Source organism: Streptococcus varani (assembly GCF_001375655.1).
GTDB lineage: Bacteria > Bacillota > Bacilli > Lactobacillales > Streptococcaceae > Streptococcus > Streptococcus varani.
In genome coordinates, this window is record NZ_CTEN01000001.1 from 402,555 (window position 1) to 460,225 (window position 57,671).

At 41.3% G+C, this 57,671-nt stretch carries 50 protein-coding genes and 2 pseudogenes; 31 read left to right on the forward strand and 21 right to left on the reverse strand.

What is annotated here, in order from left to right:
• Positions 1-52 precede the first annotated feature (52 nt).
• Positions 53-1,225: an aminoacetone oxidase gene (aao, locus tag BN1356_RS02085; protein WP_093649770.1), complete on the reverse strand. Its 1,173-nt coding sequence runs from the start codon at positions 1,223-1,225 to the stop codon at positions 53-55.
• Positions 1,226-1,319: 94 nt separating this feature from the next.
• Between aao and BN1356_RS02090 the strand changes: the two genes are divergently transcribed.
• Together BN1356_RS02090 and BN1356_RS02095 are read left to right on the forward strand one after the other, a co-directional pair.
• On the forward strand, positions 1,320-1,814 hold the full coding sequence (locus BN1356_RS02090; protein ID WP_093649771.1) for a DUF536 domain-containing protein: 495 nt from the start codon (positions 1,320-1,322) through the stop codon (positions 1,812-1,814).
• A gap of 83 nt (positions 1,815-1,897) precedes the next feature.
• A complete protein-coding gene (locus BN1356_RS02095; RefSeq protein ID WP_093649772.1) occupies positions 1,898-2,854 on the forward strand; it encodes a glutathione S-transferase family protein in 957 nt (318 codons plus the stop codon).
• A gap of 104 nt (positions 2,855-2,958) precedes the next feature.
• On the opposite strand, the gene BN1356_RS02100 is transcribed toward BN1356_RS02095, so the two are convergent.
• On the reverse strand, positions 2,959-3,840 hold the full coding sequence (locus tag BN1356_RS02100) for a LysR family transcriptional regulator (protein ID WP_093649773.1): 882 nt from the start codon (positions 3,838-3,840) through the stop codon (positions 2,959-2,961).
• Positions 3,841-3,984: 144 nt separating this feature from the next.
• On the opposite strand from BN1356_RS02100, the gene BN1356_RS02105 reads away from it, so the two are divergent.
• Together BN1356_RS02105 and BN1356_RS02110 are read left to right on the forward strand one after the other, a co-directional pair.
• Positions 3,985-4,956 carry an alpha/beta hydrolase gene (locus tag BN1356_RS02105; protein WP_093649774.1) on the forward strand — a complete coding sequence of 324 codons (972 nt, stop codon included), beginning with the start codon at positions 3,985-3,987 and terminating at the stop codon, positions 4,954-4,956.
• Positions 4,957-4,990: 34 nt separating this feature from the next.
• A complete protein-coding gene (locus tag BN1356_RS02110; RefSeq protein ID WP_093649775.1) occupies positions 4,991-5,551 on the forward strand; it encodes a DapH/DapD/GlmU-related protein in 561 nt (186 codons plus the stop codon).
• 84 nt (positions 5,552-5,635) lie between these two features.
• Here BN1356_RS02110 and BN1356_RS02115 read toward each other — a convergent pair whose 3' ends face one another.
• Positions 5,636-6,421: an L-threonylcarbamoyladenylate synthase gene (locus BN1356_RS02115; protein ID WP_093649776.1), complete on the reverse strand. Its 786-nt coding sequence runs from the start codon at positions 6,419-6,421 to the stop codon at positions 5,636-5,638.
• A gap of 131 nt (positions 6,422-6,552) precedes the next feature.
• Here BN1356_RS02115 and BN1356_RS02120 point away from each other — a divergent pair, with 131 nt between their 5' ends.
• Positions 6,553-8,307: a glycerophosphodiester phosphodiesterase gene (locus tag BN1356_RS02120; RefSeq protein WP_093649777.1), complete on the forward strand. Its 1,755-nt coding sequence runs from the start codon at positions 6,553-6,555 to the stop codon at positions 8,305-8,307.
• A 123-nt stretch (positions 8,308-8,430) separates the two neighbouring features.
• Here BN1356_RS02120 and BN1356_RS02125 read toward each other — a convergent pair whose 3' ends face one another.
• Together BN1356_RS02125 and BN1356_RS02130 are read right to left on the reverse strand one after the other, a co-directional pair.
• Positions 8,431-10,083 (reverse strand): IS1182 family transposase, encoded by a 1,653-nt coding sequence (locus tag BN1356_RS02125; RefSeq protein ID WP_093649778.1) that lies wholly within the window; start codon positions 10,081-10,083, stop codon positions 8,431-8,433.
• Between the two features lie 134 nt (positions 10,084-10,217).
• Positions 10,218-10,517, reverse strand: a complete 300-nt coding sequence (locus BN1356_RS02130) for a YbaB/EbfC family nucleoid-associated protein (protein WP_093649779.1) — start codon at positions 10,515-10,517, stop codon at positions 10,218-10,220.
• A gap of 166 nt (positions 10,518-10,683) precedes the next feature.
• On the opposite strand from BN1356_RS02130, the gene brnQ reads away from it, so the two are divergent.
• Positions 10,684-12,060: a branched-chain amino acid transport system II carrier protein gene (brnQ, locus tag BN1356_RS02135; protein WP_093649780.1), complete on the forward strand. Its 1,377-nt coding sequence runs from the start codon at positions 10,684-10,686 to the stop codon at positions 12,058-12,060.
• Between the two features lie 150 nt (positions 12,061-12,210).
• Complete coding sequence (locus BN1356_RS02140) at positions 12,211-13,374, forward strand: SIS domain-containing protein (RefSeq protein WP_093649781.1); 1,164 nt, start codon at positions 12,211-12,213, stop codon at positions 13,372-13,374.
• Positions 13,375-13,667: 293 nt separating this feature from the next.
• Here BN1356_RS02140 and BN1356_RS02145 read toward each other — a convergent pair whose 3' ends face one another.
• Positions 13,668-14,615 carry a 1-phosphofructokinase family hexose kinase gene (locus BN1356_RS02145; protein ID WP_093649782.1) on the reverse strand — a complete coding sequence of 316 codons (948 nt, stop codon included), beginning with the start codon at positions 14,613-14,615 and terminating at the stop codon, positions 13,668-13,670.
• Between the two features lie 23 nt (positions 14,616-14,638).
• On the reverse strand, positions 14,639-15,379 hold the full coding sequence (locus BN1356_RS02150) for a DeoR/GlpR family DNA-binding transcription regulator (RefSeq protein WP_093649783.1): 741 nt from the start codon (positions 15,377-15,379) through the stop codon (positions 14,639-14,641).
• 219 nt (positions 15,380-15,598) lie between these two features.
• Between BN1356_RS02150 and BN1356_RS02155 the strand changes: the two genes are divergently transcribed.
• The 6 genes and pseudogenes from BN1356_RS02155 to BN1356_RS02185 all read left to right on the forward strand — a co-directional run bounded on the left by BN1356_RS02155 (position 15,599) and on the right by BN1356_RS02185 (position 21,493).
• Positions 15,599-16,054, forward strand: a complete 456-nt coding sequence (locus BN1356_RS02155; RefSeq protein ID WP_093649784.1) for a PTS sugar transporter subunit IIA — start codon at positions 15,599-15,601, stop codon at positions 16,052-16,054.
• Positions 16,055-16,076: 22 nt separating this feature from the next.
• Positions 16,077-16,379 carry a PTS sugar transporter subunit IIB gene (locus BN1356_RS02160; RefSeq protein WP_093649785.1) on the forward strand — a complete coding sequence of 101 codons (303 nt, stop codon included), beginning with the start codon at positions 16,077-16,079 and terminating at the stop codon, positions 16,377-16,379.
• A gap of 141 nt (positions 16,380-16,520) precedes the next feature.
• Positions 16,521-17,870 carry a PTS galactitol transporter subunit IIC gene (locus tag BN1356_RS02165; protein WP_093649786.1) on the forward strand — a complete coding sequence of 450 codons (1,350 nt, stop codon included), beginning with the start codon at positions 16,521-16,523 and terminating at the stop codon, positions 17,868-17,870.
• A 231-nt stretch (positions 17,871-18,101) separates the two neighbouring features.
• Positions 18,102-18,854, forward strand: coding sequence for a class II aldolase/adducin family protein (locus BN1356_RS02175; RefSeq protein WP_093649788.1), 753 nt, complete (start codon positions 18,102-18,104; stop codon positions 18,852-18,854).
• A gap of 167 nt (positions 18,855-19,021) precedes the next feature.
• Positions 19,022-19,840 (forward strand): rhamnulose-1-phosphate aldolase, encoded by an 819-nt coding sequence (rhaD, locus tag BN1356_RS02180; RefSeq protein ID WP_093649789.1) that lies wholly within the window; start codon positions 19,022-19,024, stop codon positions 19,838-19,840.
• Between the two features lie 121 nt (positions 19,841-19,961).
• Positions 19,962-21,493: pseudogene (locus tag BN1356_RS02185) on the forward strand (IS1182 family transposase).
• Here the strand turns inward: BN1356_RS02185 and BN1356_RS02190 are convergent.
• Entirely contained in the window at positions 21,444-23,717 is a 2,274-nt protein-coding gene (locus BN1356_RS02190; RefSeq protein WP_093649790.1) for a Xaa-Pro dipeptidyl-peptidase, read from the reverse strand. The pseudogene BN1356_RS02185 and the gene BN1356_RS02190 sit on opposite strands and share 50 nt — an antisense overlap.
• A gap of 168 nt (positions 23,718-23,885) precedes the next feature.
• On the opposite strand from BN1356_RS02190, the gene BN1356_RS02195 reads away from it, so the two are divergent.
• From BN1356_RS02195 to BN1356_RS02215, 5 genes are all read left to right on the forward strand, one after another.
• Positions 23,886-24,623 (forward strand): CppA N-terminal domain-containing protein, encoded by a 738-nt coding sequence (locus BN1356_RS02195; protein WP_093649791.1) that lies wholly within the window; start codon positions 23,886-23,888, stop codon positions 24,621-24,623.
• The gene (locus BN1356_RS02200; protein ID WP_093649792.1) at positions 24,620-25,543 is read left to right on the forward strand and encodes a serine hydrolase domain-containing protein; all 924 of its coding nucleotides are present in this window, start codon (positions 24,620-24,622) and stop codon (positions 25,541-25,543) included. Before BN1356_RS02195 ends, BN1356_RS02200 begins: the two co-directional genes overlap by 4 nt.
• A 6-nt stretch (positions 25,544-25,549) precedes the next feature.
• Positions 25,550-26,086: a DUF1697 domain-containing protein gene (locus BN1356_RS02205; protein WP_176694199.1), complete on the forward strand. Its 537-nt coding sequence runs from the start codon at positions 25,550-25,552 to the stop codon at positions 26,084-26,086.
• 218 nt (positions 26,087-26,304) lie between these two features.
• The gene (locus BN1356_RS13045) at positions 26,305-27,126 is read left to right on the forward strand and encodes a LysM peptidoglycan-binding domain-containing protein (protein WP_093649794.1); all 822 of its coding nucleotides are present in this window, start codon (positions 26,305-26,307) and stop codon (positions 27,124-27,126) included.
• Positions 27,127-27,338: 212 nt separating this feature from the next.
• Complete coding sequence (locus BN1356_RS02215; protein ID WP_093649795.1) at positions 27,339-27,695, forward strand: DUF1304 domain-containing protein; 357 nt, start codon at positions 27,339-27,341, stop codon at positions 27,693-27,695.
• 44 nt (positions 27,696-27,739) lie between these two features.
• Here BN1356_RS02215 and pflB read toward each other — a convergent pair whose 3' ends face one another.
• Entirely contained in the window at positions 27,740-30,079 is a 2,340-nt protein-coding gene (pflB, locus tag BN1356_RS02220) for a formate C-acetyltransferase (protein WP_093649796.1), read from the reverse strand.
• A 313-nt stretch (positions 30,080-30,392) separates the two neighbouring features.
• On the opposite strand from pflB, the gene dinB reads away from it, so the two are divergent.
• Complete coding sequence (gene dinB / locus BN1356_RS02225; RefSeq protein WP_093649797.1) at positions 30,393-31,472, forward strand: DNA polymerase IV; 1,080 nt, start codon at positions 30,393-30,395, stop codon at positions 31,470-31,472.
• A 54-nt stretch (positions 31,473-31,526) separates the two neighbouring features.
• Here the strand turns inward: dinB and recD2 are convergent, their stop codons facing one another.
• The 3 genes from recD2 to rnhC all read right to left on the reverse strand — a co-directional run bounded on the left by recD2 (position 31,527) and on the right by rnhC (position 35,533).
• Entirely contained in the window at positions 31,527-33,962 is a 2,436-nt protein-coding gene (recD2, locus tag BN1356_RS02230; RefSeq protein WP_093649798.1) for an SF1B family DNA helicase RecD2, read from the reverse strand.
• A gap of 88 nt (positions 33,963-34,050) precedes the next feature.
• Entirely contained in the window at positions 34,051-34,644 is a 594-nt protein-coding gene (gene lepB / locus BN1356_RS02235) for a signal peptidase I (RefSeq protein ID WP_093649799.1), read from the reverse strand.
• A 7-nt stretch (positions 34,645-34,651) separates the two neighbouring features.
• Positions 34,652-35,533, reverse strand: a complete 882-nt coding sequence (gene rnhC, locus BN1356_RS02240; protein ID WP_093649800.1) for a ribonuclease HIII — start codon at positions 35,531-35,533, stop codon at positions 34,652-34,654.
• A 346-nt stretch (positions 35,534-35,879) separates the two neighbouring features.
• Here rnhC and BN1356_RS02245 point away from each other — a divergent pair, with 346 nt between their 5' ends.
• The 5 genes from BN1356_RS02245 to BN1356_RS02265 are packed head-to-tail and all read left to right on the forward strand — an operon-like array spanning position 35,880 to position 40,281.
• Entirely contained in the window at positions 35,880-36,428 is a 549-nt protein-coding gene (locus BN1356_RS02245) for an RNA polymerase sigma factor (protein WP_093650040.1), read from the forward strand.
• Positions 36,421-37,170, forward strand: coding sequence for a hypothetical protein (locus tag BN1356_RS02250; RefSeq protein ID WP_093649801.1), 750 nt, complete (start codon positions 36,421-36,423; stop codon positions 37,168-37,170). Before BN1356_RS02245 ends, BN1356_RS02250 begins: the two co-directional genes overlap by 8 nt.
• Entirely contained in the window at positions 37,161-38,048 is an 888-nt protein-coding gene (locus BN1356_RS02255) for an ABC transporter ATP-binding protein (protein WP_093649802.1), read from the forward strand. The genes BN1356_RS02250 and BN1356_RS02255 overlap by 10 nt, the downstream gene beginning before the upstream one ends.
• The gene (locus BN1356_RS02260; protein WP_093649803.1) at positions 38,032-39,192 is read left to right on the forward strand and encodes an ABC transporter permease subunit; all 1,161 of its coding nucleotides are present in this window, start codon (positions 38,032-38,034) and stop codon (positions 39,190-39,192) included. Before BN1356_RS02255 ends, BN1356_RS02260 begins: the two co-directional genes overlap by 17 nt.
• A 15-nt stretch (positions 39,193-39,207) precedes the next feature.
• Positions 39,208-40,281, forward strand: coding sequence for an acyltransferase family protein (locus tag BN1356_RS02265; protein ID WP_093649804.1), 1,074 nt, complete (start codon positions 39,208-39,210; stop codon positions 40,279-40,281).
• A gap of 11 nt (positions 40,282-40,292) precedes the next feature.
• On the opposite strand, the gene BN1356_RS02270 is transcribed toward BN1356_RS02265, so the two are convergent.
• The 7 genes from BN1356_RS02270 to treP form a co-directional block, all read right to left on the reverse strand.
• A complete protein-coding gene (locus tag BN1356_RS02270; protein WP_093649805.1) occupies positions 40,293-41,216 on the reverse strand; it encodes a transketolase family protein in 924 nt (307 codons plus the stop codon).
• The gene (locus BN1356_RS02275; RefSeq protein WP_093649806.1) at positions 41,213-42,070 is read right to left on the reverse strand and encodes a transketolase; all 858 of its coding nucleotides are present in this window, start codon (positions 42,068-42,070) and stop codon (positions 41,213-41,215) included. Before BN1356_RS02275 ends, BN1356_RS02270 begins: the two co-directional genes overlap by 4 nt.
• Positions 42,071-42,072: 2 nt before the next feature.
• Positions 42,073-43,419 (reverse strand): PTS ascorbate transporter subunit IIC, encoded by a 1,347-nt coding sequence (locus BN1356_RS02280; protein ID WP_093649807.1) that lies wholly within the window; start codon positions 43,417-43,419, stop codon positions 42,073-42,075.
• 134 nt (positions 43,420-43,553) lie between these two features.
• Positions 43,554-43,838: a PTS sugar transporter subunit IIB gene (locus BN1356_RS02285; RefSeq protein ID WP_093649808.1), complete on the reverse strand. Its 285-nt coding sequence runs from the start codon at positions 43,836-43,838 to the stop codon at positions 43,554-43,556.
• A 2-nt stretch (positions 43,839-43,840) separates the two neighbouring features.
• A complete protein-coding gene (locus tag BN1356_RS02290; RefSeq protein WP_093649809.1) occupies positions 43,841-45,880 on the reverse strand; it encodes a BglG family transcription antiterminator in 2,040 nt (679 codons plus the stop codon).
• A 219-nt stretch (positions 45,881-46,099) separates the two neighbouring features.
• On the reverse strand, positions 46,100-47,725 hold the full coding sequence (treC, locus tag BN1356_RS02295) for an alpha,alpha-phosphotrehalase (protein WP_093649810.1): 1,626 nt from the start codon (positions 47,723-47,725) through the stop codon (positions 46,100-46,102).
• Positions 47,726-47,824: 99 nt separating this feature from the next.
• A complete protein-coding gene (gene treP, locus BN1356_RS02300) occupies positions 47,825-49,843 on the reverse strand; it encodes a PTS system trehalose-specific EIIBC component (protein ID WP_093649811.1) in 2,019 nt (672 codons plus the stop codon).
• A 201-nt stretch (positions 49,844-50,044) separates the two neighbouring features.
• On the opposite strand from treP, the pseudogene BN1356_RS02305 reads away from it, so the two are divergent.
• The 6 genes and pseudogenes from BN1356_RS02305 to BN1356_RS02335 form a co-directional block, all read left to right on the forward strand.
• Positions 50,045-50,902, forward strand: a pseudogene (locus BN1356_RS02305) (IS30 family transposase); the annotation flags it as partial.
• Positions 50,903-50,971: 69 nt separating this feature from the next.
• Positions 50,972-51,994: an IS30 family transposase gene (locus BN1356_RS02310; RefSeq protein WP_141651815.1), complete on the forward strand. Its 1,023-nt coding sequence runs from the start codon at positions 50,972-50,974 to the stop codon at positions 51,992-51,994.
• Positions 51,995-52,243: 249 nt separating this feature from the next.
• Positions 52,244-52,957: a trehalose operon repressor gene (treR, locus tag BN1356_RS02320; protein ID WP_093650041.1), complete on the forward strand. Its 714-nt coding sequence runs from the start codon at positions 52,244-52,246 to the stop codon at positions 52,955-52,957.
• A 59-nt stretch (positions 52,958-53,016) separates the two neighbouring features.
• Entirely contained in the window at positions 53,017-53,328 is a 312-nt protein-coding gene (locus tag BN1356_RS02325) for a hypothetical protein (RefSeq protein ID WP_093649814.1), read from the forward strand.
• The gene (locus BN1356_RS02330) at positions 53,325-53,873 is read left to right on the forward strand and encodes a CvpA family protein (protein ID WP_093649815.1); all 549 of its coding nucleotides are present in this window, start codon (positions 53,325-53,327) and stop codon (positions 53,871-53,873) included. The genes BN1356_RS02325 and BN1356_RS02330 overlap by 4 nt, the downstream gene beginning before the upstream one ends.
• Positions 53,874-53,907: 34 nt before the next feature.
• Positions 53,908-56,241, forward strand: coding sequence for an endonuclease MutS2 (locus BN1356_RS02335; RefSeq protein ID WP_093649816.1), 2,334 nt, complete (start codon positions 53,908-53,910; stop codon positions 56,239-56,241).
• 253 nt (positions 56,242-56,494) lie between these two features.
• On the opposite strand, the gene BN1356_RS02340 is transcribed toward BN1356_RS02335, so the two are convergent.
• Both BN1356_RS02340 and BN1356_RS02345 read right to left on the reverse strand, forming a co-directional pair.
• Positions 56,495-56,677, reverse strand: a complete 183-nt coding sequence (locus BN1356_RS02340; RefSeq protein WP_093649817.1) for a hypothetical protein — start codon at positions 56,675-56,677, stop codon at positions 56,495-56,497.
• Between the two features lie 10 nt (positions 56,678-56,687).
• Positions 56,688-57,170 (reverse strand): glutathione peroxidase, encoded by a 483-nt coding sequence (locus BN1356_RS02345; protein WP_093649818.1) that lies wholly within the window; start codon positions 57,168-57,170, stop codon positions 56,688-56,690.
• Positions 57,171-57,307: 137 nt separating this feature from the next.
• Between BN1356_RS02345 and trxA the strand changes: the two genes are divergently transcribed.
• Positions 57,308-57,622, forward strand: coding sequence for a thioredoxin (gene trxA, locus BN1356_RS02350; RefSeq protein ID WP_093649819.1), 315 nt, complete (start codon positions 57,308-57,310; stop codon positions 57,620-57,622).
• Positions 57,623-57,671 lie beyond the last annotated feature (49 nt).

Sequence of the window (57,671 nt, forward strand, 5' to 3'; positions counted from 1 at the left end):
GCTAACGGATTCTATACCTTTTTTTCTGTATTTTGTAAACAATGTTTTCCTTTTAATAATGCATCATCCCAGCTACCCAGCCGGTACAGAGGCAGTAGGTGATGTTGAAGCCACCGGTGTGGGCGTTGATGTCTAGGACCTCGCCAGCGAAGTGGAGTCCGGGAACTTTTTTAGATTCCAAGGTTTTAGGGTTGATTTCCTTGAGGTCTACCCCGCCCTTGGTCACAAAGGAGCGTGCTAGGGACATCTTGCCGGTAATCTTGATGGGTAGACTTTTCAGCTTATCTATCAATTCTTGCTTTTCCGTCACAGACAATTGCTTGATTTTTTCTGGTAGATCAGCGGATAAGAACTCAGCCACGCGTTCAGGGACTAACCCTTTGAGGGCATTTTTGACTGCCTTTTCGCGATTTTCTGTCAGGTAGGAACTGAGCTCATCGCTGGACATGCCTGGAAGGAAGTCCAAGTGAGCGACTTCACCACCAGAGACAAAGCTGGATAGGCGTAGGGCAGCTGGCCCAGACAAGCCAAAGTGGGTAAAAAGCAGGTCATGGGTAATGACATGCTTGCTATGGCTGAGGGTGACCTCATCCAGGGAAATGCCTTGTAGAGCCTTGTGAGGAAAATCTGTCAAAATGGGGCTTTCAGCAGCCTCCAACTCAGTCACCTGCATCTTGAAATGACGGGCTATCTCATGACCGAAGCCAGTAGAGCCTGTGGATGGATAGGACTTGCCGCCGGTAGTGACAATCAGTTTTGTTGCTGTGAACTCGGTATGGGCTGTTTTGACATGGAAAAGGTCCTCGATTTTCTTGACGGAAACGACTTCGCATCCAGTTCGGATATCCACACCCAACTCTAACATTTTCATTTCTAACGCCTTGATGATGGTCTGAGAGCGGTCTGTCGTAGGGAAGACGCGACCATGGTCTTCGATCTTGAGTTTGACCCCATTTTCCTCGAAAAAGTTGATGATATCCTGGTTGTCAAACTGTGAGAAGACGCTGTAAAGAAAGCGTCCATTGCCAGGAATGCCTTCTAGCAAATCTTCTAGCGTTCCATTGTTGGTGACATTGCAACGTCCGCCGCCTGTTCCAGACAGTTTTTTACCTAAGCGTTTGTTTTTTTCTAAGAGCAATGTGGAATTTCCATAGAAGCAAGAGGAGATGGCAGCCATCATGCCAGCAGGTCCCGCTCCAATAATGATTGTATCATATGTTTTCATGCTCTCATTTTACCATAAATTTGACAGGGGTAGGTGGTTGTGGTAAGATTTTAATGATAGAAAACTTCAAGAAAATCAAGCTATTGAGGATATTATGGGAATTGAAAAAACAGTCAGCGAACTTGCTGAGATTTTAGGAGTTAGCCGACAGGCCATGAACAATCGTGTCAAGTCGCTTCCAGAAGAATTTGTTGAAAAAAATGAAAAAGGTGTGACAGTTGTTAATCGAGATGGTTTGGTTAAATTGGAAGAAATTTATAAGACCACCATTTTTGAAGACGAACCGGTCAGTGAGGAAGTCAAGTACCGTGAGCTGATGGAGATTTTGGTAGATGAAAAGAATGCTGAGATTATTCGTCTATACGATCAACTGAAAGCCAAAGACAAACAATTGTCTGAAAAAGATGAGCAGCTTAAGGTTAAAGATGTTCAGATTTCTGAAAAAGACAAGCAGTTAGACCAACAACAGCAATTAACTCTTAAAGCCATGGCTGATAAGGAAACTCTTAAACTGGAGTTGGATCAAGCTAAGGCTCAAGTGGAAGAAAAAGAAAACAAGGGCTTTTTTGCAAGACTATTTGGAAAATAAACTTGGGATTTCTCAAGTTTTTATTCTTGTTTTTGTCAATAATTAGTGATAAAATAAAGAAAAACAGAAAGAAGGAACATGTCATGGGTTTATTGGTAGAAGGTAAGTGGGTTGATCAGTGGTACGATACCAAGAAAACAGGTGGTCGTTTTGTAAGAACGGAAGCTCAATTCCGCAATTGGATCACAGCAGATGGCTCTGCAGGACCGACTGGTCAAGTGGGTTATCAGGCAGAAGCAGGTCGCTACCATCTTTATGTCTCTCTGGCCTGTCCTTGGGCTAGTCGCACACTCATTATGCGATCCCTTAAGGGCTTAGAGGACATGATTTCTGTGTCCATCGTGCATCCGCTCATGCTGGAAAATGGCTGGACCTTTGAAGAGGGATCGGGAGTTATTGGAGACCCCGTCTTTCAGGCGGACTATATGTACCAAGTTTACACAGCTGTCAAGCCTGACTATACAGGGCGCGTGACGGTACCAGTTCTCTTTGATAAAAAGACCAAGACCATCGTCAGCAATGAATCTTCCGAAATCATTCGCATGCTCAACTCCGCTTTTGATGGCATTGGCGCAAAAGAAGGGGACTATGTTCCGGCTGAGCACTTGCAAGAAATTGATGAAGTCAATGACTTTGTTTACCACCGTGTCAACAATGGTGTCTACAAAGCGGGTTTTGCCACTAAGCAAGATGTTTACGAAGAAGAAGTGAGCAAGCTCTTTGAGGCACTTGACCAATTGGAAGTTCGGTTGCAAGGACAAGATTACCTGGTCGGAAACCGTTTGACCGAGGTCGATATCCGTCTTTTCACCACCCTTGTACGTTTCGATGCCGTCTACTTTGGTCATTTCAAATGCAATCTCAGAGCCTTGACCAGCTATCCAAATCTTTGGGCTTACACCAAACGCATTGACAATTTGCCAGGTATTGCTGAAACGGTTAATTTTGACCATATCAAAGAACATTATTATGGCAGTCACAAAACCATCAACCCAACGGGAGTTGTACCGATGGGGCCAGTGTTGGATTGGGTGGAATGAAAATGAATCAGAGATATAAGATTCTTTGATACATTCAGAAACTTTTACAAAAAAAGGAACAAGCATGTCGGATTCGAAACTTGTTCCTTTTTTGCATTTTCAATTTATTTCTTCTTACCTGAAAGAAGGAGATTTTCTAGGATTTTCAAAAATTCTTTGGCGACTGGTGATTGGTTGCTCTGCTTTTTCCAAATGACCTGGAATGGGTCTTGGATGTCTTCTTGAAGTCTGACAAAAGCAAGTTGACTATGGTCGTAATCTGTCGGCACAATGCCATCCAGACAGAGTGCTATTCCAACACCAGCTTTGACCAATAGCGAGGCGTTATAAAGGAGGTTGTAGGTTGCGACGATGCGATAGTCTCCGAGGCCAGCCAAGTCTTTGGAATCATTATTGGATTGAGAAGATACAATCAGGGGATAATGAATGATGTCATGAAGCTTTGGTTTATCGATCTTTGTCAAGGGGTGGTTTTTTGGTACCAGTACGCCCCAGGCATCACGATTTTGGAGTGCGATTTGACTATACTTTCTCTCATCAAAGGGACCAAAAGTTACACCGATATCAAAGAGTCCCTGATCCAAGTATTCTTGTACAAAGTCAGCATTTCCGCTGCGAAGGTGTACCTTTGTTTCTGGGTAGTTCTCGGTCAGTTCTTTCACAGCTTTGGCAATGATGTCAAGAGATTGACTTTCGGCTACTCCGATATAGATTTCTCCTGAAATGGAGTCTGTCCGTTTGATATTGTTCTCGGTTTTATTGACCAGTGCTAGGATTTCGATGGCACGATTGTAAAGGTAGCGACCGTCCTCAGTTAGTTGGATTTCCCTACTTCCACGGTAGAAGAGGATGGTTTCTAATTCTTCTTCCAAGTCCTTGATTTGTCTGGACAGGGTGGGTTGGGTCACATGTAGAGCCTGTGCAGCGTTTGAAATGGATTTAGTTTGAACAATGGTGACGAAATACTGTAGAACGCGAATATCCATGTGTATGCCTTTCAAAAATCTTTTTTTCTTATTATAGCACATTATACCTTTTGGGCATATTGTATATAAAAAACAGGTGTTTGATTATGGGTCGAAACAGGTCTATAATGAATCTTGTAGAACAAAAGAAAAGGAGTCAAGCAAATGGCTGAACAATTAAAACTAACAAAAGAATGGGATAAGGTTTTTCCACTTAGCGAGAAGGTTGACCATAAAAAAGTAACCTTTACAAATCATTTCGGAATTACCTTAGCAGCTGATATGTATATTCCAAAAGATGCAATAAATAAACTTCCTGCCTTTGCGGTAGCTGGTCCCTTTGGGGCAGTTAAAGAACAATCATCTGGACTTTATGCCCAAGAAATGGCGGAGCGTGGCTATTTAACTATTGCTTTTGATCCATCCTTTACAGGTGAATCAGGTGGAGTTCCTCGCTATATGCAATCTCCAGATATCAATACAGAAGATTTTCAAGCAGCAGTTGACTTCTTAACGCCACAAGAAAATGTGGATGCGGACAGAATCGGTATCATCGGTATCTGTGGCTGGGGTGGTATCGCCATCAATGCAGCTGCAATCGATCCTCGCATCAAGCTGACTGTAGCTTCAACCATGTATGACATGTCACGTGTGGCAGGGAATAGCTACTTCGATAGCCAGGACAATGAAGAGGCTCGTTACCAAGCACGTCTTGCCCTCGCCAAACAACGGACAGAAGATACCCAAACTGGAACCTATGCTCTTTCTGGTGGTGTTGTAGACCCATTGCCAGCAGATGCACCACAGTTTGTGAAAGACTATTATGCTTATTACAAAGAAGCTCGTGGTTACCATGCACGCAGTCTCAACTCAAACGATGGCTGGGCTATCCAATCAAACACCAGTTTTTCAAATACACGCTTCCTTTACTACAGCCATGAAATCCGTTCAGCGGTGCTGGTTGTTCATGGAAGTGAGGCCCATTCTTACTATTTCGGGAAAGATACCTTTGACAAACTGGCAGGTGACAATAAGCAAATGATTACCGTTGAAGGAGCTAGTCATACAGACCTTTACGACCAAAAAGACATCATCCCATTTGATGAGATTGAGGCTTTTGCAAAAAATAATTTATAAAAGATACCCTTAGAATAAGACGATTGGAGAGGAAATGGATTTGAATATCAAAAACTTTATCGAAACTGGGCAAGTGATCAAAAGTGGTGCTGCAGTCTATGAGTACATTCATGAAATAACAGCTGAAACCTTGCCCCTTGTTGAGGAATTAAATACGAACCTGCAAACCACAGCATCAAAAAAAGCCTTGTTGGAAAAAATCATGGGTAAGAAATTGGATGACTCCACTTCTGTCGCCCTACCTTTTCGTACAGATTTTGGGCGTCACATCTCCATTGGTAAGGAAGTCTTTATCAACACAGATGTCCTGATGGTTGATTTGGGGTCCATTACCATTGAGGATAAGGTCTTGATTGGTTCGCGGGCTATGCTCATCTCAGTCAATCATCCACAAGAACCCGAACTTCGACGTGGCCTCATCTTAAAGCCTGTTCACATCAAGAAAAATGCTTGGATTGGAGAAGGAGCCACCATTTTGCCAGGTGTAACGGTTGGTGAAAATGCCATTGTTGGTGCTGGCAGTCTGGTCACAAAAGATGTACCGGACAATGCAACAGTTGTCGGAGTTCCAGCTAAGGTCATTAAGCAGGATTAAGGCAAGAAATGGGAGCACCTCAGATTCTCTTAGATGGTCGAAATAATAAAAAAGAAGTCTGTAAGCAAACTTCTTTTCATTTTCTTAATAATATTCCCCTTGGCGGAAGTTCCAAGAGTTGAAGTGGTCAGACAAGTGCATCATGATTTTATTGATGTCTAAACCTTTACGGATGACAACTGGGCATGGCTCGATAGAGCGGCTGCCAGGACCTTGCTCTGGAATCAACTTACCATCGGTATCCACCATAGAGACCATCACACCCTGCTCATAGCGGGTTTCGATCGTTTTGTCTGGTTGGATAGAGGTTACGTAGTCGTCGGCTTCAATAACCAAGTCTACCATAGACTCGATACGCTCGCCGATTCCTTCAACCTTACCGCGGTTGCCTTTACCAGATGGGTTGGCAGAAGAAGCATAGACCATGCGGCCCTCTTTTTCCCACATTTCCTTGGCGATTTGCTCACCAGCTACACCAAACTTGATAACGAAACAAGAAGTGCCACGAACGTCGGTCATCAGCTCTTCACGGCCATCACCGTAGGCCTGCAATCTCGCATAAGCCTCAGGTTTCCAAGGGAGGATACAACCGAGGAGGATGTCCTCATCCCAGTGTGTTTGGTAGAAGGCATCAATTTCTGGTGTCATCTGGGCCAAGTCGCGCAATTCTTCCATGCTACCGCAGAGGACAACACCGGGTTTGTTGCGCTTGCGGTCTTTGGCTTCAAACTTACGCTCTAGCCCCGCCTTATCAGCTGTCATTATGATATAGCCGACCTTGGTTGGGCAGACAAGCACCCCGCCTTCTTTTTTGATTGCCTCCAATCCTTCTTGTGAAAGATTGCCGTCCCATTGGATGTGTTTTGTCATAGCATGCTCCTTGTTTAAATTTTCAGATAATTCAATTATATCAGAATTTTTTGAAAAAACAACCTGTTGTTTCTATGATTTGATTGCCAATCAGGCTTGATTTCTCAAAAAGAATGTGGGAAACTAGGACTATGAAACGTATCTACATGGAATGGAAAACCTTATACCAACAGTTTGACCGGATTTTACTTTTATTTGCAGTAGCTTTTGCGACTGTAGAGGTGGTTTGGGTACCGCTAAATTCATGGTTATCGGAAATTCTGTTAGAGATGACTGGTTACGCTTATCTATCGCCGACAAATGTCTTGGCAGTTCTAGCTGCCAAGTGGTGGGTGACAGTGCTATTTCTTCTTTTGGTCTTGTCCAACCTAGTCTTGGTTTATCTGGAAATCGGACTATTGACGGTCGGTCTGATGAGGATACTAGAGCAAGAAGAAGGTTTGTCTTCTTATTTTTCTCATCTTCTGGGGGAGCTAAAGCGAATCTTCAAGCAGATGTCGGTGGTGAAAATCGTCTATGTTCTTCTTTACTCTGCAGTCTTCTTTCCTTTTTTGCGAAAGGTGGTCGGCATCTACTATGTCAATAAGCTGGTTGTTCCGCAGTTTATCCTCGACTACCTAGCTAAGAATCAATTTGTTGCTCTTGGCATGACAGTTGCCTTATTAGCCTTTTTCTGGCTGGCGGCGAGATTGATTTATAGCCTTCCTCTGATTTACAAAGATGGGGTATCTGTAAAGCGAGCCATTGCTTCTTCTTTCCAGAAGACAAGGGAAAAAGGAGTCTGGAAATCCTATTTTAAACTCCTTGGGATGGTAACGCGGACTATTGTGGCTTTTGTGGTTGTAGGTGCAGGGATTTACTTCATGCAGATTGCAGCCGATAGGTGGACTGAGGGAATAGCTTTTTATCAGGCCTTGTTTCATGTGGTGTTGCTCTATCTTTTTTACTATGGGATTCTTTCTCTATTTTTGTTGAAATTTATCTCTTACAGTACCGAGTCAGAGCTTCCGATGCCGCACCAGCAACAGTTACACCATGGCATGCGCTTGGGAATTTTATTGTTAGCTAGTCTTTACTTCGGTGTACAGGCCTTTGTCTTTCTTTATTATCCTTTTGAAGATTTGCCAGTTACCATTTCTCATCGTGGGGTGGATATGGAAAATGGGGTGCAAAATACCATTGATTCTCTGGAAAAAACATCTCAATTGAAGCCGGATTACATCGAGATGGATGTGCAGGAAACCAAGGATGGGCTGTTTGTGGTCATGCATGATACAGATTTAAAGGCCTTGACAGGGCATGAAGGTGGGACGCATGATTACACTTTGGCGGAGCTGACGCAGATGATGGCTTCAGAAAATGGTCAATCGAGTCCGGTGCCCTCTTTTGATGAGTATTTGCAGGTTTCAGAAAATCTCCAGCAGAGATTACTGGTCGAGATAAAGACGTCCAAGGCAGACTCCCCTCAGTTCATGCAGCATTTTTTGCAAACCTATGGGAAGCGCTTGGTAGCGGGAGGTCATCAGATGCAATCCTTGGACTATGATGTGGTTGAGGCTGTGAAAAAATTTGATGACAAGCTCTTGGCAGCCTTTATCTTACCTTTTAATTCCATCTATCCGACAACTGTGGCAGATGGGTATACCATGGAATACAGTTCCTTGGATCAGTCCTTTGTTCTCAAATCTTGGATTCGAAAGAAACTTGTCTATGCTTGGACGCCCAATAGCGAAGATAGTATGATGAGGATGTTGCAGCTTCAGGTAGATGGGATTATTACCGATAATCTTCAGGAATTACAGGCAACGATGCAAGACTTTACGGACCATCAATCTTATGCAGATATGATCTTTTTGCAGCTGCATCTCTTATTTTTACAATTTTAAAAGAGGCTGGGCAAAAAGTAGCTTCAGAAAAGAAAAAACGAGCATTTCCGCAGTTGGAGATGCTCGTTTCCCTATGTCATGGTTTATAATTATAATAACGACAAAACAACTAGAAAGCCATGATCATGTATAAAACCACACAGTGATTTCTGTCTTGAAGATGATCAAGATGAAAAAATCACTGTGTGGTTTTTGAGTATTTGAATTTTTAGGGTCGAGATTCTTAGCCAATTTTGTTAGATTCATGCTCATGAATAGGAAGCCGATCTCCGTTTGGACGGCTTGATTGCCTCTGACATGAACCCTGCGCACGCCAAAAACACTCTTCAATCGGCCAAAAACGGGTTCGACATCTGTCTTTCGTTTGGCATAGATTCGAGAGCCTTCTTCGCTATGTAATTCTTCCTTGATGAGTTCTTTAAAGTAATTCCAAGTTGGATTGTAATGGATTTGTTTCTGGCGACCACTTTCTGTTTTGGAAAGTTTTTCTAACTCTTCTGTGCCTTGTATTGTATCCGCTTCGTAGATTTTAAAGTCACGTTTAAATCCGTACTTGTCAGTTCGACGAGAGTAATTCTTAAAGGAATACACAACTCCGTCTGGTTTAATAAACCGGTCAGTCTCTTCAAGGTAGTCCCAATTACTTGGGTTAGTAGAACTGTTCTTATATTTCTTCGTCAATTCCTTCTGGTACATGCCATAGGGAATTAGAGGGGTCTTATCCAACTCATCAATGATAAAACTATAATTCTCCTCACTGCCATAACCGGCATCTGCGACAATGTTTTGGAACAAGTCTAAGGTTTGAATGGATTGGAGAAATGGTTTTAGGGTTCGGGTGTCCGTTGGATTTGGAAATATATCATAGGCAAGTACATATTGACCATTGGTGGCAGCTTGAACATTATAGCCAGGTTTGAGCTGACCGTTCATCATGTGATCTTCTTTCATTCGCATAAAAGTAGCGTCATGATCCGTTTTGGAGAAAGAGTTACGCTCTTTTAGAATTTCTCTAGCCTCTTCATAACGCTGTTTACGAGGAAGATAATCATTTTTTAGTTGCCTACGAATTTTCTTTAGTCTGCGGCGTTTCTGTTTATTAGCAGAACCACCCTTAATGACTATTGGTTCTTGTTCAATAGCCTTCTCAACTTCAGCTAAGGCTTCCTCAGTTTTTTCAAGCAATTCTTCCAAACCTTGGCTGGTTTCACGTTCTTCTTTAGACAGGGCTATGTTCACACTCTCTTGAACTAGCTGGTCATAGAGTTCTGAAATTTTTCCGTTTAGTGCCTCTTCGTATTTATCAACAGCTCTTTTCCAAGTAAAAGAGTAGAGATTGGCATCAGCTTCTAGCTTCGTGCCATCGATAAAGAGAGCATCATCTTCAATCATGCCATTCTCACGCATGAGGAGGGTGAAATAAATAAAGGTGGTCTTAATTAGGTTATTGGCATGTTTACTAGAACGAAAATTATTGATGGTTTTGTAGCTGACGTAGGTGTCCTGGCTCAACCATTTCATGGGAATGACTTCTTCATTCATCTGAACTATTTTGCGACCAGAAAAGACCTGGCGGGCATAAGCAAAGAGCGTCATCTTCAAAAGCATAGCCGGATGAAAGGCAGGACGACCTGTGTGTGACGTTTCTTCAAGCAAAATATGATTCGGAATACTGTCCACAAAGAGACTAATCAATCTAACCTCATGATTCAGAGGAAAATCGTAGGCAAGATTTAGTTCCAAACTCAATTGATTTGTGTTATACTCTTTATACATGATCATGGCTTTCTAGTTGTTTTGTCGTTATTATAATTATAAACCATGACATAGGGAAACGAGCATCTCCAACTGTGGAAATGCTCGTTTTTTCTATTCTGAAGCTACTTTTTGCCCAGCCTCTTTGTATCTCATTAAAATGGTAATTTGCCTGCGAAGGCTCCCATTGATTTTTGAGTGGCATCATCGATTTTCCCAAGAGCCTGGTTGATGGCCTGGATGGTCATATCTTGCAAGGTTTCCACATCATCCGCATCTACCACTTCTGGTTTGAAATCGATTGAGACCAATTTTTTATCACCTGTAAAGGTTGCTGTCACCAAATCTTGAGCAGAAGTACCAGTGAAAGAAGTAGCGGCTAGTTCAGCTTGTTTCTGTTCCATCTGTTTTTGAAGCTTTTGAGCCTGCTTCATCATATTTTGCATATTCATCATAAGAATTGTTCTCCTTAAATCATCTGATGTTTTTATTATACCATGATTTTTCGGATAGACCAATTACCATCTTAGCCAAGCAATCAAGTTTGAAAATTGTTCTCATTTTTGCTACAATTTAACTACTGTTTTTTTAGAAAATTATGCAGTAATTATAGGAGAATTTATGAAACAATCAGCTTTAGTGCGATATGGTGCGATTGGGCTCATGCTTTTTGCGCTCTTTTTTGGGGCAGGCAATCTAATCTATCCAGCTTTTTTAGGAATTTATTCAGGTCAGCAGTTCTGGTGGGCTATTTTAGGCTTCTGTTTGACAGCCGTAACCCTTCCTTTATTAGGGGTGGTAGCCATTGCTTATACAGGGACAGAGGATGCTGAGAGCATTGCTCGCCCTATTTCCAAGCATTTTGCACTCTTCTTTTCCATTGCGCTTTACCTCTCTATCGGTCCGTTCTTTGCGATTCCTAGGACGGGTGCGACTTCTTATTCTATCGGTATTGAGCCTGTCTTTGGCTCGTCGATCTGGGTAAAAGTCCTTTATGCCGTGGTCTTCTTTGGTTTATCTTATTGGCTAGCGATTAAGCCGAGCAAGATGGTAGAACGAATCGGAAAATATATCACACCTGCTCTATTATTGGTCATTGGTCTTTTAGTTGCTGCCTCTTTCATCCATCCAGCAGGAGGCTTGGGTCAGGCTCATAATGCAGGTCCTTCTACCAGTGTAGCTTTTGCGGATTTCCCCCTAGTGGCTGGTTTGATTCAGGGATATGGTACGATGGATGCACTGGCTTCCTTGGCTTTTTCTATCGTGGTGATCAATTCTGTGAAGATGTTTGGCGTCAAAGATAATCGCGAGATTGCAAAAGTAACCATTATGTCCGGTGTGATTGCAGTTGGATTGTTAGCAGTGATCTATATTTTTGTGGCTCGTATTGGTGCGACCTCTCAGAGCCTCTTCGCCTTTTCGGATGGAAGTTTCCTTTTGGGAGAACAAGCTATTGATGGCGGTCATGTCTTGAGCCAAGCCTCTCTCTTTTATTTGGGAAATGCAGGTCGTGCGGTTTTGAGTGCTATTGTTTTCTTAGCTTGTCTAACAACATCGACTGGATTAATCAGTGCCTGTGCAGAATACTTCAATAAAATCTGTCCAAAGATTTCTCATCTAGTATGGGCGACAATCTTTACTGTGATTGCTACCAGCCTTTACTTTATTGGTTTGTCCGAAATCATCAGCTGGTCAGTTCCAGTCTTGTATCTCTTGTATCCACTGACAGTTGTGATTATTTTCTTGTCATTGGCGCGCTCCCTATTTGCAGGCGGTACACGCGTTTATCAGACCACGATTGCCTTTACAATGGTTGCGGCCGTCTACGATGCGCTATCGACCTTCTCTGCTATGACAGGCTTTTTCACCATGCCAGCAGCAGTGACAAACTTCTTTACAAAAACCTTGCCACTTGGTCAGTATACAATGGGCTGGATTCCACTTGCCGTTACCGGTTTTGTGCTTGGTTTTGTCTGGCATAAGGCAGCTAAAAAATAAATAAATGTCAAGCTATCTATCTTTGAATAGATGGTTTTTTTGATATTCTTAAAAATTTTTAATATATTAATCTATTTTATCTTGACGACTGCTACTGAAAGCAGTATAATAAAAGAAAAACTGGTTATAACCACTTAAAAGGAGGGTTTTATGTTCCACTTACCAAAAGAAGAATTAGAAGCATTGGGTGCTATCATCACGGTACCTGAAATATACCAGCAACCAGAACTATGGCGACAAGCCTATGACCTCTATGCTGAAAAAATGGACAGCATTAAGGAGTTTTTGGCAGCAATCCAAGTCAAGCATGAACATGTTCAAGTGATTTTTACGGGTGCTGGAACTTCAGAGTTTGTTGGTCAAAGCATCAGCAATCATCTCAATCAAGTTAATGATCTGAAGAAAATCCGTTTCTCATCTGTTGGCTCCATTGAATTGGTTAGTCGCCCACAGGACTATTTGCAGGTAGATATTCCAACGATTTTGGTGTCCTTTGCCCGTAGTGGCAATTCCCCTGAAAGTTTAGCAGCAGTAGAAAACGCTAAAGCCTTGGTTGACGAACTTTATCAGGTGACCATTACCTGTGCAGAAGATGGACAATTGGCTCAAGCGGCTCAAGGGGATGATCGCAACTTGTTGTTGTTGCAACCAGCTGGCTCAAATGATAAGGGATTTGCCATGACAGGAAGCTATTCTTGTATGTCATTGACAGCTCTCCTAGTTTTCTCCAGTATTTCGGAGGAAGATAAGGTATCTCATGTGGACACCATTATCCGACTAGGACAGGATGTACTAGACCGGGAAGACTATGTGCAAGAGCTAGTGGATCTTGATTTTGATCGTGTGATTTATCTAGGAGCAGGTGGTTTCTATGGCTTGTCTCATGAGTCTCAGTTGAAAATTTTAGAGTTGACTGCTGGTAAAATAGCGACTATGTATGAGACACCCCTTGGTTTCCGTCATGGACCAAAATCCTTGATTAATGAAAATACCATCGTAATTGAATATATTTCAAACGATGCCTATACTAAACGCTATGATGTCGATCTTCTCAACGAAGTACAGACAGATGGCATTGCTCGTCGAATAGTGGCTCTTTCATCCAGTCCGATTGAGAATACCGAGGCTCCTACTTTTATCCTAGAGACCGGAGGACAGGATTTACCAGACGCCTTCTTAGCATTCCCATATATCCTCTTTGCACAAACCTTCGCTTTGATGACAGCTATAAAATGCCAGAATCTTCCAGATACACCATCACCAACTGGAACTGTCAATCGGGTCGTTCAAGGTGTGACCATTTACCCTCTTTGATCTGCAGGGAACTGTTTTACGGAAATATTCCAGTTTTCAGAGTAAAATCTTGATAAGAAATTAAATCGCTAAGTTTATCAAGTTTGTATTTAAGGTGAACAAAATAAATAGTTACTAAGGTATTTGAAGTCATATATTCTGACCAAACTTTTCTCGGTCCATTCTGAGGGGAAAAGGATTATAATAGACCAAAATATGAGTTCATCTTTTAAAATAGAATTTATCCATTTTGATAACATCTAATCTCAAAGGGTTTAAAAAACAGAGTTTGCTTTCATTGCAAACTCTGTTTTTTAGTCTATTTTTTTAATATTAACTTGTTCTAATAACTGTTCTACAATTTCCCGTCTGGCAATCCCAACTCCAGTCTCCATAGCATTGGCTGTACCACTAGCGATAGCATAGCGAATAATATTTTCATCTGACAGATGATTTTTAAATGCATAAATTGCTCCTGCCACAGTAGAATCACCGGATCCAGTTGGGTTAACCAATTGAATGCTGGGAGCGGTGACATCATACAAGTGGCCATTAAATTGGGCAATAGCACCCTGTTCACCACAGGAGACTAAAGTATACGGAATTGGAGACGGATTTTTTTTCAGATAATCAATTACTTCTTGTTTCTTTGAAATTTTTAACCCTGTCAACTGACCAAACTCTTCCATATTTGGTTTGATAAAGTCTGGAAAAGAAGTTGATTGACCAAAAATATTCTGTAGAGCGGCTCGAGAAAAGTCAGCTAGAATTTTTGTATTGGGATTCGCTTCTTTTCGCAGTAATTGAATTAAATCATTGTAGAAATACTTATCATCGGAGTAAACAGAACCATTTATAGAAATAATTTCAATTTTTTTCTCTTTGATAATTTTTAGTATCTCAGAAAAAATTTTCTCTTTCATATCTGAAGAAACTTTAGGACCAGTCTCGACAATTTCTGTATGTACATTGTCATCGTGCATAATCGTGATGGCATGTCTGGTTTCAGCTTCAATCGGGATATAAATGGATTCAAACTCTTCGACTTCCAGTAGTTTTTTGAAAAAATTACCGCAAAGGCCACCGACTAATGAGAGCGAACTGGCATTTTCACCTAGATAGGATAAAGCTCGGGAGCAATTAATTCCCTTTCCGGCAGCCATAATCGTGGAATTATTGAAACGATTATGTGTTCCTAGAGCAAAACTAGGTTCAAAATATAGTAAATCAATTGAGGGGTTTAAAGTTATAATCAAGACCATTCGCAGATACCTTTCTTTTAATGTTAATTGATAACATTAGTGTATTGCTGATAATGTTGCTTAGTGATGTTATCTAACCCTGAGTCGGAAATAATAGCGTCTAATTGGTTTGCTTTTCCAAAAATATAGGAATCGCTGATTCCAAATTTAGAATGATCTGCCAAGAGATAGACTTTTTTTGATTGAAGCATGGCGGTCGTCTGCAGTCGACCACTAAAAGGTGAGAATGTAGTCAGACTATCATCGATCAGCCCATTAGTAGCCAAAAAAGCATAGTCGATAAAGAAGTCTTTGACCAATCTCTCAGCATGCTCGCCGTGGAACTCTTCTGATTTAGATACAAATTCGCCCCCGGTTAACAAAATATTATCAAAGTGATTGTCAGCCAACCAATTAAAGGTAAATAAGCTATTTGTAATAATATGCTTATGATTATTTTTTAGACATTTGGCTAGAGCTAATATAGTAGTTCCAGCTCCAAGATAGATAACGCTGTTCGGCTCGATTAAATCAGCAGCAAGTTTTGCAATATGTTCCTTTTCTTGAGGGAAGAGAAGTCGTTTTTCATCAGTTGTCCGTACTTTAAAAGTAAGTCTTCTGACCCCCCCATGTTCTTTGATGACCGCGTTTTCCTTACTTAGTTCGGTAATATCCCTGCGGACTGTCATAGTAGAAACCTCTAATGCGTCAGCTAGCTCCTGATACGTAATGACCTCAGACTTTTGTAGCATTTGCAAAATTTTGATTTTCCGATTGATTTTCAAAACAGGTTATTCCTTTCAGGTACTTAGATTACTCTATCATCATATCATATTATTAGAAAAGAAACATATAAAACGACATCTAACAAATAAATAACAAAAATTAACAGAAAATATCATTGAAAGCGTTGACAACGATGAGAAAAACATTTATAATCACATTATAACAAAAAATAACAAAAAATTAACAAAAAATAACACATTTTTTCAAAGGAGTGCTATATGTATAAAATGATGTTACAGGCAGAATTGATTGACTTGAATTATCATGCTTCAAATCATAGTGACTTGTTTCAGATCATTGGAAAGAATTTGCTAGAAAAGGATTATGTGAGGGAGAATTATTTGTCGGCCCTCTTAGATAGGGAGAGTCATTTTCCGACAGGCTTAAAAACAAAATTTTTGAATATCGCCCTACCCCATACGGATCCTGAAGTCATCAAAAAACCATTTATATATATTGTTAGAATTGATAATCCCATTACGATGTTACAGATGGGAGACAATTCCGAGATGCTTTGTCAGAACTTTCTCTTCTTAGGAATCAAAGATCCAAAAGCTCAGGTGGGATTACTGGCCCGACTGATGGAACTTTTTTCACAAGAAACATTTGTTAATCAGTTTGCCCAAACTGAAAATGAAACAGATATGTTTCATTTGTTAGATCAAAATTTATAAAATTTTTTAAGGAGGCCAAAAAATGGCAAGAAAACTTATCGTAGCATGTGGGAGTGGTGTAGCAACTAGTACAACCATCGCGGAAAAAATAAAATCTCGTTTTGAGGATGATGGAATCAATTATCCTGTTGAGGCTGTTGACTACAAGTCGATTATGGGGGAGTTGCCTCACGCTAGTATCTATGTTTACATTGCTATGCCAGAGCAAGAAGTTTTGGATGAAGCAGAACGCTTAGGTGTAGATGTCTTTCCAGGGGTACCCTTCCTGACTAGCATGGGAGTAGACGATGTTTACGAGAGGATTGTAGAGGCTACTAAAAAATAACCTTCTAACAGTCTTAAATGAAAAGGCACTAAAAATGTTTTGAAATAGATAGATTTGCTTGTGTACAAGGACACAGCGTCAAATTTTTATTTTCATCTCATTTTTAACGGTCTTTGTATCTTATTTAAAGGAGAAAAGATTATGGAAATCTTTCAAAATATTATCCAGTGGATATTAGATTTAGGATCTGCGATTTTTGTTCCACTGATTATCTTTGTTCTTGGATTGCTGGTGGGAATGAATGTTAAAAAAGCCTTTCTTTCAGCCATCACTCTTGGTGTTGCTTTCTCGGGTATGGGAATGATTATTGGCTACATGTCCAATGCGGTGTCACCTGCTTCAGAAGCACTAGCTCTCAATACTGGTATTTCTCTCCCAGCTCTTGATCTTGGTTGGACTGGTGCGGCAAGTATTGTTTGGTCATGGGGTTATGCCTTTACCTTCTTTGCAGTTCAAATTATTATCAATATTATCATGCTGAGTTTCAACTGGACCAAAACCCTCAATGTGGACATGTGGAATGTCTGGGGTAAAGCTCTAACTGGTTACCTAGTCTACTATGTTAGCGGTCATCTATGGGCTGGTTTCTTAGTAGCAGCGCTTCAGGTCGTTTTGGAGTTGAAGTTAGGAGATATGTTCCAGAAACATATTGAAGACTTGACCGGCATTCCTATGGTTACCGTAACACACTGTATGAATCTCTCTGCTGTCTTCATGTTACCTGTCAATAAGTTAATGGATAAGATTCCCTTTCTTAACAAAAAAGCAGATACCAATGCTTTGCGTAAAAAATTAGGTATCTTCTCTGAGAACTCAGTAATGGGCTTTATCATTGGTATCTTACTTGGATTTGCCGGAGCCTACTCAATCTCAAATTCACTGAATTTGGGTATTCAGGTAGCGACAGCCATGGCCCTCTTCCCAATGGTAAGTAAGCTTTTCATGCAGTCTCTCTCACCATTAGCTGACGCCATGAGTGAATTCATGAAAAAACGGTTCAACGACCGAGAAGTCTACATTGGGATGGACTGGCCACTTCTTGCGGGTCGTTCAGAAGTTTGGGTAACTTTGATTCTCATGGTACCATTCTTCATCGGCTACTCACTCATCTTGCCAGGAAACACAGTGCTACCAATTGCTGGTGTCCTCAATTATTCTATCGCAGTTGGAGGTCTCTTACTGACTGGCGGGAATTTGGCTCGGATGATGATTCTAGGATTAGTTTATCTACCACTCTATCTATACAGTGCAACCTATTTTGCACCAATTTTGACAGGTCTTGCTAATGCGACCAAATCAGTTGATGTTGCACCTGGAAAGTTGATTACTTGGTCAACACTGGAAGCTCCTGAATTGAGAATCCTCTTTGCAGAAACCTTCAATGGAAATTTCTTAGCGATTGGAGGGGCGGTTGCCTTCTTGTTACTCTTTGTCTGGCTTTATAAAACAATGATGTCTCAAGAAGTTCCGTCAAAACGCTATGAAAACTAATAAGAGTCTATGGTTATTTCTTCTATTTGTTGCACTAATTCTCTTTCTACTTGGTCTAAATAGTAGAAATTATCTTTACAATATATTAGCCGTTGCTATCAGCTTCATTGTCTATCGTAACGGTTATGCGACCCTCTTCAAAGAATATGATGACAAACAAGCTGAAAAAAGAAAAAAAGCAGACAAAATTTATACTGCATTACATCAAGGAAGGAAAAAGGTGAATAGTAAATGACAAGTGGAAAAATAATGTTTGAACAAGAGAGACGAGCCATGGCTGAGGCCATTGAGCTAACTTTTTATCGGAAAAATACTAATACGGCTGGTGGGAATTTCTCTTTTAAGACAAGGGATACAAGAGGGAAAGAATTCATCATCATGACTCCATCAATGATGTCAGAAGCTTATCACGGAAAAGTTAGTGCTGCTCAAGTCCTAGTCATTGATCTGGAGAATAGAGAGGTTGTAGCTGGCGAAGGAAAGCCAACACGTGAAATAAATTTACATTTTGCTTGCTATGAAACAAACCCAGATATTAAGTGTGTCTTCCATGCCCACGCGCCCAATGCTATGTTCTGGGCGACTAGTCATTTAGACATGCCCAACTTATCTGAAGCAACTCAAAAGGTCGAATATATCAAGGTCTTAGATTTTGCACCAAACACAACACCAGAATTGGCAGAAATTGTCCGTCAAGAACTGAAGGAAGCAGGCAATAAACTGCCTAAGGAATACTTGTTGGATAGTCATGGGATTTTAGTCTTAACACCTGGTGCTGATGGAGAAGAAGCGTTGAATAAGTCCCTTCAAATCATTGATACCGTGGAGTGGAATGCTGAAATCGCCTACAAACAGACTGTTTTCCAAAAACTTGGTATTCTTGATGGTTACTATTCTAAAGGTAGAAAAATTGGTGACATTGATGATTTGATGAATCGTCGCCCAATCTGGAATCAAGAAAATAAGGACGAGGGATTTGAATAGATATAGTCGAATGAATGAACTTTTGGACTAGGAATTGAGACGCAGGCTGTACTAGAGTACGGCAAGTAGAAAATGACGACGTATCAAAGTTCATTCAAATGACTATAAAAGGATAGGAGGATAGGGAAACCTAACCTCTTTCTTTTCTAAATATGAGAGGAAATAATATGCTATCGAGATTTGAAGAATCAACAATTGTGACAGAATTGTGCCAATTAACCTATGATATGTGGAGCAAGGGTTGGGATGAATACAATGGCGGAAATGTTAGTTGTATTTTAAGAGAAGAAGACTTATATAATCTCCCTAATAGTGAGCAGGTAGAAAGAAGAGTTGAGGTAGATGATATTCCAATGTCCATGGTTGGAAAATACATCCTAATCACTTCTTCAGGTAGTCATTTTCGCAACCTCAAGGAACATGTTGAGCGGGATGCAGGGGTTATAAGGGTAACGGATACAGGTTATGATGTTATTTGGGGGTTTGCAGAAAATCGACGCCCCACTAGCGAGTTCTATATGCATCTTTTAGCCCATGCACAACGGCTTTCTGTCGATCCTGACCATCGGGTTGTAGTTCACAATCATGCACCTAATGCGACAGCCTATTCCTTGGTATCAGAACATGATGATAAATCTTATACCTTACCACTCTGGCGAGTACTAACAGAGAGTATTGTAGTATTTCCAGATGGAGTTGGTATCTTACCTTGGGAGTTACCAGGAACTTTAGAGATTGCCCAACATTCCGTTGAAAAGTTAAGGGAATGCCGCATTGTTGTCTGGGCATTTCATGGTATTTTAGCAACAGGAAAAGATTTTCAGGATTGTTTCGGTTTGATTGAGACGGTCGATAAAGCGGCCATGATTCATCTACAAACCATGGCTATCAAACAATACCAGGGATTGACAGATGAAGATCTTTATGCGGTTTGTCAGGTTTTAAATGTAAGTCCTAGAGAAGGATTTCTAAGACTTTCTCAGTAGGCAAAAAAGAAGCTCAGGCTTCTTTTCAGACTGAAGACAAAGTCCTCGGAATTAGGTTTCTAAGGGCTTTTCTTTGTGAATAGGAGTATAATTAAAGTATCTAGTATGAGGAGGTTTGGCTATGCTTCATAAGGAAAAACCAGATTACAACCGCAATCAATATGGTTTCTATACACTTGATGACCTTGTTCCAATTGATCATTTCCTTCGTCAAGTTGATGAGGTGATTGATTTTAACTTCATTTATGAGTTGGTAGAGGACACCTACTCAACCGATAATGGTCGTCCGAGTTTAGATCCTGTCATGCTGGTTAAAATCCCTCTTATTCAGTGCCTCTATGGTATTCGGTCCATGCGTCAAACTATCAAGGAAATCGAAGTCAATATGGCTTATCGTTGGTTTCTCGGTCTTACTCTCGATGACAGGGTCCCCCACTTCACTACTTATGGGAAGAATTACAGTCGAAGATTCCAAGAAAAAGAGCTCATCTCTGAGATTTTCTCTCGAATTCTCAATCAAACCTTAAGAGCTGGTTTGATTGACCCTTCTGAAATTTTCGTGGATGGAACTCATATCAAAGCTGCGGCGAATAATCACAAGTACACCAAGCAATTAGTGGAACAACAAGCCAAGTTTATGAGTGACCAACTGGAACTTGAGATTGATTTAGATAGGAAAAAACAGGCAAAAAAGTCGCTAAAGCCCGCAGAAAGCGAGGCTAAGGAAAAGAAAGTTTCAACCACAGACCCAGAGAGCGGTTGGTTTCATAAGGGTGAGCATAAGGAAGTATTTGCCTATTCTGCTCAGGTAGCTTGTGATAAGCACGGTTGGGCATTGGCTTATACAGTTGAAGCAGGCAATATTCATGATAGCCAAGCTTTCCCTACTCTATTTTCTAAAATTGAACCCTTTCAACCACACTACCTGATTGCGGATGCCGGCTATAAAACACCAAGTATTGCCAAGTTTCTTCTAGACCAAAATATTACTCCTGTTTTTCCATACACTAGACCTAGAGGAAAGAAAGGGAAACTACGACCAAAAGATTTTATCTACGATGAGTATTTCGACTGTTACCTTTGTCCAGAAAATCAAGAACTAACCTATCGAACAACAACCCGTGAGGGCTATCGTGAATACAAGAGTGATCCTAAAATTTGTGCACAATGTCCTTTACTATCTGTCTGTACAGAAAGCAGAAACCATCAGAAGGTTGTGACGCGTCATATATGGAAAGAGGCCCTTGAGATTTGTGAAGATATCCGACATCAAAAAGGAATGAAGGAGCTTTATCAGAAGCGTAAGGAAACCATTGAACGGCTCTTTGGAACAGCCAAAGAGTACCATAATTTGCGCTATACAAGAGAAAGAGGAAAGTCCAAAATGGAAGATAAGGTTGGACTGACTTTGGCATGTCTTAATATCAAAAAACTGGTGAAAATGATGGCTGGGAAGCCTTTTTATTTTGTCCAAATCTGTCAATTTTCACTACATTTCGCATCATTATTCCGAAAATACAAAAAAAGACAAACCTCAAAAATGAAGTTTGTCTACAATCTGAAAAGAAGCTCAGGCTTCTTTTTTGTATCTATTTTGTATCTATTAATCTCTTGGCAAAAGCATTTTTGACTGGGTTAAATCAACCGAAATAATCCACTCACTGTTGTCTCGAATAGTGATTTCGAAATCAGTGGTGTAGAGAATCAGTCGAATATTAGTTCCTTTCTGGAATTTATAGATGGTTGGTTGTAAGTCCCAGTTAAAAGTCATCCATTCATCCGCTGGAACGGCTTCAACCGTTAGCAGGTCATTTCGGTTTTGTAGGTTGAGGTAGCCTTTAGTGATGACCCGGTAAGGGCTGTCTACAAATGGTAATTCCATGAGATTTTCCTGAGCATGGTAGCGCCCGTTATCGAGGCTAGCACGAGCTTTGAGGCTAGGGATGGGTGCCAGGCGTTTGCTCTGTCCAAAATCTAGGACTTGTGCGGATAAGAGTCCCTTAGCCACGCTTGATTTGACCTTGAGTTGTAATTGCACCGGTCCATTGAGTAGGATGTCTTCTTTGACAGGGATGTCAATGCTAATTTGATTGGCCTTTCCGGCATATAAATCTTGATGAAAAGCTGCATAGGACTTACCGTAGGTAGCAAACGTTTCCTCTTCATAGGCTTGCTGGATGCTGGCGATTTCTTTTCCGAGAGGGAAAACCTCCTTCTTGGCTGCTCCAAAGTCTTTTAGACTAGTCCAAGTTTGGTCAGCGCTGTTATCCTGCCAGATGACAGTTGGGAGCCTATAGTTGTTTTCATAGCCCAGTAGTTTTTGACTGAGGAGGGCATTCATCGACTCTCTGAAATCAATGGATTGCCAGTTGTTCATGTAAACGTGAGCGCCGTTATGTAAAAAGAGGTGCTTGTCAATATGATTTGGTAGAGCATGGAACATATTCCAAACATGGAGTGGTTTGACATTCCAATCCTGAGAGCCGTGAGTGAAAACAACCTGACAAGTGACCTTGTCTGCATGAAGGAGATAGTTGCGGTCATGCCAATATTGATTGTAATCACCTGACTCACGGTCCAGAGCTTGTCTTTCAGCGGACAAGCCTGCTTGGTAGGTCTTTCTTTGGCGAAGAAAATCCCCTGCTTGCAGGCTACGTGAATAGGTTAGGGCGGTCAAACTATCCAAATCTTCACCAGGATAACCACCAGGACTGGTAACCAGTCCGTTTTCTCGGTAGTAATCATACCAGCTAGAAATTCCAGCTTCCGCGATGACAACTTCCAAGCCTGGAACTCCAGTTGTTGCTAAAGCATTGGACATGGTTCCTAGATAGGAGAGCCCACTTGTGGCCACCTTACCATTGGACCAGTCAGCAAGGACAAAAGCTGACCGTGTTTGATCGGTGTAGGCTTTGGTCCGGCCGTTGAGCCAATCAATCACAGCCTTATAGGCATAGACCTGTTGGTAGTCGCCAGAAGTCATATAACCAGTTGAACCCAAGGTGCCGACGCCGGATACATGGATATTCGCAAAGCCTCTAGCTAAGAAATAGTCATTTAATGAATACGAAGAGATGTGAGCCAGTTTCTCAGTTGCTTCAGAGACTAGTAATGCGCGTGTGTCGCCCTCAAGGAGTTCCAAATTAGTTTGTTCTAGTTGGATATTACAAGGAGTTTTTTGAAGCAAGTCCGCTTCCATCTTATGGAGGGCAGCATCACTGGCTGTCTCATTGACACCTTGATGATAGGGGCTATTGGTGATGATAGCTGGGACTCTTAAAGCAGTGGCTTTGGGTCGGATGATAGACACTTTGACTAGGTCTGTCTGTCCTGTTTTAGCTGTATCGACAGGAGTTTCCACATAGACCACTTCGCGGATCACATCCTTTGTTGAAAAAGTTGCCAAGGCTTTCCCGTTAAAGAAGTGATAGTGATTGTCCTCAGCCATCAAATCATCACTAACCAGCTGGTCTACCAGGCTATTTCCAGATTTGGTGCGGGTATTGAGCAGTTGGTAGAGGTTATCAATGACATTACCGAAAGTGATAGGAAAGCCTGATTCCTTGATAAAATCTGAAACATTGCTGTAGTCTACATGTGGAACAAAACCAAGTAACTGCAGGGCAACTTGGTAGAAAATTTGGTCGGTCAAGGCTATATCTGATTGGAAAAAAGTCAGCAAATCCAAGTCCCAGTCTGCAATCAGATTGGATAATGGAATATCCGTATTTTCAATCAAAAAGAAAGACTTACGAACAAAGCTTTCTAAATTTTTCTTGTCTGTATTATCCGGATGGATATCAAAACCCAGCTCCTTTAGCTCCTTGATTTGGATACTTCTGTCTATTTGTATATAAGAAAATTGATTAAAACGCATAATTTCTCCTCAGTTCATGATTCTAATGCCCATTAACCATTATAGCGGATATAAGTAGCTTTGTCTAAAAAAGAAAAAAATGAATTCCTTTTCAAAAAGATGTATAAAAGTTTGTCAAATCGTCCATTTTCCATTAAAATAGAAGAGTACTGATTTTAGGAGTAAGAAATGTTAGAAGAAAAAAATATGATTGTCCCAGCCTTGAGAGTGAATAATCGAAGTGTTAACCAAACCTTTCTAGAAGAAAAATTGGGAATGAAAACGATTTTGGAAGAAGGTCCTTTTGCGGAGTTTGCTGGACATAAGCAAGATAAAAAAGCTAGACTGGTTTTGATTGAATCCCCTTCTATGCGGACACGAGCTGTCAAGGGTCTAAAAAAACTAGCCAACATCACCTTAAAAGTGAAAGATCCAGCAGAAATCGAAAGCCTGCTTGCAGAGGGAGCTCCTTTTAGCAAACTCTATCGTGGGAAAAAGGGTCTGGGTTTTGAAACCAGTATGCCAGAAGGCTACCGTTTTCTCTTGCATAGCGAAGAAAATTCGTCTGATTTACAAGAAATCTTGCCTCCTGTTACCTTTACCAGAGCAAATGACTTTTCGGGTTTGACAGAATTTTTTGTGGAAAAAATTCTCATCAATACACCAAGTCCACAAGCCAGCAAAGATTTCTATCAGAAATTTTTGCCTGAACAAGACGTTGTTGCCTTCCAAGATGCCAAGGATGCGGACTTATTGGCAGCAGCAGATAGCACTTGGGATTTGGATAGCTTACGCGTGCCACTTGCTTCGGATGCGGATTTAGCTACTTTGAAGTCACACTTAAGTGGAGATTTCTTTATCGATAAGAAGGAAACTTTCTTACAGACGACAGATCCAAGTAATATCGAAATTTGGTTTGAAAAATGAGACAAAACATTTTTGACAAAATTCAAGATCAGATAGCAGAAAACCTCTATCTGGGTGCCAGTTTATCCCTATATTCGGATGGGCACTGGCAAAACTATTATTTTGGTCAAAGCCAGGAAGGCCAGCCGACACGAGCTGGTCTTCTTTATGATTTAGCTTCGGTTTCCAAGGTAGTGGGTGTCGGAACTCTGCTTATTTTTTTGCTTCAAGAAGGAAAGATTGATTTGGATTGTCCGTTAAAAAGCTATTATCCTGCTGTTGCGGATGCGAGTCTGACCATTCGGCAGCTAGTCACTCATGCATCTGGAATCAACCCTTTTATCCCCAATCGGGATGAGTTGGATGAGGCTGCTTTGAGAAAAGCCATTAACCAGATTCAAGTGACGGACCAGAAGGCGTTTCACTATACGGATCTTAACTTACTTTTACTCGGTTTCATGCTAGAAGAAATCTACGGTCAATCTCTTGACGAAATTTTGCAGGAGCAGATTTTCAATCCTTGGCAAATGAAGAGAACAAGTTTTGGTCCTGTGGAAGGAGCGGTTCCAACAGTTAAAGAAATACCAGCAGGGATTGTTCATGATCCAAAAGCCAGAGTCTTGGAGCCTCATGCCGGGTCTGCTGGCCTCTTTTCTACCATAGAAGATATGCAGATTTTCCTCCAACATTATCTAGAGGATACTTTTGCGGAGAAACTGACTCAAAATATCAGTTTTTCCAAGGCGCGCTCTGTTGTCTGGAATATTGAGGATGGGGATTGGTTAGACCATACTGGCTATACCGGGCCCTTTATCATGGTCAATCGCAAGGCGCAAAAGGCAGCTATTTTTTTAACCAACCGGACCTACCTTTATGACGATCGAACTCTCTGGATTGCAAAACGGAGAGAGCTACGAGACCTAATCAAGGCTCATCTTTAGGAGAAAATGATGAAATATGCAGTGCTTTTACGAGGAATTAATGTCGGTGGTAAAAATAAAGTCCTTATGAGCCAGTTGCGAGAGCAGGTGCAAAAGCTAGGCTACCAGCAGGTAGAGACCTATATCAATAGCGGGAATCTTTTCTTCGACACGCAAGAACCCTATCCTGAAATCCATCAAAAGTTGAAGCAGTTTTTTGAAGAAAACTATCCTTTCATACAAGCCTTTTCTCTCTTTGACAAGGAAAGTTACCAAGCTGACCTCAATCAGTTACCAGATTGGTGGCAAGAAGACTTGGCCCGAAAAGATGTCCTTTTTTATACAGACCGGGTGGACAAAGAGGAAGCTCAAAGCCGCATCAAGGCTATGCCTTTGAAAAATGAAGTGGTGCATTTTGGACAATTGGGTGTTTACTGGGGGAAATATGATGAGAAGGAATATTTGAAAACAGCCTACCATAAATATTTGATCAAGGAGCCTTATTACAAATGGATTACGATTCGCAATGGAAAAACGTTTGCCAAATTAGCCTCCTATTTATAGAATTAAAAGAGCCAAATACCAAGAGATTGATCAGTTTTTTGAAAACTGATTTTTCCTTTTAAAGAGATGGAGCCCATTTTTCTAGAAACGGTTTTGTCATAATAGCTCCCTATTTGATAAATGCTTGTAATAAAAAACATTCTTTTTTAATTTCCTTGTGATTTTTTTGACGCAATTATTTGATAGTATTGTCTTATCAAAAAATGGAGAAATAAGAAATGAAAAAAGTTTTAGGAAAAGTAAGCTTATTCGCCCTTGTCTTGGCTGGTGGTCTTTTAATGGATCAGTCTGCATCTGCGGATACTTCATATACGATTCAACAGGGTGATTCTTTCTATTTGATTGCCCAAAAATATGGTCTGGATCCAAATACTTTGGCTGCAGCTAACGGTTTGGGCATCTATGATTTGATTGTACCTGGTCAAGTTTTGACAATACCTGGTTACCAAGCACCGGCAACAGTGGTAGAAAATCCGGCACCTGCCGTTGCAAGTTCGACAAGTTCAAGTAACTATACAGTTCAAGCAGGTGATTCCTTCTCTTCTATTGCCGCAACCTACGGGATGGACTTTAATCAGTTGGCAAGCAATAATGGTTTGAACATCTATTCTACTATTGTCCCAGGGCAAATTTTGCAAGTAACTGCACCAGCAGGAACTAGAGCACAAGTGGAAACAACTTCTTCTTACTATTTGCCAGGTTATACTTATGAACCAGGTGTTAACTATCCAGTTGGTCAATGTACTTGGGCTGTTCAAAAGTTGACAGGCTGGGCTGGCGACTGGTGGGGAAATGCTTCGCAGTGGGCTGAGAATGCTTTCCGTGAAGGTTTTGCAGTTGGTACGACACCAGCAGTCGGTGCAATTGCGGTATGGAACGACGGTGGATTCGGTCACGTAGCTTTAGTAACCGGTGTGGATGGAAACAATATTCAAGTATTGGAAGCCAATATCAATGGACGCCAATGGATTGATAATCATCGTGGTTGGTTCAATCCAAATGCAGCTTCTGGTCACCTTTCATATATTTACGCTCCTTAAATATTCAAAACAGCTCGAAAGAGTTGTTTTTTTTGTGCATTATCATTGCAAAATCTGTTTTTCTGTAATAAAATTGACAAATCAAACATTTATAGCCAAATGAATTAGCTTTAGGACTAGGAACTGAGGTGCAGGCAGTACTGGAGTAGGGCAAGCCGATAGTGACAACGTATTGAAGTTAATTCAAAAGGCAATATAAATAAAGGAGACCTATGTCAACTCTTACATCCGTGCTCGCAACCTTAGTTGCCTTGGAGCATTTTTATATTTTTTATCTTGAAACCCTTGCGACTCAATCAAAAACGACTGGCCGTATTTTTAATATGAGCCAGGAAGAATTAGCAAAGCCATCAGTTGATAAACTCTTTAAAAACCAAGGTGTTTACAATGGTCTTATTGCTGTCTGTCTCCTATATGGCCTCTACATTTCAAAGGCTACTGAGTTAGTCGCTTTATTTTTAATTTTTGTTGTGGCAGTAGCACTTTATGGAGCACTGACAACCGATAAGAAAATCCTATTGACTCAGGGTGGCCTGGCTATATTGGCATTGTTTGGTTTATTATTTTGAGAAATGAAAAAGAAGAAATCCGAGGATCTCTTCTTTTGTTTTGTTTATTTAATCAAGTCTGGCACTGATTCGTCCAAAGAAAGCACTTCGTGGAAGACGCGGTGAGTCAATTCCATTTTTTGTTCTTTAGAGAGATACTTAGTATTGACACAGTAGCCTGAGATACGAACGATAACATCTTCGCCGGCCATGATTTTATCATAAACATCTTTCAAGTCCATAACGTTCAAGTTAACGTGCTGACCGCCACCTTCAAAGTAACCATCAAGGATTGTTACCAAGTTGTTAACTTGCTCATCAAATGTTTTACCAAGAGCTTTTGGTGAAACTTGAGTAGTGAGCGAGATACCATCATTGGCATGTTTGAAGTTTAGTTTAGCCAAAGAATTGAGATTTTGCAACCAACCGCCACGTGCTTTAGAAGTTGGGTTAGCACCTGGTGGGAAGAATTCTACTTTAGAAGTGTTGGTTGTGCCATCTTCGTTGAGGAATACACCACGGTGTACTGGAGAGTTAGCCGTTTGTTTTGAGTAGGCAACGTTTGAAGTGATGGTCAAGATTGAAACAGTCGCTTCAGCATTTTTGTAGAGTTTGTGGCGGTTGAGGCGAGTGAAGAATGCTTCCATCAACCATTTAGCGATATCATCTACACGGTCATCATCTTCACCATAACGAGGGAAGTCACCAGTTACTTCATAGTCGTAGATGAAGCCGTCTTCGTCACGAACTGGTTTTACTTGAGCGTATTTGATGGCTGACAATGAGTCAACTGTATTGGCGAAACCACAGATACCGAATCCCATGTTAGCACGCAAGTGAGTTGGCAAGAAGGCCATTTGTACTGCTTCGTAGTTGTACTTATCTGTCATGTAGTGGATGATATTCATGGCATCTACATAGGTGTCCGTCAACCAGTCAAGGGCAATTTCAAAGTTTTTGATAACTGTATCGTAGTCAAAGATTTCAGATTTATCCGGTTCAACGCCATCAAATACTTTGTAGTCTTTGTGTACATCGTCGTAACCGCCGTTCCAACTGGAAAGGAGACCTTTCAATACGTTGACACGAGCACCGAAGTATTGGATGTTGTGGCGTTCGTTTTCGCTTTCTGGATCAAGTGGAGATACACAACATGAGATACAGCTCATTTCGCCGTAACCGTCTTTTGCCATTGTTGTTACACCTTCGTATTGGATAGAGGAGTGTTTGTGGCTCATTGCCATACAGTAGCGACGGAAAGCATATGGCAATTTATCTGTCCAAAGAACTGTCAAGTTTGGTTCTGGAGAGTTACCGATATTGTCAAGAGTGTTCAAGAAACGGAAATCCATCTTAGTAACACGGTGACGACCGTCGTTCCCCATACCAGCCATAGAAGTTGTCAAGAAAGTTGGGTCACCTGAATAGATTTCGTCAAAGGCTTTTGTACGAGCAAATTTAACGGTACGGAGTTTCAATACGAAATCATCAACGAATTCTTGGATTTCAGATTCAGTGAAAGTACCGCGAGCCAAGTCACGTTCAGCATAGATATCCAAAACGATTGGCACACGTCCAAGAGAAGTTGCTGCACCATTGATAACACGGCAGACGGCCATGAAGGCGATGTTTACCCATTGAATCGCTTCTTTTGTGTTTTCAGCTGGTTTGCGAACATCTACACCATAGTGGTCACCGAGGGCAACGACTTGTTGGAGTGCTTGGTATTGAAGATTGATTTCTTCGCGGAGACGGATTGTTTCTTCGTCAATCTCTACGATGGCGTTCCAATCTTTCACTTTCTCTTCCATCAAGTAGTCAGCTCCGTATAGTGCAAGACGAGCGTACATACCGATGATACGTCCACGTGAGTAAGCATCTGGAAGACCAGAAACGTGGTGAGAGTGACGCGCGCGACGGATGTTTGAAGTATAAGCACGGAAGATACCGTCGTTTACTGTTGTCGCATGTTTTGTGTAAATTTCATGGAGAAGAGGATCAGGAGTGTATCCATTTTCGATCAAAGTCGTTTCAGCCATACGGATACCACCGCGAGGCATGAAGTTGAGTTTGAAGAGTTCATCGTTTTGGATACCGAAGATAACTTCATTTTCTTGATCGATGTAGCCAGCTGGGATATCGGCGATCGAAGTCGCACGATCGATATCCATTGGGAAACGAGTGTCTTCATAGTGAGCTTTTGTTTCTTCGATAATCTTTTTGATTTTCAATGAACGCTCAGTTGGACCAGCCAAGAAGCTTTCGTCGCCGTCATATGGCTTGTAGTTTGCTTGTACGAAACGAGTGACACTCGCTTTTTCTTGCCAGTCTGTACCGACAAAACCGTCCCAAGCTTTGGCAAAAATGTCTTCAGCAACATTTTTAGTTTTAACTTTTGTTGACATGAGATTTCTCCTTTAAAAGTTTATGCATTGACATGCATTTGTACACTCATTATAACATGTGAAAAGTCAATTTACAACCGGAAATAACTTGAAAATATATGAAAAATGTGAAAATATTTACATGAGAATTGTGAGAAAATTCACGAATAGCTTGATATACTGGTCTTATTGGCTTGAGCTAAAAATGAAAATATGAAAATGAGGATAGAAGAAAGGGGTTTCATGTCTGAAATGGAACTCTGATTTCGGGATGAAACAGTTAGAATGTGATATAATGAACTAATGCATAAAAATTAAACGAAAGAGGATAGTGATGCTCATTTTCCCCCTTATAAATGACATATCTAGAAAAATCATCCACATAGATATGGATGCCTTTTTTGCTGCTATTGAAGTGAGAGATAACCCATCTTTGAGAGGAAAACCGGTCATCATTGCTAGGGATCCGAGGCAATCAGGTGGGCGTGGTGTCGTCTCAACCTGTTCTTATGAAGCAAGGGAATTTGGTGTTCATTCGGCCATGTCTTCCAAGGAAGCTTATGAACGTTGCCCACAGGGAATCTTTATTTCTGGTCATTACGATAAATATCTGAAAGTCGGGCAAGAGTTACGAGAGATTTTCTTTCGTTATACGGATTTAGTGGAGCCCATGTCCATCGATGAGGCTTATTTGGATGTGACAGAAAATAAACTGGGCATTTCATCGGCTGTCAAAATCGCTAAGCTCATTCAGTACGATATTTGGAATGAGTTGAAATTGACGGCTTCGGCAGGTGTTTCTTATAATAAATTTTTAGCTAAAATCGCTTCTGATATGGAAAAGCCGTGTGGCTTGACCCTTATCCGTCCGGATGATGCTGCTTCTATTTTGTCTGAACTGCCGATTGAGAAATTTTACGGAGTCGGAAAAAAGTCTGTGGAACGCCTGCATGGTATGGGCGTTTTTAAGGGCTCAGATCTGCTAGAGATTCCTGAGATGACTCTCATCGATAAATTTGGTCGCTTTGGCTTTGATCTCTATCGCAAGGCTCGTGGAATTTCTAACTCTCCCGTCAAGACTCATCGCATTCGCAAGTCTGTTGGCAAGGAGCGGACCTACGGCAAGCTCCTCTACCGACTTGAAGATGTGAACAAGGAACTGTCCTCCTTAGCTCAGCGAGTAGCAGTCAGTCTGGATAAGCATGGTAAGGTGGGCAGGACCATCGTTATCAAAGTCCGCTATGCTGATTTTACCACTTTGACCAAGCGTCGGACACTGGATTTTCCCACAGCTGATCAAGAAGAGATTTTGCGCATCAGTGAGGAAATCTTTGATTCGCTTGGAGAAACAAATAAAGGAGTCCGTCTTCTGGGGATTACCTTGACCAATTTGGAAGATAAGGTTGGAGAATAAATAAAAAACCATCCCCTAGCTCCTCAGAGAGCTAAGTCATGGTTTTCCGGATTCTCATAACTTGAAAAAAGTCTGGATATCCTGATCTGTCAGTCCAATCATGGGGTCGATAGACAGGATATTTTCTTTTGTCAGGATATAATTGTCTGCTCTTGCCTTTGAATGATCTTGCTGAGCAAGATTAGTTTCATCTAACTTTTCTGAATGGTTGCTAAGAATCTCTGTCTTCTTTTCTTGGTCAACTGCCATGTCAGATTGATTTTCTTCCGCTATTGCAGGGAAGAAGCGTTGAACCAAATAGGTTTTCCGGATAGTTCCGGCATGTTTGATAGCCTGATCGAAGGCAGACAGTTGTCCCAAGAGGATTAACTTGCTTTTTGAACGAGTGATGGCCGTATAGATGAGATTGCGTTGCAACATGCGTTGGCTAGAGTGGGTAATGGGCAGGATCACGACCTGAAATTCACTGCCTTGTGACTTATGGATGGACATGGCATAGGCTAGAGTGATTTTGTACCATTCATTACGGGGATACGTAATTTCAGAACCTTCAAAACGGATGGTGATTTCATCTTGCTTGGAGTCACTGTACTTAGCTGGTAGGAGGTCAGTAATATAGCCCAGATCACCATTGAAAACGTTGCTCTCAGCATCGTTGACTAGATGAATAACGCGATCTCCTTGGCGGAAAATATGGTCATTATTTGGAAATTCAATTTCTCCGCTTTCCAGAGGATTCAAAAGATTTTGGGTCAACTTGTTGAGCTGATCAATACCTGAGACCCCTCGGTACATGGGAGCGAGAATTTGTACTTGGTCCGCTGGAATGCCTGATTTGACTGCTGCAGATACGATGCGTTCTACCATAGTGGGTATTTGCTCATTGACGGCCTCAAAATAAGATCGGTCAGCCTTTTTTTCTCGGAAGTCTGCTGGTAAATGCCCCTGTCGAATATGGCTAGCTAGATGGACAATGGTCGAGTCTTGGGATTGTCTGTAGATTTTTTCCAAGGTAATGCTTGGCAGTTGGGGAATCTGAAGGAGGTCAGCTAGAACTTGGCCTGGGCTGACAGACGGCAATTGCTCAGCATCTCCCACAATGAGGACCTGGGTGTTGGAGGAGATGTTTTGAAAGAGCTGGTTGGCCAGCCAGGTATCCACCATGGAAAATTCATCTACGATGATAAAATCAGCATCCAAGTAGTCATCCCGGTGACTTTCGCCTTGATCTTCGATGAGCCCTAGATGACGGTGGATAGTAGCACTAGGCAGACCGGTCAACTCATTCATACGGCGAGCAGCCCGTCCGGTCGGAGCGGCTAGTAGGATAGGAAAATCTCCGCTTGATTTGGTTAGATTGATCTTATGAAGGAGGGCATAAACTGCGATTATCCCATTGATAACAGTTGTTTTTCCAGTTCCGGGACCACCAGTCAGGATAAAGAGGGGATTGTTAATGGCTTGGACGATAGCCTCCTTTTGGATGCTATCATAGTGGATATTGGCTTCCTCTTCTAAGTGAGCGATAGCTTGTTCAATGTCTCTTCTCTCAAAACTGTTTAGGGTATTTTTTTCAAGTAGTCTGGTCAGGCTTTTTTTGATACCTTCTTCGGCAAAGTAGAGGCTGTTATCAAAGATTTTGGTACCCACTTGCTGCAGTTTTCCATCTGAAATCAAACCGGTTAATTCCTGGGCCACGGCCGCGGGGTCCAGTTCAACTTGTCTCGCTTGCTCTAGAACAGTCAGAGTGGCTTCTAAGAGATCCCTGGCTTCCACATAGGTATCACCTGTTTCCATCGATTGTTGAAGCAAACTATACAGAAGTCCTGCCCGAAAGCGCTTGGGAGAGTCGGTTTCGATCCCTAAATTTTCGGCAATTTTATCAGCGATAACAAAGCCCATCCCTTGGATGTCCTCAACTAATTGATAGGGATTGTCTTCAATCGTTTCAAGGGTTTTTTCCTTGTAAGTATCTTGGATCTGAAAGGATAATTTGTTGGGGATACCGTATTCAGCCAGCTTGGCCAAAATCATCTCTGTCCCATAGTTGATCCGCAAGGTATCCACAAAAAGCTGGCGATTTTTATCAGAAAGCCCTCGAATGGAGGACAGTTTCTCAGGTTCCGCCAGGATGTGGTCAATGGTATTTTCGCCATAGATTTCGACAATTTTCTCAGCGGTCTTGCGACCAATCCCTTTGAAATGCTCACTAGAGAAATACTTGATGAGGCCGGCAGAAGTGGGTTTGCTCCGCTCATAACGGGTGATTTGGAGTTGTTGGCCGTATTTAGGATGGGTGACCAATTGACCATAAAAACGGTAGTCTTCCCCTTCCATGACCTCAGCCATGGTACCGGTAACGATGACCTCATAATCTTCAAAATCAGCATTGGTTTCATCGATTTCCAGCAATAATATCTTGTAAAAATTAGATGGGTTTTCAAAAATAAGCCGGTCAATCGTACCGGAAAAATAAAGTTCAGAAGTCATCCGATTAGCTTTCTGTTAGGGTTGTCATGGGAATAAAAAGAGTGGGAGTCTGATTTTCAAGAAAATCCTATCCCACTCCCTGTAACTCTTAAAATAGACCGATGCGATTGAGAGGCCACATGCGGAAAATAATTTTTCCTTGAATAGCATCTTTGGAGAACGAACCAACTTGGCGACTATCCAGTGAAACCAAGCGGTCATCTCCAAGTAAGAAATACTGCCCTTCAGAAATCGTCACAGTAAATTGTGGCTGAAAATTACTGTCTAAAGTAAAGGCTGGAGCAATCTGGGCAGTTGATTGGAATTGCTTATTGTAGGAATAAATACTTTGGAGTTTGTCCTCTGCAAAAGCGTCCCGATACTCTTTGAGGTAAGATTCGTCAACCTTCTCATCGTTGATGTAGAGAACATCATTTTCAAAACGAAGCGTATCACCTGGCATACCAATGACCCGTTTGACAATGAGTTTTTCCTTGCCATTACCATCCGGCTCACTAGCCACAACGATGTCAAAACGATCGATATCTTTGGTGCGGTACATGATGAGGCGTTCCTGGTCATGTAATGTCGGGTCCATAGAGTGACCATCGACAGTCACTGGGCTCCAAATCAACCAGCGGGAAATGATGATGATGGCGACGATTAGGGTAAAGAGTCCCCATTCTTTGATAAATGATTTCATACATACCTCATTTTAGGAGTTTTTGAGCTTTTTGGGTGTTGGCGAAGTGCAACTTGGCCGTTTTCGCTAGTCCAGCCATGCCATGTGTGCGTAAAATTTGGCTGGCAACGACATCGGATTTGTGTCCCGCACCAGATGGAAGAGTGATACCGATGCCTTGTCCCAGCTGATCTAGATTGTCTAAAAACATGGCACGTGCGATGATCGAAGAAACAGCTACTGCTAGGTATTTGCTCTCAGCTTTTTCAATCAAAGAGATGGCCTGTGGGACTTGATTACTTTCCTGGCGGACATATTTTTCATAATTTTTAGGACTGGTAAAGGCATCAATCACGATTTGATCAGCTTGAACCCCTTTTTGCAAGAGCAAGAAAATGGCCTGATTGTGAAGAGCTACCTTGATCGATACGGCATTGTAACCTTGCTCGATAACTTCGTTGTATTTTTGCGGTGCAAGGAGGAGTGCCTGGTGGGCTATCTTTTTTTTCAGTAGAGGTGCGATTTGGCGGATTTTTTGGTCCGTCATCTTTTTAGAATCGTCGACGCCCAAGCTTTTTAGAAAGTCGTGATCAGCAGGTTTGACATAAGAAGCCACCACGCTCAAACCACCGAAGTAGGAGCCATTGCCCACTTCATCGGTCCCGATCATGGGGTTGTTTTGCTGAGTAGTTGTTGAGGTACTGGGTTTGTGCCCCCATTTTTGAGCATAAGTCTCGGCTTTTTCACCTTGAAACATAACTTTACCAGATGAATAGATGGTAATGCTGGCACCATCCGGCTTGAAAAAGGCTTCTACATAAGGGTTTTTGCTTGGCTGAGTAGCATAAGAAAAGCTGGATTTAACCTGACTTTTTTCTTTTTCACTCAATTGTAAAACAATACTTGACATTCTATTATTGTAGCACAAAATGCGAAAAAAACCTTAAGATAGGGTAATAAAAAACTCTTATCCGTCTGAGGTAGGAGAGATAAGAATCAATCTGCTTTTTACAAAAGCGCTTCTTTGGGCACGAAGACTAGATAGGATTTTTGTTACCGAGCTAGTCTCAAGGCTGATTGATTTAGCTCCTTTGTTTGCAGTAAAGTATATAAAAGGAAATTTAAGGAGAAATGTGATTTTATAAAACTACTTCTAAATTCAAATTATTTTAAAAAAGTTTCATATACTTAAATGATTTTCGATAAAATAGAGTTAATAGTATATGAAGTGATAAGAAGAGAATGGAATGAACCAGATGATTGAAGATTATTTTTTGATAATGAGGATAAAACGAGGAGATACAGATGCTTTTGAAGTTTTGGTTGATAAATATTATGATCAAATATTTGCCTATTGTTTACGCCGCACCTTTGGCAATCGTTCTCTGGCTGGTGATTTGACACAGGATATCTTTCTGAAAGTGATTGGTGCTATCCAAAAATATAGGTATAAAGGCAAGTTTTACAATTATCTCTATACTATCGCAGTCAATCATTGCAATAGTTATATTAGAAAGAAGCAGCTTGAACAAGTTCAGTTGAATGAGAATTTTTTGACTAATCAGGCAGAGAGTATTGAAGAAAGCTTGTTCAAGAAAGAAGAGAGTCAGCTAATTCAAGAAGCTTTAAACCAGCTGCCAGACCCACAGAGAGAAGCTATAATTTTACGCTATTATCAAAACTTGAAGATTGCGGATATTGCTAAGGTGACAGGTGTTGGAGTAGCGACAGCCCAGTCAAGGATTCATCAAGCTTTGCAAAAATTGGCTAGATGGTTAGATAAAGAGGAGTTTGACAATGACTAAACATATAAGAGAGCGTTTAGAAAGGTATTCTGTTGAGCCATATTTGAAAGGGAAGGCAGAATTACTTACAAAAGGTAAAGAAGTGATAGAAACTGCTCAATTACGGCGATATTCTATCTTAGATTTGTTAGTGTCCACCTTGCGTTTCATTGACTGGAAAATTTGGTTGATTCAACTGGGACTTTTCCTAATCAGTATTTTTCTAATTTCGGGAATTGGAAAAGAAGAAAAAAGCAGCTTGATTATACAAACCTTGACTGGTCTCATGGCTGTCTCGGTTCTCTTTTTCATGGATGAACTCTTTAAGAGTTTTACCAGTGGCATGTGGGAGCTGGAGGAGAGTTTTAAATACAACCTAGGTCAACATACTATGGTAAAATTGTTGATTTTTGGTTTAGTAGATATGTTCCTTATCCTATTGCTATCCTTATTAACTAGCAACCGATTTGAATTACCAGTTTTGACTGTCCTTGTTTACCTATTGGTTCCTTATAATATCATATGTATCATTCTCTTTTTATTGGTGACTATGTGGCGTAATCATCTTCATCGTCATATTATCTGGCTTACATCAGGGATTGTTTGTTTAACTTTCTTTTTGGCTAGCAATAGTTTTAAAATTTACCAACTGTCCTTGACTTACTGGTGGCTGGTTTGCTTGGGAACGGCGCTTATTTTCTTCTACTTGCTCAAGCAACAATTTCTAAAAATCCTAGGAGAGGACGTTTTCGAATGGAATTAAGATTAGAAAACATTTCAAAGAAATATGGAAATAGCCAAGTTTTAAAACAGATTTCCTTCGCACTTAAGCCAGGAATTTATGGTCTTTTAGGAGCAAACGGTTCTGGCAAGACAACTCTTTTTCGAGTCATTTGTGGGCTCTTAAAACCTGATGAGGGATATGTCTTATACAACCAAAAAGATATCCAGAAGCAATCAGAGGCTTTTCGGACAGTCCTTGGATACTTGCCACAAGATTTTAGCTATTATCCTGATTTTTCTGGTCTCAAATTTATGCTCTATATTGCGGCTTTGAAGGGACTCAATAGCAAGTTAGCTAAAAAACGTTGCTTGGAATTGCTGGATTTTGTTGGGCTGTCTGAAGTTAAAAACAAGAAAATCAGCAGTTATTCTGGCGGGATGAAGCAGCGTTTAGGGATTGCCCAAACTTTGATTAATGACCCGCGAGTCCTTATTTTAGATGAGCCGACGGTGGGCTTAGATCCAAAAGAAAGAGTCAAATTTAGGAAGCTCCTTAGCAACCTTTCCAGAGAGAAAATTGTTATTCTATCTACCCACATCGTTTCAGATCTTGAATCTGTGGCAGATGAAATATTGATTCTAAAAGACGGTATCCTGCAAAGTCGAGGGAGCGTTTTCAATTTACTGACAGAAATACAAGGCCAGGTTTGGGAATGCCTTGTTTCACAATCAGAAGCGGATTGTTTGGAGGAACGCTTCCTAATCAGTAATCGTCGTAATGATGAAGGTGGAGTAATTGTCAAAATTATATCTTCTCAATGTCCAATTTTTAATGCCAAACAAGTTCCAGCTTCTTTAGAAGATCTTTATCTTTATTATTTCAGGGAAGGAGGACAGCGTTATGATGAAATTAACTAAATTTGAACTGACTAAGATTTTTAAAAATCGAACAGTCATCGGTGCCCTTGTGGTATCTGTATTTCTCCTCCTTGGGATTTTCTATGTTGGCTATTACTATTCACAAGAAAATATGGCCGGAAGACACAATGTAGAAGCTGGTTATCCCGCAAAGTTGGAAAGAGTTATCAAAGAAAAATATACAGGAGATTTGACTGATGAAAAAGTTGAAATGATAATCTCCGATTATATTAATTTTTGGCAGGATGAGCAGGGAGAATCTTTGGTCTTCTATCCATTTTATTGGTATGTGACAAGTTCTTTTGTTCCTAGAAAGAATTATGATCTCTATCTAGCAATGACCGAAAAATTGGAAAATAATGAAAAATTATTAATTGAAGAAGTTCCGCTCCAAAAAGTGTCGGATAAGAATTTTAAAACATTTGATCATTTAGTGCAACTAGGCAATTTTATTCCATGGACAGAACTCTACAAGGTTTTGGGTAATCTTTCTTTTCTGATCTCTCTTCTTGTTTCTCTAGTCTGTTCACTAGTATTTGCAGATGATACATCTCGAAATCTGAACCAACTTCTCTTTACTACCAAGTGGGGGAGGAGCAAATTATTAAGCAGTAAGATACTAGCTGGAACTTTAGCGTCAAGTAGTCTTTTTCTCCTGATTCACAGTATCAATTTCCTCGCTTTTACAGCTATGAATGATATTAGCGGTTGGAAGAGCAGTATTCAAGCAAATTTCATTATGAAGCTCTACGATTTTCCCTTGGAATGGAATCATTTGCAGGTTTATATTTGGGTAATTTGTCTCCAATTCGTAGGCATTCTCTTTACGGTGGCTGTTAGTCTCCTTATTTCCGTCTTAGTAAAGTCTCCCTTGTCTGCTTTTGCGGGAACTACAGGCCTCTATTTCTTACCAGCCCTCTTGATGCAGGCTTTGAAAAATGATCCACTAAGCACTTATCTATATTTTTTCCCAGTTAATCAAACCAATGTCAAAGATATGCTTAGTTTGCTTGATAAAGAGAATGGTCTTATGGGTTTTGGTTTTGCTATTAATGTTATTATATTGTTTACTTTCCTCTTATTGGGATATGTTATCATGAATATTTTTACTCATCGATATATGAAAAATTGGAGTTTTCGTTGATTCATTTGAGAAGGGATGATTATTTCATTGAAGAAAAAGGAGTTTCAGGATAATCTGGCTATGGTCAGTATCCTTCAATATGTCTTCTCAATAGCGGTTATTGTGATCCACAGCGGTCGTTTATTTGAAAGTGAACCGTTGCATTTTTTGGCTAAATCTGTTTTTGGGAGGATGGCGGTACCTTATTTTATGGTTTGTAGTTCTTTCTTTCTAAAAACTCATGCTACTCAAGGAAGGAAGGTTAAGGAATATTTTCAAAGTCTGATTAAGAAGTATCTGATATGGACAGTTCTCTATCTCCCCTATGGTTATTTCTACTTTTCAAATTCGAAGTTGCCGTCTTACTATCTTTTTCCAGGCTTCTTCATAGGCTTATTTTATACTGGTATGTCATATCATCTTTGGTATATTCCCGCATTTATTTTTGGTTGGTTCTTGTTGCAAGGCATGCTGAGGGTTTTTGGTAAAAAAATGACCGGCCTTTTGGTTTTTCTTCTGTACTCTTTTGGTGCTATGGAAACATACTCCCTCTTTATTGAACATACAACTTTGGGAAATTTTTTCACCAGCTACCTGGCTATCTTCCAAACTAGCCGCAATTTCCTCTTTTATGTTCCTGCCTATCTCTATGCTGGTTGCTTACTTTATGATTTTTATCAAAACGATTTTATGAAAAGATATGGAACTTATTTTCTAGTAGCTTCATTTGTAGGTCTTGCTTCTGAATCAACTCTCATCTATTTCAATCAAGGGATAGATAAAAATTTCATTCTGTTTTCTATCCCCTTCGCTTTCTTCCTTTTTCATTTCAGTTTGTCAACCAAGATTTTGGGAACAGTCAACTTTTCAAAATTAAAGCAACTCAGTAGCTACTATTACTTTATTCATCCTATCTTTATAGAATTCTTTCTTTTTGTTTTAGGAAATATCAATCTACAGCCCCATGAAGAGGGTTTGATGGTGTTTATTTTGACACTAGTATCAAGTCATTTAATAGGAAAAATCCTAGTACTAGCCGAATTTTTGATGCAAGAAAAAACTTGGAAAAAGGAATATTTAGAAGCAAAAATGCCTAGGAATCACTCCTAAGCATTTTTGGGTTATTTGCCAAGAAAATCTTGTGTTTCTTGTGTGATATTTTCGGCGGTTAGGCCGTATTCTTTCATGAGGTAGGCTTGTTGACCGACTTGGCCAAAGCGTTCGTGAACACCGATACGACGGACAGGCGTGGTACTATCTTCACTGAAGAACTCTGTTATGGCAGAGCCTAAGCCACCGCTTTGATTGTGGTTTTCAGCTGTGATGACTGGTTTTCCTGAGAGAATCGCTCGTAAGTCTTCTGCAATTGGCTTGATACGAAAGAGATCGACAAGGCCAGCAGAAATTCCTTGTTCAGCCAAGGCATCTGCTGCTTTAATAGCCTCAGCCACCATGATACCAGAAGCGACGATGGTCACATCACTTCCCTCACGGAGCTTACAGTAGCCATTTGAGAAGTCTTGGTCCTCTGTATACAGACGTTGAGGAGCCTTGCGGATAGTGCGGATGTACTTGAGACCTTTGCTATCTAGAGTTTGTTCCAAGACGGCCTTAAACTGGATATCATCACTGACTTCGTAGACAGTAGCCTGTGGAATCAAACGCATGAGTCCCATATCCTCAAAGGGCATGTGGGTCCCACCGTTCATTTCTGCGGATACACCGGCATCTGATCCGACAATGGTCGCATCTAATTGGGCATAGCCCAGTGAGAGAAAGACCTGATCAAAAACGCGGCGACTAGCAAATGGTCCAAAAGTATGGATGTAAGGCTTGTAACCCAGGACAGATAGACCGGCAGCGACACCCATCATTTCTGCCTCCATGATACCGACATTGACGTAGCGTTTGCCGTATTGTTCTGGCAGTTTATTTGTAGCCATGGAGCTAGAGAGATCAGCTTCTAAAACAGCTAGTTTTTCATTCGCTGAGCCATGTTCGGCTAGGAAGTCTCGGTAGACTAAGCGCATTTCTTTTGCTGTCATGTAAGATCCTCCTTACCTGTTTTTAACTCACGGATCGCATCCTCTAGTTGCCTACGAAGAGTATCATCCAGACGCAAGTGGTGATTGGCGTCCATTTTTTCTAAGAAGGGAATTCCCTGGCCTTTAATGGTATCCAAGACAATCGCTTTTGGTTGGTCTGAATGAGAAGTTTGCGCTGTCAGGATCGCATCGTAAATCGCTTGGATGTCATCTCCTTTGACACGACTTGCTTCAAAACCGAAGGCTTGCATTTTTGCGACAAAGTCTTGTGTGGCGCAAATTTTCTGGGTAGTTCCATCTAGTTGTTTTTTGTTGTCATCGATAAAGACGATGAGGTTTTTGAGTTTCTTGTGGGCTGCAAACTGGAAGGCTTCCCAGCATTGTCCTTCATTTAATTCACCATCTCCGACAATCGCATAGGTATGATGAGAAGAGCCCTCAATCAGCTGTCCATAGGCGATCCCTGTTGCGACGCTGATTCCCTGTCCCAGAGAACCAGTCGTCATGTCAACACCAGGTGTTAAATTACGGTCAGGATGAGATGGCAAGCGCGTGCCATTGCTATTGAGAGAATGGAGGAAGTCTTTATCAAAGAATCCTTTCAAATAAAGGGTAGCATAGAGAGCAGGTCCCGCATGTCCCTTGGAGAGAACAAAGTAGTCACGATCTTTTTGGGCAAAGATTTCTGGTGTCATAGGCATGATGTTGCCATATAAGACTGCCAGGGTTTCCACAATAGATAGACTACCACCATAGTGACCAAAACCGAGCTGGTTCAAGGTTTCAAGAATAGAGATTCGAATATCGATGGCTAATTCTTTTAATTGTCGGTTATCGTCTGCTAGAAGAGGCATCTTTAGTCCTCCTTAGTAGCTTTTTTACCAAACATAGTGAGAACAAGCATGCCAGCTAGGACTGCGAAGATACCGATGGATACGGTCATGACACCACCATTTTTCGCAAGGAGACCAAGGAAGATGCCGGAGAGACCGAAGTCTGCATCAGAGAAAGTAGAACCTGCAAATCCAAGATTACCAAGGACAGGGAGCAAGAAGACTGGCAAGAAGCTGATGAGGACACCTTGCATAAAGGCACCGATAACAGAACCACGAATGCCACCAGATGCATTACCGATAACCCCAGCAGTAGCACCACAGAAGAAGTGAGGAACGACACCTGGTAAGATCACGACACCACCAGTACCAATCATGATAGCCATACTAACCAAACCACCAATAAAGCTAGAGATGAAACCAATCAATACAGCATTTGGAGCATATGGGTAAACGATAGGACAGTCAAGGGCTGGTTTAGAATTTGGAACCAATTTTTCAGAAATCCCCTTGAAGGCAGGTACAATTTCAGCCAAGATAAGGCGCACACCTGATAGGATAACGAAGACACCTCCGGCAAAAGTACCGCCCAATTGAAGAGCGTAAACCATGCTGTTTGTGCCGCCACTCAATTCTTTTTCAATATATTCTGGACCTGCGAAGATAGCTACGATGATATAAATGATCGACATAGAGATGGCAATGCTGACAGTTGAGTCACGCAAGAAAGCCAATCCTTTAGGGAATTTGATATCTTCAGTTGATTTGGATTTGTCACCAACAATTCCACCGATAAAGCCACTGAGCCAGTATCCAAGAGATGAGAAGTGACCAAGAGCAACGGTATCGTTACCAGTTAATTGAACCATGTATTTTTGAACAAAAGCTGGAGCAAGCGTCATAATGATACCGAGCGCCAAACCACCCATCACGATGAGGCCAGCTGAAGTAAAGCCTGCCACAGTCATGATAACAGCAATCATACAAGCCATGTAGAGTGTATGGTGACCAGTTAAGAAGATGTATTTAAACTTAGTGAAACGTGCAATCAAGATATTGAAAACCATACCCAAGAGCATGATGAGAGAAGTTGCCGTACCATAATCAGTTAAGGCTAGGGCAACGATAGCTTCGTTATTTGGGACAACCCCTTTTAAGTGGAAAGCCACTTCAAACATTTGCCCAAAAGGTGTCAAAGCTGTTAAAAGAAGAGTTGCTCCACCACCTACAACCAAGAAACCAACAAAGGTTTTTAAACCACCTTTAACCAAATCAGAAACGGATTTTTTCTGAAGCGCCAATCCTAAAATCGCAATCAATGCTACCAAAATAGCAGGAGTTTTAGCGATATCAATCAAAAATTTTAACATAAAATTCTCCTTAAAAATAAGATACAGAGGCAGTTAAAAACAAGATGAAAATAGGAGATTCACGTAGCGTGCTTGCACACAAGGCAATCTATCTTTTTCATGCCGTTTTTAGGCTGAGTTCAATTTCAACAAGATTACAACAATCCTTTTTCCTGACAGATAGCTGTCACCACTTCTTTGAGCTCATCCATATCAATAATGCTATTGAGTGGGCGAACATCCCCTAGGTGAGTAGCAGAGTCTGCTAAATCACGACCAACAATCCAGACATCGGCATCACGAGCAGTTGCCCCACCTAAGTCATAGTGTTCCACTTCCACATCCGAAACACCCAAATCCCGTAGGATTGATTCGATGTTCATCTGTACCATAAAACTTGAGCCCAAACCTGAGCCACATGCTGCACCAATTCGTAACATAATTACGCCTCCTGTTTAATAATATTTTTGATGTCTGAATAAGATTTGGATGCCAAAAGGGCTTCCACGTTTGCATTTTCCCTCAAGATAGCGGTTAAGTGTGACAAGGCCTTGAGATGTGTTTCGTTATCAATAGCTGCAATGCAGAGCAGCAGACGGATTTCATGTTTGGGATCGTCCAACAAGTAAATAGGGTTCTCTAAGACCAACATGGACATGCCGACCTTGTTGACCCCATCTTCTGGACGGGCGTGCGGAATGGCAATCCCTTTGCCAAGGTCGATGAAGGGACCAAAGTCCTCCACTTTTGCAATCATAGCTTCTGGATAAGAGCTTTCAATTTGTCCTGAGTCTAGGAGAGGTTTAGCCGCCAAGCGAATAGCTGATTTCCAATCCAATTTCTCGGAACTGGTTTGGTAAGTAGCCTCTGTAATTAATTCATGTAACAAGGGCTTCACGTCCTTTCTGTTTTCCTTGGTTTGTAGTAGGGTTCGTAGGGCCGAACGAAGTTCTGATTCACGTGAGATGTGACCATACTGTTTCATCGTTTCAATCACTTGTTCTAGGATGATCGTGTCTTCACAGGCATCAGGAAATTCTTTGGCAACCATCTCAATCAAGCCTTGAGTCTGCTCCTCTGTCATGAGGACCGATACCAGGAAGCTTAGTTTGTTACTTGAAATTTCCACCGTTGAGAAAACAAGATCATAATTGGATTCATCTAAGATGGTCAATTGTTCTACCCGACTGGTATGAATGAAGTCAATCTTTGGAAAAATCTTTTTTAGATTTTCCTTTATGATGAGAGAAGAACTGACTCCATTGGGACAGATGATAACTGCCCGGTAAGGGAGATAGGATTGGGGTCTCTGATGTAGATAGCCTCCAAAATGAACCACGAAATAGGAAATTTCAGCGTCTGGGATGGGGTAGCCGATTTCTTCTTCCAAGGGTTTCAAACCTGCTTGGACCAGTTCGAATAAATCAGAGTAATTTTCTTTTATCTGACTCGTATAAGAATTTGTAGAAAATAGGCGGTATTTGAGTCGGAAGAAAGCTGGAATCAGATGGCGTTTCAAGCCATCTTCCAACTTATCTCGCTGTTCAAAATTAAGGAGAGAAACCTCTTCCATCTTTTCGACAACGCTTCTAGTTAGGTGTTGAAAATAAGTATCATCCCCCTCTAATTGTCCCTCAAAACAACCGGATAGGATACTGGATAAATAATTTTTTGCATCCAGTTCTATATTTTTTTTCAAAGGAAAGGTAGAAGCGATATCCTGGATAATGATCTCCGTCAAAGATTGCAGTGATTCGGGGAATTTATCTTTCTCGAGATGTGCATGTTTACTGACTCGTCCATAACGATAGAGAATGAAGAGAATAAGATAGAGGCACTCTTCTAAGCGGTGTTGAATGGGAGTTAACTGAAAGGCGTTGTAATAGTCTTCTGTCCGCTTCATCAATTCTTCGAACTTATTTGGGTAATCCCATGCGGATAAGACATGATGCAGGGCCCAGAAGCCGATAGGCTCTTTTAACAATTCGCTGATCGCGTAGAGTGCCAGGCGGTGCTTGTCCTTTTCCAGACCATGGATGGCATATCCTTCAGCCCGTGTATAGGTCAGAGATAAGTCGAATTCTTCCATGACCTCTCGGAGATTTTTGATATCCGTTAGAGAGGTGTTTTTGCTGACCTTCAAGAAATCTTGGTAATGGTTATTGGAGACAAAATCTCTGCGACAAAAGGTGTATAAAAAAATTAGATAAATCCGCTCATTTTGGGCTAGATAGAGCTGTTCCTCCTTTAACTCCTCTATGATTTTCTGTGCCTGAGAGGAAATTTCCTCGGGCAAATGATAAGAACCATCGGACACAATGAGTGCAGGTAAATTTTTGGATCGAAAATACTGATTGAGACTATCCACCTGTTCTTGGAGCTCTTTAATGGTGAATTTAGTCTTAACAGAAAGAGCATACAAAGAAATGGATGGTTCGCTCAGTAGAGTCATCAAAATGACTAAGGTTTTTTGATCAAACATATTTCCTCCTTTTCCTATGCTTTTCTATCTCTAGTTTATATGAAAAGTCAGCAAATGACTAGTCCCCATTTAGCCCAAATCGAAAGAGCTTTGTAATCGTTCTCATTGGGCTCAAAGAGTTGTCGTCAAGAGACTTCTATTTCATTTGGGATTTTTTACCCAAGAAAAAACGGATAAATCCTATTTGACCATTTGGTCTGGATTTGTCCGTTCTTATCTTTAATCTAAGTGAATCGCTAAGCTTTGATAAGGTTGTAAAACTAGATTTTCAGTCAGCTCGACATTGTCGTAATTACTGAGAAGAACCTTACCTGTCTGGTAATCAGCTGGAAGCTGAATCGTCACATTTTCTGGGAAGAAGTTGTTGAGGACTAAGAGTTTTTGTCCATCTAGTTGGCGCTCAAAGGCATAGATTTTTTTGCTATCTTGATAAGCAGCCTTGTAAACCCCCTCAGAAATAAGTGGCATTTCCTTACGAAGCTTGATTAATGTCTGATAGAAGGTAAAAATCTGGCCTGATTTTTCGTTCTCGACGTTGATCTCTGGATAGGAGCGACCAGCTTTGAGCCATGGGGTTCCTGTTGAGAATCCAGCATTTGGACTCGCATCCCACTGCATGGGAGTACGGGAATTATCGCGGGACTTGGCTTGGATGATAGCAAAGGTCTCATTCTCTGATTTACCAGCTGCTAAGAGTTCTTGATAAGCGTTGAGGGACTCGACATCCACATAGTCTGCCATGCTATCGTAGTCTGGGTCAATCATTCCGATTTCTTCCCCCATGTAGATATAAGGAGTTCCACGTGACAAGTGGATAGAAGCAGCCAACATAGTCGCTCCTTCCGTACGGAAGTTCTTTACATCGACAAAGCGGTTGAGGGCGCGTGGTTGGTCATGGTTGTTGTAGAAAAGAGCTGACCAGCCGTCTCCAGCACTCATGCCTTCTCCCCAAGTGTGGAAGAGAGTTTTCAATTCCTCGAAATCAAAGGTCTTGAGTGTCCACTTTTGCCCATTTTCATAGTCTACCTTCAGGTGGTGGAAGTTAAAGACCATGTCTAACTCCTTGTTGTTGGGGTTGCTGTACTGAACACAGTTTTCAATGTCTGTGAAGCTCATTTCACCAACTGTCATGCCACCCTGATCTTGACCAAAGGAGGCTTGATTGAGCATTTTAAGATAGTCATGGTTGATCGGACGGTCAGTATATTCTGGCTTACCGTCAAAATTAGGATTATTCTTGAGAACTTCATCCTTACCAATCAAATTGATGACATCAAAACGGAAGCCCTTAACACCCTTTTTACGCCAGAAATTAACTACTTTAAACATCTCTTCGCGGACATGCGGGTTGCGCCAGTTGAGGTCGGCCTGTGTGACATCAAAGAGGTGAAGGTAATATTTACCAGTATCCCCAAAAGGAGCCCAAGCATTGCCTCCAAACTTCGAAACCCAGTCAGTCGGGTGATCGCGCAAGATAAAGAAATCTTGGTAATATTGATCGCCAGCCAAAGCTTTCTGGAACCATTCATGTTCTGTCGAGCAGTGGTTGAGGACCATGTCTAGCATGAGCTCGATACCATGTTTTTTAGCGGTCTGAGCCAATTCTTCAAAATCATCCATGGTCCCAAAGAGTGGATTGACCGCTGTGTAATCCGATACATCATATCCATTGTCACGCTGGGGACTTGGATAAAAGGGATTGAGCCAGATGACATCGACACCTAGTTCCTGCAAATAGGGTAACTTTTCAATAATACCACGCAGGTCCCCAACACCATTTCCGGTCGTATCTTTATATGATTTTGGATAAATTTGATAGACAACCTGTTTTTTGTCAAATGTCATTCTTTCTCCTTTATTTTATAAAATAGATTGATCAGTCATTTAAAACACCAACAAACCCAGTCTTCTCGCAACTGGGCTTGTTTTGGATTTCAAAGACCTTTATTTTTTAAGAGCCTTCATCAATGCTTGACCAGCTATTACATTACTTGGCAATGCAAGAAGATCAGCTGGAGCAAAGGTATCTTGGTTGGTAACAATAACAGGTGTTTCTGTTAAGTAACCAGCTGCTTTGATAGCTTCCATATCGAAAGTAATCAAGAGATCGCCAGCTTTCACTGTATCACCTTGAACAACATGAGCTGTAAAGCCTTGTCCTTCCAAGTTCACGGTATCCATACCAATGTGCATAAGAAGTTCGACACCATCCGTTGATACCATGCCAACTGCGTGCTTGGTTGGGAAGAGAACAGAGATAGTTCCATCTACTGGAGCCAGCAATTTACCTTCAGTAGGTTGGATGAGGACACCTTGCCCCATCAGACCTTGTGCAAAGACTGGGTCATTGGCTGTGCTCAATTCTTTTGCTTCACCTGTCAGTGGGCTAAGGATTGGCAATGAGCTAGCAGAAGCATGTTCTTCTGTAGCTGGAGTAAGGGCTGCTACTGGAGCTTCAACAAAGTCAGCTTTAGCTGCATCCTCTGCTTTTGTCAAGATACCTGCCTTACGGAAGAAGAAAGTTAGAATGAAAGGTACCACAATGGCAACAAGCATTGCCAAAAGGAAAGCTCCCCATGAGTTTGCTTTGATCGCCAAGATTCCTGGAAGTCCACCAACACCGATGGCATTAGCTGTGATGTTGAGACTTGTTGAGAGAAGACCGGCAATACCGGAACCAATCAAAGCAGCAACGAATGGATAGATGTATTTAACGTTGACACCAAAGAGGGCGGGCTCTGTAACACCCAAGTAAGCCGAAATGGCAGCTGGAAGGGAAATTTGAGCTTCTTTTTCGCTATGGCGGTTCATGAAGTAGTATGCCAATACGGCAGATCCTTGAGCGATATTAGAAAGGGCAATCATTGGCCAGAGACCAGTTCCGCCTGCATCTGCAATCAATTGGGTATCAATAGCGTTGGTCATGTGGTGAAGACCAGTGATAACAAGTGGAGCATAGAGGGAACCGAAGATAGCACCGAAGAGCCACTTGAATGGTCCTGTCAAACCAGCCAATACGACGGTTGATAAGCCTTGACCTAGCCACCAACCGAATGGTCCAAGCACTGTATGCGCCAAGATAAGAGCTGGAAGAAGAGACAAGAACGGTACGAAAATCATTGATACGACTTCTGGGATGCGTTTGCGCCAGAAGATTTCAAGGTTAGCCAATGCCAGACCAGCCAAGAGCGCTGGAATAACCTGAGCTTGGTAACCGATACGGTTTACAGTGAAAGAACCGAAGTTCCATACCCAGTTTTCTGCAATTTCTTTTGCAGGAGTACCAGCTACGGCATAGGCATTAAGAAGTTGTGGAGATACCAAACAAATACCCAAAATGATACCTAAGATTTGAGTTGTACCCATCTTACGGGTTACAGACCAAGTGATACCAACTGGTAAGAAGTGGAAAATCGCTTCACCTGGAAGCCACAAGAAATGGTTGACGCCGCTCCAGAATGGGGAAACCATAGTGATAGTGTTCCATACAGGATTGCCATCAGCGTCAAAAACTTTTGCGCCGTCAGCAACTTGTTGTCCCAACCATTCCATACCGACAGATTCCAAAACATTACGGAAACCGAGAATCAAACCACCAACAATGATAGCTGGAATGATAGGGGTGAAGATTTCAGCCAACATGGTCAAGACGCGTTGGACTGGGTTGAGGTTTTTCTTAGCAGCTGATTTTGCAGCCTCTTTTGAAACGCCTTCGATACCAGAAACGGCAGAGAAGTCGTTGTAAAAGATTGGTACATCGTTACCAATGATAACCTGGAACTGACCAGCGTTTGTAAAGGTGCCTTTTACTGCTGAGAGGTTTTCAATCGCCTTAATGTCGGCTTTTGAGTCGTCGTTGAGGACAAAGCGCATACGTGTTGCACAGTGGGATACTGCAGCCACATTATCCTTGCCACCGACCGCTTGAAGTAGGGTTTTGGCATCGCTTTCAAATTTTCCCATAATTTCTCCTTTTATGGTTGTAATAGAATTTGATTTGTACGTACAAATCATTACAGAGTTATTGTAACCGATTTCTAGTTCGATTGCAAGCTTTTTTTCAAAAAATTTTTTTTCCCCGCGTTGTAAAATGAAGTGCAACAAAAAAGACATGTTCGTCTGATATACTAGAATTCCCCAACTCAGTATAGAAAGCAGATGAACATGTCCAACACTCATTCTACCAAAAAATCAACCTATTCTCATCTCTCAGCCTCGGAACGTGGCGAAATGGCTGCTTATCTTAAAATGGGAAAGAAACCGGCTGAAATCGCTCGTCTTCTAGGTCGTCACCGGTCGACAATCAGTCGAGAAATCAAACGTGGTTCGGTGGATCAGGTACAGGATAAGAATGGGAAACGTACCTATTTCAGTGCCTATTTCGCTGATAGCGGACAGCGTGTCTATGAATCCAATCGTCAAAAGTGCTCTTATCTCAAGTTGAATGACTGCTCCGCTAAATTCATTGAGCAATTAGGATATGCCTTGAAAGCTAAAATTCGTCTTCATAGCGTAGATAGTTTCGTTCAGACTTATAAAGCAAATCATCCTGAGGAGGTTGTTCCCTCTACCAAAACCATTTATCGCTATATCAAAGAGGGGCTGTTAGTTATAAAACCAATCGATTTACCTAAGATGGTCAGTATCAGGAAACGTTCTAAGCCAGTCATTAAGACGAATAAGAAAACTTTAGGTCAGTCTATCGAAGAACGTCCTGAGTGTATCAATGACCGTTCTGAATTTGGTCATTGGGAGATTGACTTGGTTCTTGGAAAGAAAACCAAAGGTGAAGCTGTTGTTTTGACTTTGGTAGAGCGCCAGACACGCTATGCACTAGGAGTTAAGCTAGAAGACAAACAGTCCCATACCATTAATTGTGCTGTCAAACAACTTACAAGTCAGTATCCTATTGCATCCATTACAGCTGATAATGGTTCTGAATTTAGTTTACTCTCAGACTTGGAAGCTGTTGATGTTTACTTTGCACATCCATATTCTTCACATGAGAGAGGTACAAATGAAGTGCAACAAAAAAGACATGTTCGTCTGATATACTAGAATTCCCCAACTCAGTATAGAAAGCAGATGAACATGTCCAACACTCATTCTACCAAAAAATCAACCTATTCTCATCTCTCAGCCTCGGAACGTGGCGAAATGGCTGCTTATCTTAAAATGGGAAAGAAACCGGCTGAAATCGCTCGTCTTCTAGGTCGTCACCGGTCGACAATCAGTCGAGAAATCAAACGTGGTTCGGTGGATCAGGTACAGGATAAGAATGGGAAACGTACCTATTTCAGTGCCTATTTCGCTGATAGCGGACAGCGTGTCTATGAATCCAATCGTCAAAAGTGCTCTTATCTCAAGTTGAATGACTGCTCCGCTAAATTCATTGAGCAATTAGGATATGCCTTGAAAGCTAAAATTCGTCTTCATAGCGTAGATAGTTTCGTTCAGACTTATAAAGCAAATCATCCTGAGGAGGTTGTTCCCTCTACCAAAACCATTTATCGCTATATCAAAGAGGGGCTGTTAGTTATAAAACCAATCGATTTACCTAAGATGGTCAGTATCAGGAAACGTTCTAAGCCAGTCATTAAGACGAATAAGAAAACTTTAGGTCAGTCTATCGAAGAACGTCCTGAGTGTATCAATGACCGTTCTGAATTTGGTCATTGGGAGATTGACTTGGTTCTTGGAAAGAAAACCAAAGGTGAAGCTGTTGTTTTGACTTTGGTAGAGCGCCAGACACGCTATGCACTAGGAGTTAAGCTAGAAGACAAACAGTCCCATACCATTAATTGTGCTGTCAAACAACTTACAAGTCAGTATCCTATTGCATCCATTACAGCTGATAATGGTTCTGAATTTAGTTTACTCTCAGACTTGGAAGCTGTTGATGTTTACTTTGCACATCCATATTCTTCACATGAGAGAGGTACAAATGAGAACTTCAATGGTCTCCTCAGAGAATATATCCCTAAAGGAAACTCTTTTAATTCACTAACCTCTGAAGAACTTGACAACTATATCACAGCCATCAATGAGCGCCCGAGACGACTTCTTCAATACCAATCTTCAAAATTCCTATTTGGGATAGCCCAAATAGCTTAACCTCTGGATCTCTAGTTATCAATCAACTTGTTGCACTTGACTTGACAACATGCGATCATTGAGCGCCCGAGACGACTTCTTCAATACCAATCTTCAAAATTCCTATTTGGGATAGCCCAAATAGCTTAACCTCTGGATCTCTAGTTATCAATCAACTTGTTGCACTTGACTTGACAACATGCGAAAATTTTTTTTCTGATATAATAGGTAGAAACATGTATGTAAAAAAGCAGAACAATGAAAGAAATTATGAAAAAATATCAAGAAATTTTCAATGATTTACAAGAAAAAATCATTAATACCACTTATCAACCAGGTAGCCTTTTGCCAACGGAACAGGACTTACAAAAACTTTATAGTGTCAGTCGAGATACGGTTCGTAAGGCTCTTAGACTCTTGACGGAGAAAGGGTTGATTCAAAAGGTACAGGGTCGTGGTTCACAAGTTCTCAAGCAAGAATTGCTCAATTTTCCAGTTTCGGGATTAACATCTTATAAGGAGTTAGTAGAAAGTTTGCACTTAGATAGTGTGACTCAGGTTATTAGTCTAGATTTAGATACCATAGATGAGAAAGAAGCTTTGCGGACAGGCTTTGCACAAGGACATCAAGTGTGGAAGGTCTTGCGAACTCGAACAATCGATGGCTTTGTTTCGGTATTGGATTTGGATTATTTATCCAGAGATTGTGTTCCCGAGGTAACCAAAGAGATTGCGGAAAACTCAATTTATGCTTATTTAGAAAATGACCTAGGTTTAGACATTTCCTATGCTCAGAAAGAGATTACCATCCAAGCTTCGACCGAGAGGGAGCGCCTGCTTATGGATAATACTGATGAATATCTGGTGCTCATTCGTTCTAGAGTTTACCTTGGGGATACCAGGCAGTTTCAGTATACAGAAAGTCGACATAAGATTGATAAATTTCAATTTGTGGACTTTGCCCGCCGTAAACACTCGCTTTAAGGCATTTTCGATTAGTCAAAAAGCGGCTTTTACGGTATAATAGATTTCGAGGTATTTTTATGACGAATTTAAACCGATACAAATTTACATTTGGAAAAAAACAATTAACCGTTACGACAGAACATGACAACCTTTTTATGGAGGAAATCGAGCGACTGGTGCAAGAAAAGTACCAGGCTCTTGAGGAAAAATTGCCAAATGCCGATGCTGAAACAAAGGCCTTGCTTCTAGCCATTAACGCCCTCTCGGTTCAATTGTTGCGGGAAGTGGACCATGCCAAAGTGGAAGCAGAATTGGCTAATGTGAAAGAAATGGTCTTGAAAAAGAATGTAACCCTACTTGATTTAGACGAGCTTGAGTATAAGCTATGATTTCATTTGTTATTTTATTGATTTTGGCCTGGAGCTTTTATATCGGCTATAGCCGTGGCTTAGTTCTACAACTTTTCTATTCTTTCGCCTGCCTTCTTTCTTTGTTTATCGCAGCAGGTAACTACAAGAAGTTAGCTTCTATCTTCTATCTGTGGGTTCCCTTTGCTAATGCCCACGAAGGTGCTAGTACTTTTTACTTTGATAGCCAATATCTCTTTGATTTGGATAAAGTTTTCTATGCAGGTTTGGCCTTTTTAGCCATTTATATGCTGGTCTATATTGTGATGCGTGTGCTGGGAATCTTCATGCATTTGATCCGTTACATCAGTCCAGATACAACTATGATGAATCTGATCAGTGGTGGTCTCTCAGTCCTAGTGACCTTGGTATCCTTGCAGATTGCTCTAACCATCCTGGCGACTATTCCTGTGGGAGATGTTCAGAATATCTTACACACTAATTGGCTGGCAGATACTATTATTAAACACACTCCCCTTACCAGTGGTTGGCTCCGTCAGCTCTGGATTAACAATATTATCGGGTAAGGCTGTGGCCTTACTCTTTTTGTAAGTAGGAAAAATGAATCATAAAATTTTAGAAATTTTGGAGTTTGACAAGGTCAAAAAACTCCTAGAAAATCTGCTTCTAACCGAGCAGGGATTAGAAGAAGTGCGGCAGTTGAGTCCGATGGTAGACATTGACCGCATCCAACAAGCTTTTGATGAAAGTAGGGATATGGCTGACCTTTTTGTCCATTACCCTCATTTTACTTTAGCTACCACGCAAGAAATCGGGCCAGCCATGCGCCGCTTGGAGTTAGAAGCTGATCTCAATATTTTAGAACTCTTAGCGGTCAAACGGATCTTGACCATCTCTAAAGAACTAGCCGACTTTTATGCCAACTTGGAAAATGTTTCCTTACGGCAATTGGATAAACTCTTTGAAAAAATAGAGACCTTTCCTAGTTTGCAAGGAACTCTCATGGCTGTCAATGAGGGTGGTTTTCTGGAGGACTTTGCCAGCGAAGCTTTATTGAAAATCCGTCGGAAGATTCAGGAGGCGGAAGTTCAGGTGCGTCAGGTCATGCAGGATCTGCTCAAGGCTAAGGCAGATATGCTGTCGGATTCGATTTTAGCGAGTCGAAATGGACGCAATGTTTTACCCGTTAAAAACACCTTCCGCAACCGGATTTCGGGGGTTGTTCATGATATTTCTGCATCGGGATCGACCGTTTACATTGAGCCCCGCGCAGTTGTTGCTCTCAATGAGGAGATCAGTCATTTGAGGGCAGAGGAACGGCACGAAATAGCCCGTATCTTACGAGAAATATCCAGTCTTTTACATCCACACACGGCGATTATCCGTAACAATGCTTGGGTTATCGGTCACTTGGATCTGGTTCGGGCCAAACATCTCTTTGCTAGAGATTACGAGGCCGTGGTACCCACTCTATCTGACCAGCAAGATATCGCCCTTCTCAATGTCCGTCATCCCCTATTGACAAAACCTGTCGCCAATGATTTGACCTTCGGTAGCGATTTGACAACCATTGTCATGACTGGACCCAATACGGGTGGTAAGACTATCTTGCTCAAAACTTTAGGATTGACGCATCTTATGGCCCAGTCGGGCCTTCCTATCCTTGCTGATAAAGGCAGTCGCGTGGCTGTTTTCAAAGAAATCTTTGCCGATATTGGGGATGAACAATCCATCGAGCAGAGCCTATCCACCTTCTCTAGTCACATGACCCATATCGTGGACATTATGAGGCAAGCGGATGAGGAAACTTTGGTCCTCTTTGATGAGTTGGGGGCGGGGACGGATCCGCAAGAAGGGGCTTCTTTAGCCATGGCTATCTTAGATGATTTGAGACTACGTGGCATCAAAACCATGGCTACCACCCACTATCCAGAGCTCAAGGCCTACGGCATTGAGACGCCGCATGTGGAAAATGCCAGCATGGAGTTTGACACGGATAGTTTACGTCCGACCTATCGCTTTATGCAGGGAGTACCAGGTCGTTCCAACGCTTTTGAAATCGCCCGTCGTCTTGGTTTGGCTGATGTGGTTATCAAGGCAGCTCAGGAATGGACCGATTCGGATAGTGATGTCAATCGAGTGATTGAGCGTTTGGAAAAGCAAACCTTGGAAAGCCGTAAACGCCTGGACCATATCCGTGATGTGGAGCAAGAAAATCTCAAGATGAATCGCGCTCTCCGTAAGCTCTTTGATGAGTTGACTAGAGAGCGGGAGAATGAACTCAATAAGGCTCGTTTGGAAGCTCAGGAAATTGTTGATATGGCCATGGCTGAAAGCGAGGACATTCTGAAAAACCTCCACGATCAGGCCACTCTCAAGCCCCATCAGATAATCGAAGCTAAGAGCCAGCTGAAAAAACTGGCACCGGATCTGGTTGATTTGTCCAAGAACAAGGTTTTGAAAAAAGCTAAGGCAGAGCGAGCCGCCAAGGTAGGGGAAGAGATTCTAGTCACTGCCTATGGGCAACGGGGAATCTTAACCAATCAGCTCAAGGATGGCCGTTGGGAAGCTCAAGTTGGTCTCATCAAGATGACCCTCAAGCGAGACGAATTTGGCCTGGTTAAGGCTGAAAAAGAAGGTCAGCCCCAGAAAAAACAAATTCATACCGTGAAACGAGCCAATGTCAAGGGACCAAAAGCCCGCTTGGACCTTCGTGGGAAACGCTACGAAGAAGCCATGCAGGAGCTGGATGAATTTATCGACCAGGCTCTCCTCAATAATATGGCCCAGGTTGACATTGTCCACGGGATCGGGACCGGCGTTATCCGCGAAGCCGTTACTAAGTACCTCCGTAGCAACCGCAATGTCAAAGAATTTGGCTATGCCCCGCAGAATGCAGGAGGTTCTGGCTGTACCATTGTGACATTGAAATAGGTTTAGTTATTAAAAAGAGTAATGATGCAAAAATCTTTCTGAATATTCTCTGTTGAAAAATTAAAAACTCTTGAGAATAGTTTCATTACTTCTCAAGAGTTTTTTAGTAAGTAAGGAATAAACTTAGTGTCCCTAGAATGAATCTATTTTTATCCTCAAAGAAAATCAAAAATAGATGAGGCAAAGTGTCGCAGACATACCTAGTGGTAGGCAAGGAACTTTAACAAAATCTAATTTTCATTTTCAAAGAGTATTAATCTATATAAGGAATAACGACACCCGACATCAACAGATAACGTATGGTTTCATAGGCAATCAAGCCCAAAATCATGGCTATTTTCTTGTATTTGACATCTTTAAATAGAATCCAAATAATGACGTAGAAGAGAAGTTGTTGCTGGATCAGGAAGAGAAATAAACCTTTAAAATCAAACATAGTATTTCCTTTATTTTCTTAGACAATCTTGGATTTGCTTCTCAAAACTTTTTGGATCTGATTTGGCTGAAAAGCGCTCTACCACACGGCCCTCTCTGTCAATCAAAAACTTAACAAAATTCCATTCAATAGCTTTTCCCAAAGGACCAGATTTTTCAGTCTTGAGCCAAGTATAGAGAGGGTCAGCTTCCTTGCCATTGACCTTGATTTTGGCAAAGCGAGAGAAAGTAGTTTGGTAATTGAGACTGCAGAAGTCATTGATTTCATCAGCTGTACCAGGTGCTTGACCGAGAAACTGGTTACAAGGTAGATCTAAAACCTCAAAACCTTGCTCCTTGTAGCGATCATAGAGTTCCTGCAAGGCTTTGTATTGGGGTGTTAAGCCGCATCCGGTAGCGGTGTTGACAACCAGTAAGACCTTACCAGCATAATCTTGAAGAGAGACTGGGCTACCATCCTGCGCTTGAATAGTGAAATCATAAATTCTTTTCATGGTTGACTCCTTTTAATGTTTCGTTTTATTGTATCATGTGGTTGAGAAAGCGTCTATTTAAAAGCGTAGCAAATTTTTGGAAAATCCTATTTTTTGGTGTAAAATAGCAGTACAAATAGAAGAAATGGAGAATTGATATGGTACAAGCAATAAGAGATGCAAACGTTCTAGAAGAAACAAAAGAAGGTGTCGTGCTCATTGATTTTTGGGCGACTTGGTGTGGACCATGCCGCATGCAGGCCCCTATCTTGGAGCAATTGGCAGCAGAGGTAGACGAAGATGATTTGCGTATCTTCAAGATGGATGTGGATGAAAATCCAGAAACAGCTCGTCAATTTGGGATTATGTCTATTCCAACGCTCATGTTTAAAAAAGATGGAGAGCTTGTCAAACAGGTGGCTGGTGTTCATTCCAAAGCACAGATATTAGCCATCTTGGCTGAACTCAATTAAGGCAAACTCGGACTTGTTCCGAGTTTTTTTGCAAATGGAAGGAAATCTT

Coding starts and splice junctions, on each gene's coding strand:
- aao (WP_093649770.1), bottom strand. CDS start 1,225: ATGAAAACATATGATACAATCATTATTGGAGCGGGACCTGCTGGCATG.
- BN1356_RS02090 (WP_093649771.1), top strand. CDS start 1,320: ATGGGAATTGAAAAAACAGTCAGCGAACTTGCTGAGATTTTAGGAGTT.
- BN1356_RS02095 (WP_093649772.1), top strand. CDS start 1,898: ATGGGTTTATTGGTAGAAGGTAAGTGGGTTGATCAGTGGTACGATACC.
- BN1356_RS02100 (WP_093649773.1), bottom strand. CDS start 3,840: ATGGATATTCGCGTTCTACAGTATTTCGTCACCATTGTTCAAACTAAA.
- BN1356_RS02105 (WP_093649774.1), top strand. CDS start 3,985: ATGGCTGAACAATTAAAACTAACAAAAGAATGGGATAAGGTTTTTCCA.
- BN1356_RS02110 (WP_093649775.1), top strand. CDS start 4,991: ATGGATTTGAATATCAAAAACTTTATCGAAACTGGGCAAGTGATCAAA.
- BN1356_RS02115 (WP_093649776.1), bottom strand. CDS start 6,421: ATGACAAAACACATCCAATGGGACGGCAATCTTTCACAAGAAGGATTG.
- BN1356_RS02120 (WP_093649777.1), top strand. CDS start 6,553: ATGAAACGTATCTACATGGAATGGAAAACCTTATACCAACAGTTTGAC.
- BN1356_RS02125 (WP_093649778.1), bottom strand. CDS start 10,083: ATGTATAAAGAGTATAACACAAATCAATTGAGTTTGGAACTAAATCTT.
- BN1356_RS02130 (WP_093649779.1), bottom strand. CDS start 10,517: ATGATGAATATGCAAAATATGATGAAGCAGGCTCAAAAGCTTCAAAAA.
- brnQ (WP_093649780.1), top strand. CDS start 10,684: ATGAAACAATCAGCTTTAGTGCGATATGGTGCGATTGGGCTCATGCTT.
- BN1356_RS02140 (WP_093649781.1), top strand. CDS start 12,211: ATGTTCCACTTACCAAAAGAAGAATTAGAAGCATTGGGTGCTATCATC.
- BN1356_RS02145 (WP_093649782.1), bottom strand. CDS start 14,615: ATGGTCTTGATTATAACTTTAAACCCCTCAATTGATTTACTATATTTT.
- BN1356_RS02155 (WP_093649784.1), top strand. CDS start 15,599: ATGTATAAAATGATGTTACAGGCAGAATTGATTGACTTGAATTATCAT.
- BN1356_RS02160 (WP_093649785.1), top strand. CDS start 16,077: ATGGCAAGAAAACTTATCGTAGCATGTGGGAGTGGTGTAGCAACTAGT.
- BN1356_RS02165 (WP_093649786.1), top strand. CDS start 16,521: ATGGAAATCTTTCAAAATATTATCCAGTGGATATTAGATTTAGGATCT.
- BN1356_RS02175 (WP_093649788.1), top strand. CDS start 18,102: ATGACAAGTGGAAAAATAATGTTTGAACAAGAGAGACGAGCCATGGCT.
- rhaD (WP_093649789.1), top strand. CDS start 19,022: ATGCTATCGAGATTTGAAGAATCAACAATTGTGACAGAATTGTGCCAA.
- BN1356_RS02190 (WP_093649790.1), bottom strand. CDS start 23,717: ATGCGTTTTAATCAATTTTCTTATATACAAATAGACAGAAGTATCCAA.
- BN1356_RS02195 (WP_093649791.1), top strand. CDS start 23,886: ATGTTAGAAGAAAAAAATATGATTGTCCCAGCCTTGAGAGTGAATAAT.
- BN1356_RS02200 (WP_093649792.1), top strand. CDS start 24,620: ATGAGACAAAACATTTTTGACAAAATTCAAGATCAGATAGCAGAAAAC.
- BN1356_RS02205 (WP_176694199.1), top strand. CDS start 25,550: ATGATGAAATATGCAGTGCTTTTACGAGGAATTAATGTCGGTGGTAAA.
- BN1356_RS13045 (WP_093649794.1), top strand. CDS start 26,305: ATGAAAAAAGTTTTAGGAAAAGTAAGCTTATTCGCCCTTGTCTTGGCT.
- BN1356_RS02215 (WP_093649795.1), top strand. CDS start 27,339: ATGTCAACTCTTACATCCGTGCTCGCAACCTTAGTTGCCTTGGAGCAT.
- pflB (WP_093649796.1), bottom strand. CDS start 30,079: ATGTCAACAAAAGTTAAAACTAAAAATGTTGCTGAAGACATTTTTGCC.
- dinB (WP_093649797.1), top strand. CDS start 30,393: ATGCTCATTTTCCCCCTTATAAATGACATATCTAGAAAAATCATCCAC.
- recD2 (WP_093649798.1), bottom strand. CDS start 33,962: ATGACTTCTGAACTTTATTTTTCCGGTACGATTGACCGGCTTATTTTT.
- lepB (WP_093649799.1), bottom strand. CDS start 34,644: ATGAAATCATTTATCAAAGAATGGGGACTCTTTACCCTAATCGTCGCC.
- rnhC (WP_093649800.1), bottom strand. CDS start 35,533: ATGTCAAGTATTGTTTTACAATTGAGTGAAAAAGAAAAAAGTCAGGTT.
- BN1356_RS02245 (WP_093650040.1), top strand. CDS start 35,880: ATGATTGAAGATTATTTTTTGATAATGAGGATAAAACGAGGAGATACA.
- BN1356_RS02250 (WP_093649801.1), top strand. CDS start 36,421: ATGACTAAACATATAAGAGAGCGTTTAGAAAGGTATTCTGTTGAGCCA.
- BN1356_RS02255 (WP_093649802.1), top strand. CDS start 37,161: ATGGAATTAAGATTAGAAAACATTTCAAAGAAATATGGAAATAGCCAA.
- BN1356_RS02260 (WP_093649803.1), top strand. CDS start 38,032: ATGATGAAATTAACTAAATTTGAACTGACTAAGATTTTTAAAAATCGA.
- BN1356_RS02265 (WP_093649804.1), top strand. CDS start 39,208: ATGATTATTTCATTGAAGAAAAAGGAGTTTCAGGATAATCTGGCTATG.
- BN1356_RS02270 (WP_093649805.1), bottom strand. CDS start 41,216: ATGACAGCAAAAGAAATGCGCTTAGTCTACCGAGACTTCCTAGCCGAA.
- BN1356_RS02275 (WP_093649806.1), bottom strand. CDS start 42,070: ATGCCTCTTCTAGCAGACGATAACCGACAATTAAAAGAATTAGCCATC.
- BN1356_RS02280 (WP_093649807.1), bottom strand. CDS start 43,419: ATGTTAAAATTTTTGATTGATATCGCTAAAACTCCTGCTATTTTGGTA.
- BN1356_RS02285 (WP_093649808.1), bottom strand. CDS start 43,838: ATGTTACGAATTGGTGCAGCATGTGGCTCAGGTTTGGGCTCAAGTTTT.
- BN1356_RS02290 (WP_093649809.1), bottom strand. CDS start 45,880: ATGTTTGATCAAAAAACCTTAGTCATTTTGATGACTCTACTGAGCGAA.
- treC (WP_093649810.1), bottom strand. CDS start 47,725: ATGACATTTGACAAAAAACAGGTTGTCTATCAAATTTATCCAAAATCA.
- treP (WP_093649811.1), bottom strand. CDS start 49,843: ATGGGAAAATTTGAAAGCGATGCCAAAACCCTACTTCAAGCGGTCGGT.
- BN1356_RS02310 (WP_141651815.1), top strand. CDS start 50,972: ATGTCCAACACTCATTCTACCAAAAAATCAACCTATTCTCATCTCTCA.
- treR (WP_093650041.1), top strand. CDS start 52,244: ATGAAAAAATATCAAGAAATTTTCAATGATTTACAAGAAAAAATCATT.
- BN1356_RS02325 (WP_093649814.1), top strand. CDS start 53,017: ATGACGAATTTAAACCGATACAAATTTACATTTGGAAAAAAACAATTA.
- BN1356_RS02330 (WP_093649815.1), top strand. CDS start 53,325: ATGATTTCATTTGTTATTTTATTGATTTTGGCCTGGAGCTTTTATATC.
- BN1356_RS02335 (WP_093649816.1), top strand. CDS start 53,908: ATGAATCATAAAATTTTAGAAATTTTGGAGTTTGACAAGGTCAAAAAA.
- BN1356_RS02340 (WP_093649817.1), bottom strand. CDS start 56,677: ATGTTTGATTTTAAAGGTTTATTTCTCTTCCTGATCCAGCAACAACTT.
- BN1356_RS02345 (WP_093649818.1), bottom strand. CDS start 57,170: ATGAAAAGAATTTATGATTTCACTATTCAAGCGCAGGATGGTAGCCCA.
- trxA (WP_093649819.1), top strand. CDS start 57,308: ATGGTACAAGCAATAAGAGATGCAAACGTTCTAGAAGAAACAAAAGAA.